The 56177-nt window shown below is 57.4% G+C and carries 52 protein-coding genes, 3 tRNA genes and 3 rRNA genes (1 of these 58 only partly in view); 28 read left to right on the top strand and 30 right to left on the bottom strand.

The window, feature by feature from the left end; genetic code table 11:
• The 10 genes from RQ593_RS06615 to RQ593_RS06570 all read right to left on the bottom strand — a co-directional run.
• Positions 1 to 372 (bottom strand): 16S ribosomal RNA (locus RQ593_RS06615); the annotation flags it as partial.
• Positions 373 to 1286: 914 nt separating this feature from the next.
• Entirely contained in the window at positions 1287 to 2642 is a 1356-nt protein-coding gene (dnaB, locus tag RQ593_RS06610) for a replicative DNA helicase (protein WP_294629724.1), read from the bottom strand.
• Positions 2643 to 2747: 105 nt separating this feature from the next.
• Positions 2748 to 3764, bottom strand: coding sequence for a glycosyltransferase (locus RQ593_RS06605; RefSeq protein WP_246828137.1), 1017 nt, complete (start codon positions 3762 to 3764; stop codon positions 2748 to 2750).
• Positions 3765 to 4088: 324 nt separating this feature from the next.
• On the bottom strand, positions 4089 to 4895 hold the full coding sequence (locus RQ593_RS06600; protein ID WP_049326735.1) for a class I SAM-dependent methyltransferase: 807 nt from the start codon (positions 4893 to 4895) through the stop codon (positions 4089 to 4091).
• 644 nt (positions 4896 to 5539) lie between these two features.
• Complete coding sequence (locus tag RQ593_RS06595) at positions 5540 to 5845, bottom strand: hypothetical protein (protein ID WP_044142258.1); 306 nt, start codon at positions 5843 to 5845, stop codon at positions 5540 to 5542.
• Between the two features lie 228 nt (positions 5846 to 6073).
• Positions 6074 to 6526, bottom strand: coding sequence for a 50S ribosomal protein L9 (rplI, locus tag RQ593_RS06590; protein WP_005504050.1), 453 nt, complete (start codon positions 6524 to 6526; stop codon positions 6074 to 6076).
• Positions 6527 to 6546: 20 nt separating this feature from the next.
• Positions 6547 to 6783 (bottom strand): 30S ribosomal protein S18, encoded by a 237-nt coding sequence (rpsR, locus tag RQ593_RS06585; RefSeq protein ID WP_004005948.1) that lies wholly within the window; start codon positions 6781 to 6783, stop codon positions 6547 to 6549.
• An 83-nt stretch (positions 6784 to 6866) separates the two neighbouring features.
• Entirely contained in the window at positions 6867 to 7499 is a 633-nt protein-coding gene (locus RQ593_RS06580; protein WP_005504055.1) for a single-stranded DNA-binding protein, read from the bottom strand.
• 94 nt (positions 7500 to 7593) lie between these two features.
• Entirely contained in the window at positions 7594 to 7899 is a 306-nt protein-coding gene (gene rpsF / locus RQ593_RS06575; RefSeq protein WP_070687853.1) for a 30S ribosomal protein S6, read from the bottom strand.
• Between the two features lie 191 nt (positions 7900 to 8090).
• Entirely contained in the window at positions 8091 to 9515 is a 1425-nt protein-coding gene (locus RQ593_RS06570; RefSeq protein ID WP_070687851.1) for a CCA tRNA nucleotidyltransferase, read from the bottom strand.
• Positions 9516 to 9641: 126 nt separating this feature from the next.
• Here RQ593_RS06570 and RQ593_RS06565 point away from each other — a divergent pair, with 126 nt between their 5' ends.
• The 5 genes from RQ593_RS06565 to trxA all read left to right on the top strand — a co-directional run bounded on the left by RQ593_RS06565 (position 9642) and on the right by trxA (position 14924).
• Positions 9642 to 10145, top strand: a complete 504-nt coding sequence (locus RQ593_RS06565; protein WP_005504058.1) for an NUDIX hydrolase — start codon at positions 9642 to 9644, stop codon at positions 10143 to 10145.
• Between the two features lie 66 nt (positions 10146 to 10211).
• Positions 10212 to 11876, top strand: coding sequence for a murein biosynthesis integral membrane protein MurJ (gene murJ / locus RQ593_RS06560; protein WP_311450136.1), 1665 nt, complete (start codon positions 10212 to 10214; stop codon positions 11874 to 11876).
• 197 nt (positions 11877 to 12073) lie between these two features.
• Positions 12074 to 13264, top strand: coding sequence for a serine/threonine protein kinase (locus RQ593_RS06555; RefSeq protein WP_297606259.1), 1191 nt, complete (start codon positions 12074 to 12076; stop codon positions 13262 to 13264).
• Between the two features lie 245 nt (positions 13265 to 13509).
• On the top strand, positions 13510 to 14544 hold the full coding sequence (gene trxB, locus RQ593_RS06550; RefSeq protein WP_049332218.1) for a thioredoxin-disulfide reductase: 1035 nt from the start codon (positions 13510 to 13512) through the stop codon (positions 14542 to 14544).
• A 53-nt stretch (positions 14545 to 14597) separates the two neighbouring features.
• Positions 14598 to 14924, top strand: coding sequence for a thioredoxin (trxA, locus tag RQ593_RS06545; RefSeq protein ID WP_070648664.1), 327 nt, complete (start codon positions 14598 to 14600; stop codon positions 14922 to 14924).
• A 124-nt stretch (positions 14925 to 15048) separates the two neighbouring features.
• Here trxA and RQ593_RS06540 read toward each other — a convergent pair whose 3' ends face one another.
• The 8 genes from RQ593_RS06540 to rpmH all read right to left on the bottom strand — a co-directional run bounded on the left by RQ593_RS06540 (position 15049) and on the right by rpmH (position 21355).
• Positions 15049 to 16347, bottom strand: coding sequence for a ParB/RepB/Spo0J family partition protein (locus RQ593_RS06540; protein ID WP_297606256.1), 1299 nt, complete (start codon positions 16345 to 16347; stop codon positions 15049 to 15051).
• A gap of 235 nt (positions 16348 to 16582) precedes the next feature.
• A complete protein-coding gene (locus tag RQ593_RS06535) occupies positions 16583 to 17425 on the bottom strand; it encodes a ParA family protein (protein ID WP_049354148.1) in 843 nt (280 codons plus the stop codon).
• 456 nt (positions 17426 to 17881) lie between these two features.
• The gene (gene rsmG, locus RQ593_RS06530) at positions 17882 to 18523 is read right to left on the bottom strand and encodes a 16S rRNA (guanine(527)-N(7))-methyltransferase RsmG (RefSeq protein ID WP_083321769.1); all 642 of its coding nucleotides are present in this window, start codon (positions 18521 to 18523) and stop codon (positions 17882 to 17884) included.
• A 1-nt stretch (position 18524) separates the two neighbouring features.
• Positions 18525 to 19091 carry a R3H domain-containing nucleic acid-binding protein gene (locus RQ593_RS06525; RefSeq protein ID WP_070832505.1) on the bottom strand — a complete coding sequence of 189 codons (567 nt, stop codon included), beginning with the start codon at positions 19089 to 19091 and terminating at the stop codon, positions 18525 to 18527.
• Positions 19092 to 19202: 111 nt separating this feature from the next.
• The gene (yidC, locus tag RQ593_RS06520; protein ID WP_297604684.1) at positions 19203 to 20192 is read right to left on the bottom strand and encodes a membrane protein insertase YidC; all 990 of its coding nucleotides are present in this window, start codon (positions 20190 to 20192) and stop codon (positions 19203 to 19205) included.
• 51 nt (positions 20193 to 20243) lie between these two features.
• On the bottom strand, positions 20244 to 20717 hold the full coding sequence (gene yidD / locus RQ593_RS06515; RefSeq protein ID WP_070832502.1) for a membrane protein insertion efficiency factor YidD: 474 nt from the start codon (positions 20715 to 20717) through the stop codon (positions 20244 to 20246).
• On the bottom strand, positions 20714 to 21091 hold the full coding sequence (gene rnpA / locus RQ593_RS06510) for a ribonuclease P protein component (protein WP_070832498.1): 378 nt from the start codon (positions 21089 to 21091) through the stop codon (positions 20714 to 20716). The genes yidD and rnpA overlap by 4 nt, the downstream gene beginning before the upstream one ends.
• A 126-nt stretch (positions 21092 to 21217) precedes the next feature.
• Positions 21218 to 21355, bottom strand: a complete 138-nt coding sequence (rpmH, locus tag RQ593_RS06505; RefSeq protein ID WP_049332235.1) for a 50S ribosomal protein L34 — start codon at positions 21353 to 21355, stop codon at positions 21218 to 21220.
• Between the two features lie 570 nt (positions 21356 to 21925).
• On the opposite strand from rpmH, the gene dnaA reads away from it, so the two are divergent.
• From dnaA to rrf (RQ593_RS06425), 16 genes are all read left to right on the top strand, one after another.
• Positions 21926 to 23623, top strand: a complete 1698-nt coding sequence (dnaA, locus tag RQ593_RS06500) for a chromosomal replication initiator protein DnaA (protein WP_311450135.1) — start codon at positions 21926 to 21928, stop codon at positions 23621 to 23623.
• Positions 23624 to 24410: 787 nt separating this feature from the next.
• Positions 24411 to 25535, top strand: coding sequence for a DNA polymerase III subunit beta (gene dnaN / locus RQ593_RS06495; protein WP_070832493.1), 1125 nt, complete (start codon positions 24411 to 24413; stop codon positions 25533 to 25535).
• A 114-nt stretch (positions 25536 to 25649) separates the two neighbouring features.
• Complete coding sequence (recF, locus tag RQ593_RS06490) at positions 25650 to 26879, top strand: DNA replication/repair protein RecF (protein ID WP_311450134.1); 1230 nt, start codon at positions 25650 to 25652, stop codon at positions 26877 to 26879.
• Positions 26880 to 26976: 97 nt separating this feature from the next.
• Positions 26977 to 27567 carry a DUF721 domain-containing protein gene (locus tag RQ593_RS06485; protein ID WP_397545898.1) on the top strand — a complete coding sequence of 197 codons (591 nt, stop codon included), beginning with the start codon at positions 26977 to 26979 and terminating at the stop codon, positions 27565 to 27567.
• Between the two features lie 443 nt (positions 27568 to 28010).
• Positions 28011 to 30041 carry a DNA topoisomerase (ATP-hydrolyzing) subunit B gene (gyrB, locus tag RQ593_RS06480; protein WP_049354140.1) on the top strand — a complete coding sequence of 677 codons (2031 nt, stop codon included), beginning with the start codon at positions 28011 to 28013 and terminating at the stop codon, positions 30039 to 30041.
• A 78-nt stretch (positions 30042 to 30119) separates the two neighbouring features.
• A complete protein-coding gene (gene gyrA, locus RQ593_RS06475) occupies positions 30120 to 32750 on the top strand; it encodes a DNA gyrase subunit A (protein WP_311450132.1) in 2631 nt (876 codons plus the stop codon).
• Complete coding sequence (locus RQ593_RS06470; protein WP_005508012.1) at positions 32750 to 33346, top strand: DUF3566 domain-containing protein; 597 nt, start codon at positions 32750 to 32752, stop codon at positions 33344 to 33346. The genes gyrA and RQ593_RS06470 overlap by 1 nt, the downstream gene beginning before the upstream one ends.
• A 184-nt stretch (positions 33347 to 33530) precedes the next feature.
• Positions 33531 to 33604: transfer RNA gene (locus RQ593_RS06465), tRNA-Ile, on the top strand.
• A 144-nt stretch (positions 33605 to 33748) separates the two neighbouring features.
• Positions 33749 to 33821 (top strand) — tRNA-Ala (locus tag RQ593_RS06460).
• Between the two features lie 3 nt (positions 33822 to 33824).
• Positions 33825 to 33941 (top strand): 5S ribosomal RNA (gene rrf, locus RQ593_RS06455).
• Positions 33942 to 34514: 573 nt separating this feature from the next.
• Positions 34515 to 35741 carry an inorganic phosphate transporter gene (locus RQ593_RS06450; RefSeq protein WP_070737433.1) on the top strand — a complete coding sequence of 409 codons (1227 nt, stop codon included), beginning with the start codon at positions 34515 to 34517 and terminating at the stop codon, positions 35739 to 35741.
• A 14-nt stretch (positions 35742 to 35755) separates the two neighbouring features.
• Positions 35756 to 36049, top strand: coding sequence for a hypothetical protein (locus RQ593_RS06445; protein WP_070737430.1), 294 nt, complete (start codon positions 35756 to 35758; stop codon positions 36047 to 36049).
• Positions 36050 to 36099: 50 nt separating this feature from the next.
• Complete coding sequence (locus RQ593_RS06440; RefSeq protein WP_070737427.1) at positions 36100 to 36552, top strand: DUF3349 domain-containing protein; 453 nt, start codon at positions 36100 to 36102, stop codon at positions 36550 to 36552.
• Between the two features lie 204 nt (positions 36553 to 36756).
• Entirely contained in the window at positions 36757 to 37950 is a 1194-nt protein-coding gene (locus RQ593_RS06435; RefSeq protein ID WP_296548243.1) for an acetamidase, read from the top strand.
• 90 nt (positions 37951 to 38040) lie between these two features.
• Positions 38041 to 38113: transfer RNA gene (locus RQ593_RS06430), tRNA-Ala, on the top strand.
• A 3-nt stretch (positions 38114 to 38116) separates the two neighbouring features.
• Positions 38117 to 38233: ribosomal RNA gene (gene rrf, locus RQ593_RS06425) — 5S ribosomal RNA — on the top strand.
• Positions 38234 to 38490: 257 nt separating this feature from the next.
• Here rrf (RQ593_RS06425) and RQ593_RS06420 read toward each other — a convergent pair.
• Entirely contained in the window at positions 38491 to 38826 is a 336-nt protein-coding gene (locus RQ593_RS06420; RefSeq protein WP_049345994.1) for a hypothetical protein, read from the bottom strand.
• A 173-nt stretch (positions 38827 to 38999) separates the two neighbouring features.
• Here RQ593_RS06420 and RQ593_RS06415 point away from each other — a divergent pair, with 173 nt between their 5' ends.
• From RQ593_RS06415 to RQ593_RS06405, 3 genes are all read left to right on the top strand, one after another.
• Positions 39000 to 39527, top strand: coding sequence for a peptidylprolyl isomerase (locus tag RQ593_RS06415; protein ID WP_049352247.1), 528 nt, complete (start codon positions 39000 to 39002; stop codon positions 39525 to 39527).
• Between the two features lie 172 nt (positions 39528 to 39699).
• Positions 39700 to 40524 carry a rhomboid family intramembrane serine protease gene (locus RQ593_RS06410; RefSeq protein ID WP_049338659.1) on the top strand — a complete coding sequence of 275 codons (825 nt, stop codon included), beginning with the start codon at positions 39700 to 39702 and terminating at the stop codon, positions 40522 to 40524.
• Between the two features lie 58 nt (positions 40525 to 40582).
• Entirely contained in the window at positions 40583 to 41404 is an 822-nt protein-coding gene (locus RQ593_RS06405; RefSeq protein WP_049326841.1) for a rhomboid family intramembrane serine protease, read from the top strand.
• 342 nt (positions 41405 to 41746) lie between these two features.
• Here the strand turns inward: RQ593_RS06405 and RQ593_RS06400 are convergent, their stop codons facing one another.
• From RQ593_RS06400 to RQ593_RS06380, 5 genes are all read right to left on the bottom strand, one after another.
• The gene (locus tag RQ593_RS06400) at positions 41747 to 42565 is read right to left on the bottom strand and encodes a shikimate 5-dehydrogenase (protein WP_049326840.1); all 819 of its coding nucleotides are present in this window, start codon (positions 42563 to 42565) and stop codon (positions 41747 to 41749) included.
• A gap of 1 nt (position 42566) precedes the next feature.
• Positions 42567 to 42887 carry a glutaredoxin domain-containing protein gene (locus RQ593_RS06395; protein WP_311450131.1) on the bottom strand — a complete coding sequence of 107 codons (321 nt, stop codon included), beginning with the start codon at positions 42885 to 42887 and terminating at the stop codon, positions 42567 to 42569.
• A 532-nt stretch (positions 42888 to 43419) separates the two neighbouring features.
• Complete coding sequence (locus tag RQ593_RS06390; protein ID WP_306524695.1) at positions 43420 to 43584, bottom strand: ribosome recycling factor; 165 nt, start codon at positions 43582 to 43584, stop codon at positions 43420 to 43422.
• 434 nt (positions 43585 to 44018) lie between these two features.
• Positions 44019 to 45416: a galactokinase family protein gene (locus RQ593_RS06385; RefSeq protein WP_296546710.1), complete on the bottom strand. Its 1398-nt coding sequence runs from the start codon at positions 45414 to 45416 to the stop codon at positions 44019 to 44021.
• Between the two features lie 274 nt (positions 45417 to 45690).
• Positions 45691 to 46293, bottom strand: coding sequence for a TetR/AcrR family transcriptional regulator (locus RQ593_RS06380; protein ID WP_012902649.1), 603 nt, complete (start codon positions 46291 to 46293; stop codon positions 45691 to 45693).
• Positions 46294 to 46585: 292 nt separating this feature from the next.
• Between RQ593_RS06380 and RQ593_RS06375 the strand changes: the two genes are divergently transcribed.
• The 4 genes from RQ593_RS06375 to RQ593_RS06360 all read left to right on the top strand — a co-directional run bounded on the left by RQ593_RS06375 (position 46586) and on the right by RQ593_RS06360 (position 50598).
• On the top strand, positions 46586 to 47536 hold the full coding sequence (locus tag RQ593_RS06375; RefSeq protein ID WP_311450130.1) for a biotin synthase: 951 nt from the start codon (positions 46586 to 46588) through the stop codon (positions 47534 to 47536).
• 249 nt (positions 47537 to 47785) lie between these two features.
• Positions 47786 to 49528 carry a sodium:proton antiporter gene (locus RQ593_RS06370; RefSeq protein ID WP_311450129.1) on the top strand — a complete coding sequence of 581 codons (1743 nt, stop codon included), beginning with the start codon at positions 47786 to 47788 and terminating at the stop codon, positions 49526 to 49528.
• Positions 49529 to 49726: 198 nt separating this feature from the next.
• Complete coding sequence (locus RQ593_RS06365; RefSeq protein WP_102033638.1) at positions 49727 to 50239, top strand: hypothetical protein; 513 nt, start codon at positions 49727 to 49729, stop codon at positions 50237 to 50239.
• An 11-nt stretch (positions 50240 to 50250) separates the two neighbouring features.
• On the top strand, positions 50251 to 50598 hold the full coding sequence (locus tag RQ593_RS06360) for a hypothetical protein (RefSeq protein ID WP_005507997.1): 348 nt from the start codon (positions 50251 to 50253) through the stop codon (positions 50596 to 50598).
• A gap of 77 nt (positions 50599 to 50675) precedes the next feature.
• Here RQ593_RS06360 and RQ593_RS06355 read toward each other — a convergent pair whose 3' ends face one another.
• The 6 genes from RQ593_RS06355 to RQ593_RS06330 all read right to left on the bottom strand — a co-directional run.
• Positions 50676 to 51170: a hypothetical protein gene (locus RQ593_RS06355; RefSeq protein WP_303958144.1), complete on the bottom strand. Its 495-nt coding sequence runs from the start codon at positions 51168 to 51170 to the stop codon at positions 50676 to 50678.
• Between the two features lie 156 nt (positions 51171 to 51326).
• Positions 51327 to 52100 carry an HAD family hydrolase gene (locus RQ593_RS06350; protein ID WP_311450128.1) on the bottom strand — a complete coding sequence of 258 codons (774 nt, stop codon included), beginning with the start codon at positions 52098 to 52100 and terminating at the stop codon, positions 51327 to 51329.
• A gap of 196 nt (positions 52101 to 52296) precedes the next feature.
• Positions 52297 to 53151, bottom strand: coding sequence for a PTS mannose transporter subunit IID (locus RQ593_RS06345; RefSeq protein ID WP_311450127.1), 855 nt, complete (start codon positions 53149 to 53151; stop codon positions 52297 to 52299).
• Between the two features lie 11 nt (positions 53152 to 53162).
• A complete protein-coding gene (locus RQ593_RS06340) occupies positions 53163 to 54032 on the bottom strand; it encodes a PTS mannose/fructose/sorbose transporter subunit IIC (RefSeq protein WP_311450126.1) in 870 nt (289 codons plus the stop codon).
• Entirely contained in the window at positions 54029 to 55009 is a 981-nt protein-coding gene (locus RQ593_RS06335; protein WP_049326832.1) for a mannose/fructose/sorbose PTS transporter subunit IIA, read from the bottom strand. The genes RQ593_RS06340 and RQ593_RS06335 overlap by 4 nt, the downstream gene beginning before the upstream one ends.
• A gap of 667 nt (positions 55010 to 55676) precedes the next feature.
• A protein-coding gene (locus RQ593_RS06330; RefSeq protein WP_311450125.1) for a PRD domain-containing protein crosses the window boundary here: on the bottom strand, positions 55677 to 56177 show its 3' portion. Its footprint extends 372 nt past the window's final position; only the last 501 of its 873 coding nucleotides appear in the window; its start codon lies beyond the right edge, outside the window — the gene reads right to left on this strand; the stop codon is at positions 55677 to 55679.

The raw sequence follows: 56177 nt of genomic DNA, 5'->3' as shown, positions 1-56177 counted from the left end.
TGCAATATTCCCCACTGCTGCCTCCCGTAGGAGTCTGGGCCGTGTCTCAGTCCCAGTGTGGCCGGTCACCCTCTCAGGCCGGCTACCCGTCGTCGCCTTGGTAAGCCATTACCTCACCAACAAGCTGATAGGCCGTGAGCCCATCTAAAACCACTACATAACGCTTTCCACCAACACCCCATGCGGAGATTGGTCGTATCCGGTATTAGACCCAGTTTCCCAGGCTTATCCCAGAGTTAAAGGTAGGTTACTCACGTATTACTCACCCGTTCGCCACTAATCCACCTAGCAAGCTAGGCTTCATCGTTCGACTTGCATGTGTTAAGCACGCCGCCAGCGTTCGTCCTGAGCCAGAATCAAACTCTCCGTTGAAAAAATAGAAAAGTTCGATAATCTGATCTCAAACAGCGAATCACACACGGGGGTGCGTGACTCAAGCTGACTTTTTTGAAACCATTCAATGATTATCAAATAAATAAATATTTGGTATTAGTTTCAGTTTCCATCACCATATTCGGTGATTTTATTGAACAAAGCACACTATTGAGTTCTCAAGCAACACACCGATTCAACACCTTGACCCCTTCAATCGAAGGATGTCTTACCGTTGAACGGTCATTCATGTTATTTCGTTGTGTTACCGCGTTCCCGCGGCAACTCAATCAACTATACCAGCGTTTCGTTTGCCATGCAAATCCGTTTTCCGTGATTCACACCACAATGTTTCTTTCCTAAACTCTTCCAACATCACCAACCGGCAACCCGAAATTCCTTCAAGCAAGAAACCAAAACACTATACAATTGAAAGTCATTCAACCGCCTCTGACTAGGAGAAACACCGAAGAAAACTCTTCGTTTTTTCCTCCTCGCCGCGGCGACTCATACAACTATACAGATGCCGAAATGGGTCTGCAACCCGAAATAGGGTGAAGTAGACCACAAGTACGACTCTGTAAGGGTCTCAAACACCCTCTCGGGCACCAAAAAGCCTAGTCAGGACGTTTTATGAGTGCCAGAAAATCTTTAAAAAACTTCCAAAAAACCTCATAAACACAGAAGAAACCACTCAAACCCTCGCAGAATGCCTTCCCTAGACCCCTCTGCAGCCCCTATTCCCATGCTCTGCGCTTGTCTCCTAGCCCTGCACGATTCCTCACCCTGCGCCTGGGTGCCCATACCTATAGATACGAAAAAGCCCCTCCCCTTCCATCCTGCAAAGAATAGAAGAAGAGGGGTACAGCTACAGAGTACTGAAGCGTAGTACTGAAACGCTTAGTGCTGAAGCTTTAGTACTGGGGAGGCGCCTCATTCGCCATATTGTTGAAGCGCGAGTACTTACCGCTAAACGCCAACGGGATAGTACGAGTCGGACCACCACGGTGCTTCGCAATAATCATGTCCGCCTCACCCACACGTTCACTATCCGGGTTATACATATCCTCACGATGCAGCAGAATCACCATATCCGCATCCTGCTCAATAGAACCCGACTCACGCAAATCCGAAACCATCGGACGCTTATCAGTACGCTGCTCCGAACCACGGTTCAACTGAGACAGCGCAATCACCGGAACATCCAGTTCCTTAGCCAACAGCTTCAGGCTACGAGAGAACTCCGACACCTCCTGCTGACGCGACTCAACCTTCTTGCCCGAGCTCATCAGCTGCAGGTAGTCCAGCACCACAAGCTTCAAATCATTACGCTGCTTGAGGCGGCGGCACTTCGCACGAATCTCCATCAGAGTCATATTCGGCGAATCATCAATAAAGAGAGGAGCAGAATCAATACGCCCCTGCAAAGTCGCCAAGTTCGTCCAGCCCTCAGTATCCAGGTCACCCTTCTTCAGACGACCCATCGAAATCTTGCCCTCCGCAGAGAGAACACGCATCGCCAACTCAGTACGACTCATCTCCAGCGAGAAAAACACAGTCGTCATCTGATGATGAATAGCCGCAGAACGAGCAATATCAAGAGCCAGAGTCGACTTACCCACACCCGGACGAGCCGCAATAACAATCATCTGGCCACCGTGCAGACCACCGGTCAGCTCATCAAACTCAATAAAGTCAGTCGGCACACCGTACACGCCATCGGGGCGGTTCGAGTTCGCATCAATCTCATTGATGGTCTCCTCCAACGCCTCAGAGAAAGACACGTAATCTTCCTTCGCGTTACCATCAGTCACCGCATAAATCTCAGCCTGCGCCTGATCCACCAAAGTATCGACCTCAGTCTCATTGGCGTAACCCAGCTGAGCAATCTTCGTACCCGCCTCAATCAGGCGGCGCATAATCGCGTGCTCCTTAACAATCTCAGCGTAATACTGAGCGTTAGCAGCAGTCGGAACCGACGCAATCAGCGTATGAATATAGGCCGCGCCGCCCACACGAGTTAGCTCGCCGCGCTTCTTCAGCTCATCAGCAACCGTAATCGCATCCGCAGGGCTACCGTGACCATAGAGAGAAAGAATCGCCTCATAAATCGTCTCGTGCGCCGGCTTATAGAAATCAGACGCACGCAGGCTCTCAACCACATCGGCAATAGCGTCCTTCGACAGCAGCATGCCACCAAGCACCGACTGCTCAGCCACATCATCATGAGGCATAGTGCGGGAACCATAATCAATGGCAGTTTCAGACATGCTTATCCTCGCGTTTCAATCCGATATCTACGACGTTCCAGAAACAATTTCTGCAGAACTCCTATGCTAGTTTCTCACGAAGGCACACGCGAAACACATACACGCCTAACGGGGAGCGCGCAGATAATCCTCAATCTTCTCAACGGCGAGCGCCGCGCCATCCATAGTACGCATTACCTCACCCAGCTGCCGCGCCCTAGCGCGCATGCCCTCATCGCTGAGCAGACGGTCCAGAATATCGCGCATATTGCCGCGGCGCACATCATTCTTCGTGAAACGCAGGGCGTTACCGTAGCGCACGCACTCCTCAATATTCCAGCTCTGCTCCGCCTGCATCGCAATACCGGCAAACGGCACACCCGCCAGGCACGCCGTCTGTACCGTCCCCTCACCGCCGTGGGTCATCGAGGCATCAATATGGTCGGCGAGCAGATGCGCCGGGACAGTCCCTGCGAAATGGATGTTGCTACCCAACAGATGGGTATCCGAGAGCTGCACCCCTCCGCCGACCAGCACATCCACCGGAGCGGCTGACAACTGCTGCAGCACCTGCACCAAAATATCTGCAGATCCAGATGAGCCCATTCCCACGTAAATCAGTGGCCGCTCCCTGTGCTCGCGAACAATCTGCGGCAGTTCACCGGGCGCACGGTAATAAATAGGACCCACACTAACATCGGGCTCTACCAAAGAATCCCCGCGCAGCTGCGTAAACAGAGAACAGATAAGATTCACGTCGGCACTGAGCATATCAACAGTACGGCGAGGAAGCATCAGCCCATGCTCACGTGCCACACGGGTGAAAGAAGCCGGCTTATACGAAAACACCCGAGCCACCGCACGCAACCACCCCGGTGCCGCAAGCTCGCCACCTACAGGTTTCTTCGAAAAATACGTCGACGAGTAAGCGTACGGGCGCGCATAGAAAATAGGGACACCCGCAATACGCGCAGACAGCAGCATCGTCAGGTTAGAACCAATCACCACAGCATCCGCGCTAAAGTCACGAATAGCCGCGAGCTCAGCGGTTACCCGCCGACGCACCATATCGGTCGTGAAAGGATGCCGCACTCCCCTGCCCTGATCCAGCGCCATAATCTGCTCCGCCTCAGCATCGCTCATGATTGGCTCGCGAAGATGCACAGGAAGCCCCGCATTTTCCAGCAGTCCCAAGTACTTAGGGGAATACACATGGAACAAGACCGTATGACCTCGCTCCCGAGCCACACGCGCTATCTCAATACAGCGCGTGGTTTCACCCATATTAAAGCTTTCGGGAGAGAAAAGAATACGGCTCATAACAAACTCCGGCAGGCGCACACGTGACTGAGCCGAATCTGCGACTCATAACCTCACCAGTGTAAAACGGAGCCCCAGTATTCCCTCGGATAGAGAGGAATACTGGGGCTCCGTTTCGCTGTATAAGCTTTGCGGTGTGATTCTGTCTTACTTCTTACGCAGAATCAGACCGATAGCGCCAATGTGGTCTGCGTGGCGGCGGAACACACCGCGCATACCCAACACACGCTCACGAATCTGCGGCTTACGCGCCAGGTTGAACGCAATCTTCGCAACGCCAGCGGGACCCTCATCAGCCAGCAGACGCTTCGGCTCCAACAGAGCCATATCGGTCTGGTACACATCCAGCACCTCAAAGCCAGCCTCTTCCGCCAGAGCAGTCCACTCGGCAACAGTCAGCGGGCGGGCATTCACACGGATAGTACGCGCCAAATCCTTCTGAATCTCTTCCTTCAGCTCAGGACGCAGATAATCGGGAACCAGCGACATCTCGTGAATAGCGTAGTAACCGCCCGGACGCAGCAGACGAGCCGCCTCACGCATAATCTCCAGCTTGTGCTTATCGGTCTGCATGGTCAGCATCGCCTCGCCCACCACGGCGTCATAGCTTTCCGAGGGCAGACCGGTCTCCTGAGCGCTAGCGTTCACCACACGGTAGTTCGGCTTAGTCGATGCGCCAATACGCTCGGTCACAATTTCAGCAGCCTTGGGATCAAGATCCACACCGGTGTAGCTCTTGGGGGAACGCTTCACAATCTCCAGGGCGGTAATACCCAGGCCCGGCGCAAACTCCACGACGTCAATGTCGCCACCCAGAGCACGAGCCAGCAGCCAGTTGGTGGTCTCGCGGCCGCCGGGGCGCAGAACCTTCTTGCCCAGCTGAGCCAGAAGCCAGTGACCAGCTGCCTTTTCGGCGGGGCGGTCGGTACCGGGAACGGAAGGGGTCTTAGACACGGAAGACAACTCCTCAATACTTGTATTTAATATGCAAAATTTATCTTTCCCAATTCTAGACCCGCCACCCCAAGAAAGGAAATGTGACGTTATATAGAAGTGTGGTTGCCCTTTGTTACAGCATGCCGCAACACCACTACAGCCACCCTTGCTGCACACCCTAGAGATTAAACAGAAACTGGAGCTGAACCTCTCGGTCCAACCCCAGTCTCATCACACACACATACATACGAAAATCAGAGCCACTTCCGCAAGGAAAGTCCAACTTTCTGATGGCCCTCTCGAACCATCTATATAAAGTATTACGCGTAAACCTTTATTCCCTGTAGGTTAAAGCTGTAAGAAAGCTGGGAATAGATTTTTCTTCAACATCGGGATGCAGCACCCCGGATTTCACGCGGAAACTACACGTCGCGTTAAAAGAAGAAAGGCAAGGCGCTTTTGCCTTGCCATCCTTCTTTCGCTAGCGGGCGACCCCGCTACACGAAACACACACATTCACATCGCAGTCCTCTCGAACCAACACTTATAGTAAACACCCCCAACCTTATGGGAGGATTGAATTTCGCTGGAAACAAGCTGGGAGAAAACCAACAGAACCCTGAGAGCTTTGATATTGTGCAGTTTGCGGACTCTAAACCGGGCTAATAAGCCGCCATATACAGACCCAGCAGCACCAACGGGTTAGCCACTACAGAAATAACCGCCAAGCAAATATTGGCCACGCGGTACTGACGGAACTTCACCAGACCCACCAGCGCGCACACCAGCGCAACACTGGATGCAAGGCCGCCAACTACCAGCAAAAGAAGCAGAAGAGCAGTAGCAACATTCGCGTCCGCAAATGGGATAACCGCTAGAGCGCACAGCAGCAAATTGACGCACTCCAACACCACACCTGTGGACAGAAGCTGAGCGCTAGAAGACAAACGTGAAAAAGATCGAGCCATGTCTACCAGTCTACGGGGTCAATTGGCGTACTTCGCAGTCGCACCCGCTCTAACCACCAATCCTTCTGTAGCACAACACATATTCTCAGCCTCCAAAAACAATGTTTCACGTGAAACATGTACAGGAGCGAATACAACAAACGGGGTGCCCCTCACGAAGAGGGACACCCCGTCCGACACTCAACGCCGCAGCATCAAAGCACCAGCGTCAAATATCTAAAAATCTACTTACGCAGCAGCAACGACGTCCAGGACAACGTTAGCAACAACGTCAGCGTGCAGGCGGACAGTCACCTTGTACTCACCGGTGCGCTTGATAGCGGAACCCAGGTGGATGGTGCGCTTGTCAACGGAGCCAATGCCAGCAGCCTCAATAGCCTCAGCAATAGCCTCAGCCTTGACGGTACCGAACAGGCGGCCGTCAGCGCCAGCCTTGTGTGCAACGACAACCGGCTTAGCAGCCAGGGACGCAGCAATTGCCTGAGCCTCTTCCAGAGAAGCCTTAGCACGAGCCGCACGAGCGGCGCGGATGGACTCAACCTGCTTCTCGCCACCCTGGGTCCAGGTCACGGCGAAGCCGCGGGGCAGCAGGTAGTTACGTGCGTAACCGTCCTTAACGGTGACAACATCGCCAGCTGCACCGAGGCCGGAAACTTCCTGAGTCAGAATGATCTTAGCCATGTTACTGTCTCTCCTTCTCTTTAGCGGCCAGCGCCGGAGTAGGGCAGCAGTGCAACTTCGCGGGCGTTCTTAATAGCCTGAGCGATCTTGCGCTGCTCCTGAACGGTCACGCCAGTCACGCGGCGAGCGCGGATCTTGCCGCGGTCGGAGATGAACTTGCGCAGAAGTGCGACGTCCTTGTAGTCGATAACGGTGACGTCAGCAGCCTTGAGGGGGTTCTGCTTGGGTTTGGGCTTACGGATTTCAGCCTTAGCCATCGTGGTGCTCCTTAGAGTTGGGAGCCCGCGGCGGATAACCGCGGGATGGATTGATAAATTACTATTCGGAAAACGAAACCGGCTTAGAACGGAGGTTCGTCGTCGGCGCCGCTACCCCAGTCATAGTTACCACCAGACTGAGAACTCCACGGATCAGCAGCAGGAGCTGCGGGGGCCGCCGGAGCAGCCGGAGCGGAGTAGCCAGACTGGCCAGAGTAACCATTACCCTGAGCAGCAGCAAAATTGTTCTGCTGAGGAGCGGAGAAACCGCCCTGAGCAGCAGCGTTGTACCCAGCGCCACCGCCAAAGCCACCCTGCGCACCGCCACCGAAGTTATTACCTCCGGCAGAACGCTGTGCGCGAGTCACCTGAGCAGTAGCAAAACGCAGAGTCGGGCCGATCTCCTCGACCTCAAGCTCAAACGAGGTACGACGCTCGCCTTCCTTGGTCTCGTACGAGCGAGACTTCAGACGGCCCTGCGCGATAACCTGAGTACCCTTCTTCAGGGTCTCTGCAACATTCTCAGCGTAACCACGCCACACCGACGCACGCAGGAACAGGGTCTCCCCATCCTCCCACTGGTTCGTCTGGCGGTTAAAAGTACGCGGAGTCGATGCGATCGTGAAATTAGCAACCGCCGCACCCGCAGGGGTGTAACGAAGCTCCGGATCGCCAGTCAGATTACCAATAACGGTAATAACGGTATCGCCTGCCATTTGATGCCTCCTCGATAAGAGTTACAAGTATGTTGAATCCAGTACAGCGCAACCCCCTGACATTTTTAGGGGGTCAGCCGACCGGAAAGACCAACTACTTGCTGGAGATCTTCTGATCCTCCGGGCGGATGATCTTGGTACGCATGACGGACTCGTTCAGGTTCAGAACACGATCGAGCTCAGCTGCGGTCTCGGGGGTAGAGGTGAAGTTCACCACTGCGTAGATACCCTCAGACTTCTTCTGGATCTCGTAAGCCAGGCGACGACGGCCCCAGATATCGACGTTGTCGATGGAACCACCCTCGTTGGTCACGATCTCGAGGAACTTGGACAGCGACGGCTCAACCGCACGGTCCTCAACCTCGGGGCTGAGGATAACCATCAGTTCATATGCACGCATGATTAAACCCCTCCTTTGGGCTAAACGGCTATGGGATTTCCATAGCAGGAGATTCATTGTGCTCTACACGTGAAGCACACCGGGTGGGGAACACGCATAGATTTCTTAACAATACACGAGAAAAAGCAGATAGAACAGTACCGCACCGCGTGAGCTCAACCATGCGATGCGGCACCGAAAAACCGCAGAAGCTACGCCTGGCGACGCTGCTCCCACCACTGCAAAAGACGAGCCTTCGCCTCCTCCTCAGGAAGCGAACCCTCATCCAGACGCAAATTCAACAAGAACTTATACGCCTCACCCACCACCGGGCCCGGCGCAATACCAAGAATCTGCATAATCTGACCGCCATCCAGATCCGGGCGGATCGCATCCAGCTCCTCCTGAGCAGCCAACTCAGCAATACGACGCTCCAAATCGTCATACGCCTCAGCCAGCGAGCGCGACAGACGACGATTACGAGTCGTCACATCAGAACGCGACACACGATGCAGACGCTCCAACTGATCCCCCGCATCACGCACATAACGGCGCACCGCAGAATCAGTCCAACCCGACTCACGGTAACCATAGAAACGCATGTGCAGCTCCACCAGACGAGCCACAGCCTTAATCGTGTCATTATCAAAACGCAGCGCACGCATACGCTTCTTCACCATCTTTGCGCCCACCACCTCATGGTGCAGGAACGAGACAGAGCCGTCCTTCTCAAACTTACGAGTCTTCGGCTTACCAATATCGTGCATCAACGCCGCAAAACGCAGAATAAAATCAGGAGCCGGGCACGGGCCATCCTCGCCCGTCTCCTTCTCCATCGCCTGCTCCATCACCTTCAACGAATGCGCATACACATCCTTATGGTGATGCGCCGGATCCATCTCCATACGCAACGCAGGAAGCTCCGGCAACACATAATCAGCCAGACCCGTATCCACCAGCAGGTTCAAACCCACCCGCGGATAATCCGCCTCAATCAGCTTCACCAGCTCATCACGCACACGCTCAGCCGAAATAATCTCAATACGGCCAGCCATCTCGCGCATCGCCTCGAAAACCTCCGGGGCAACCTCAAGATTAAAACGCGCAACAAAACGAGCCGCACGCATCATACGCAGCGGATCCTCAGAAAAAGACTCCTGCGGCGAGCGCGGAGTACGCAAAACACCCGCACGCAAATCCTCAACGCCACCAAACAAGTCAACAACCTCGCCGCTGGGCAAAGCCGCAGCCATCGCATTAATCGTGAAATCACGGCGCACCAAGTCGGCACTCAGGTCCGTACCGAACTCAACCGTCGGCTTACGCGAATCCGAAACATACACCTCAGCACGGTACGTGGTCACCTCATACACCACGCCATTCTTACGCGCACTAATCGTGCCGTACTCCTTGCCGATATCCCACGTATGCTCACCCCACCCACGCAGAATCTGCTCACTCTGCTCCGGAGTAGCATCCGTCGTCAAATCAAAATCAGTGAAATGGCCGCCATCATCCAGCAGATTGTCGCGGACAATACCGCCCACCAAGTACAGCTCAAAACCCGCCGCACGGTACAGTTCTCCCAGCTCGGCGGCATCCGGGTACTTCGACACAACATCAATAAACAGCGACATAATCCTTTAATCGTGCCAGAAAAACCACCCACGCGCCCACCCCACACCCACAACACCCCACCAAAGACAGCTATCTCACCCCAAACCGAGACACACAAACCCTCACATATCGGTTAAGGTAGAACCATGAGCATTCCCGTACCCCGCGCCCCCAAAACGCGCTTCACCGCGCCCGCGCGAGCGGTACCCGCCCCCGAAGAAGTCTCCGCAGGCGGGCTCATCATCGACTTTGACCGACCCGAACAGCTACCCGTAGCCATCATCGCCCGCATCAACCGCAACGGACAACGCGAATGGTGCCTACCCAAAGGCCACATCGAACACGGCGAAACCACCGTCGAAGCCGCACAACGCGAAATCAGCGAAGAAACCGGAATCACCGGCTACCCCGTAGCCTCCCTCGGCACCATCGCCTACTGGTTCACCTCCAACGGCACGCGCATCCACAAAACCGTGCACCACTACCTCTTCGCAGCAACCGGCGGCGAACTGAGCATCGACAACGACCCCGACCACGAAGCAATCGACGTCGCATGGGTCCCCCTCGAAGAGCTCCCCACCCGCCTCTCATTCGCCAACGAGCAACACATCGCCCGTAGCGCGCGCGAATACATCACCACCCAGCTCTAAACACCCGTTAAATAGAGCCCCAAAAACTAAAAGAAGCAATCACCCGCCGAAACAGGAGAGACATACGTGGCACGTAACGACGCCCGCTCAAGCGCAATCATGGCAGCAGGCACCCTCGTCTCGCGCATCCTCGGATTCGTCAAGACCATCCTGCTCACCGTAGCCATCGGCTCACTCTCAACCGTCGGCGACGTCTTCGAAACCGCCAACACCCTACCCAACCTCATCTACGTCCTCGTAGCAGGCGGCGTGTTCAACGCAGTCCTCGTACCGCAAATCATCAAGGCGGCCAAAGCACAAGACGGCGGCGCACGATACATCTCCAAACTCGTCACCCTCACCGTCACCGCAATCGGCCTCATCACCCTCATCACCGTCGCCTGCGCCTGGCCCATCATCAGCATCATGGGCTCAGGATGGAGCCCCGAACAACGGCAGCTCGGCTTCATCTTCGCCCTCTGGTGCCTACCCCAAATCTTCTTCTACGGCCTCTACACCGTCATCGGACAGGTCCTCAACGCCAAAGACGCATTCGGCGCCTACATGTGGTCGCCCGTACTCAACAACGTCATCACCATCCTGTCGCTATTCCTCTTCATCTTCCTCTTCGGCGCACAGACCCCCAACCCCCACCCCATCCACACCGTAGCAAGCTGGACCAACGCCCAGACCCTTGTACTGGCAGGCTCCTCCACCTTCGGCGTCATCATGCAGGCACTCGTCCTGTTCATCCCCCTGCGCAAGCTCGGCCTGCGCCTCAAGCCCGACTTCGCATGGCGCGGCATCGGCCTGCGTGCAGCCTCGAAGCTCGCCGCCTGGACCCTCGCCTCCGGCATCATCTCGAACCTCGCGTTCCTCTACATGACCAAGGTAGCCGCCGGCATCGTCGGCCAGCGCGAACACTACGCCGCCCTCGGCATCCAGATTCCGGGTCTGCAGGCACTCAACTACGCCTCCATGCTGTACATGCTCCCGCACGGCGTCATCGGCATCTCCATCGCCACCGTGCTCTTCAACCGCATGAGCGCCTCCGCCATCGCAGACGACAGCGACAGCGTCATCTACGCGCTCTCCCACGGCCTGCGCAACGCAGCCGTAGCCACCGTCTTCTGCATGGTCGGACTCATCGTGCTGGCCGGTCCCATCGCAGTGCTCTTCAGCGGCGGCGACCCCATCGCAGCAACCATCATCGCCAAGCTCATCGTCATCACCGCGCTCGGCACCCCAACCCTCACCATCAACTACCTCTACAGCCGCGTGCTCTACGCCCGCGAAGACGCACGCACCCCCTTCCGCATCCAGGTGTACTCCGCCATCATCATGGTCATCATGAGCTTCGCAGCATCCCTGCTCGACGCCCAGTACACCGTGTACATGCTCGCGTTCATCTACCCGGTGCACAACATCCTGATCCTGTTCATCAGCCACCACATGGTCCGCCGCCGCCTCGGCTACTACGGCCAGCGAGGCATCGTCAGCACCTACGCACGCACCACCCTCGCATCCCTCTTCGCCGGCGGCATCGCAGCCATTGCGCTCTGGCTGCTCGGCGGCTACCAGCTCGACGGATTCGCATGGGCATCCAAGATCACCGCCATCATCACCCTCGCCGTATGCGGCACCGTCATGGGCCTCGCATACCTCGCCGGCGTGCAGATCTTCCGCGTCAAGGAAGCCAACGCACTACTGGCACCCCTCACCTCCAAACTTGAGCGTTTTGCCCGCCGCTAAAGCAGCGCACAACGCACAAACCGGGTAGCTGCCGCCTGTGCCTTCTACACCCCACACCGGGGCCCACAGAAGGCGCAGGCAGCCGCCCGGACGCCACAAACTATCACTCAGCCCCAGCATCCTTCAATGCCGGGTAGAATCTAATAGTCAGGGCCCGCCACACGGCAGGCACTATGAAACCACCTCGGGAGAACACGTTGTCGCAACAGATTCCGGTCGGATCGGTCCTCGGAGGCCGCTACGAGATCACCGCACACATCATCATTACGGCAGAATCCGACATGGTGCTTGAAGGCACCGACCAGATTCTCAACCGTAAGGTCTCGGTCGTCGTCGCATCGCCCAACCGCAGCGCACTGCTGGAAGCAAACTCCCGCGCGCTCGCAACCAACGCACGCGGCAACATCCAGATCCTCGACCTGGGCATCACCCCCGAAGGTAGCCGCTACCTCGTCACCTCCCACACCCGCCCCGACACCCTGCTGGACACCCTGCTGGTCGAAAACCACGCACTCTCCAACGCAGAAGACGCACTGGGCACCGAAATCTTCGGCGACTCCGAAAGCGGCAGCTCCCCCAACACCTACGAGAAGGTCTCCTCCTCCACCGCCAACCAGGAGAGCATCACCGCCGCCAAGAACTGGAATGCATCCGACGGCGCAGCCGTCACCGCGTACTCCGAACCCACCAGCATCTACGAAGACGACGAGGACGAAGAGGACGGCAGCCGCGGCACCTGGGCCGTCGCACTGGCAGCCGTCCTGCTGCTCGTTATCGTCGCAGGCGGTATCCTCACCTCCCTAGGCGCTATCGGCTCCAACCAGGCAGCCGCACCGCACACCCCCAAGTCCTCTATCTCGGCATCCGAATCGGCTGCGGCAAGCGCCAGCGCATCGGCATCCCCGACCGCTAAGGCATCGAACGCACCGGCTAAGATTGCGTCCGTGGCTCGCTTCGCACCTTCGGACCCCACGTTCATGAACGACATGGACACCCTTATCCCCAACCTGACCGATGGTAACGCCAACACCGCATGGATCAGCTACGGCTTCGGCACCGCCAACTACGCCGGCACCATCAAGGAATTCGGCCTGGCACTGAAGCTGCAGACCCCCACCGTCGTCTCCAAGCTGACCATCCAGCAGACCACCGGCACCGGCGGTTCCTTCACCGTCTACACCAACAGCTCCGCATCGCTGAGCGGCGCAGTTGAGGTCGGCAAGGGCACCTTCGAAGGTAAGGACGCGGTCGTTACCCTGGACACCTCCAAGCAGAGCGCAGAAAAGGGCGCCTACGTGATTATCGTGGTCAACGAGCTGCCCCGCCTCTCCCTGCCCATTGGAAACTGGAGTTACGGTCTGCGCATCAACGAAATCAAGGTGGACTAATCAACCTATAACGTGACGCCAACAGGGCGCTCGCACCCCAAACACAAGGGCGGGGCTTCTGAACTCAACGGTTCGGAAGCCCCGCCCTTTTGATGTCCATTTATGACTCTTTATGGCAGGGCCGCTACTCAAAGATTCACAGTGCGCGGAGTATCTGGATAAGGGTCCCCAAAAAATGGAATAATCGAGAATAAAGCCCTGTTATAGGGGCAGAACGAAAGACCTACAACGGAAAGATATATCTGATGACTGAGAATCTGGGAGGCCTCTTCGGAGGCTCCGCCCTAGGCAATCTGAACCTCGCATCCGCACCCGCCACCAAAGCCGCACCGGCAGCCGAGGTTGAGGCCGACGCAACCGTCCACAACGTCATTATTGTGGGCTCCGGCCCCGCCGGCTACACCGCAGCAATCTATGCGGCACGCGCCGAGCTGAAGCCCGTCCTCTTCGCCAGCTCCCTGGCACCCGGCGGCTCCCTCATGAACACCACCGAGGTGGAGAACTTCCCCGGATTCATTCAGGGCATCCAGGGCCCCGAGCTGATGGAGAACATCGGTCAGCAGGCTGAGCGTTTCGGTGCAGACATCCGCTACCAGGACGTAGAAAAGGTCGAACTCACCGGCGACGTGAAGAAGGTCTACACCGCAGACGGCGCCGTTCACCTGGCGAAGACCGTCATCATGACCACCGGTTCTCAGGTCCGTAAGCTCAACATCGAGGGCGAAGACCGACTCTCCGGTTATGGCGTCTCCTGGTGCGCAACCTGCGATGGCTTCTTCTTCAAGGACAAGGAAATCGCAGTGGTCGGTGGCGGCGACTCCGCGCTGGAGGAGGCGCTGTTCCTGACGACCTTCGCATCCAAGGTGTACCTGGTGCACCGCCGCGACTCTTTCCGTGCTTCGGAAATCATGCAGACCCGCGTGTTCAACAACCCGAAGATTGAGGTTGTCTGGGACTCGGCTGTCACCGCCGTTCACGGCGAGAGCAACCTCGAGTCAATCACCCTGACCAACACCAAGGACGGTTCTGAGCGCCAGCTGGCTGTTCAGGGTCTGTTCATCGCTATTGGCTCCGATCCTCGCGTGGAACTGGTGCGCGATCAGCTGGAGATTACCGAGAACCACACCATCGCGGTTCAGGGTCGTTCCTCGAAGACTTCCGTTCCCGGCGTTTTCGCTGCAGGTGACGTGATTGACCCGACCTACCGCCAGGCAATTATTGCTGCAGGTTCCGGTGCTGTTGCCGCCCTGGACGCGCAGCACTACCTCGAAAACCTCTAAACTATTCGTATTACTCGCAGGGGAATCCGCCCCGTGCCAGAAAGGAGCACTCCGTGAGCAGTGCACAGCAGGCAACTGATGCCACTTTTGACGAACTGGTTCTGAAGAACGATAAGCCCGTTATCGTGGATTTCTGGGCTGAATGGTGCGGCCCCTGCCGCATGGTTGGCCCTGTAATTGACGAGATCGCCGGCGAGTACGCTGGTCGCGTCGACGTGGTCAAGGTGGATGTTGAGGCAAGTGGCGATACCGCCATGAAGTACGGCATTACCTCTATCCCCGCTATCTACCTTTTCAAGGGTGGCGAGGTCGTCAAGAAGACCGTAGGCGCCAAGACCAAGTCCGCTCTGCTGGCTGAGTTCTCCGAGCACCTGGGCTAATCTTTCGAGAAGTTAGAGAAAAACCCTCGGTGATGTTTCACGTGAAACATCACCGAGGGTTTTTTATATATACAACTGAATTCAGTTGCTAAATGTTGTTTTATATGAAAATTTAGCCCGGGTTCTAGCCGGAGAAATCAGAATCCAGAACGCGGATAATGCGATTCAGATCCTCAACATTAGCAAACTCGATGGTCATCTTACCCTTGCGAGCACCCAGCGAAATCTTCACCGAAGTATCGAGCTTATCCGCGAAAGCCTCCGCAATGTAGTCCAGGCGCTCACGGTGCTTCTGAGGCTGAGGAGCCTTACGCTCCCTCACCTCCGCGGCGCCGGATGCGTGGTTCACCAGCTCCTCGGTTGCACGAACCGACAGGCCCTCATTCACAATCTTCTGCGCGAGAGTCTCAATCTGCGCCTGATCGGTCAGAGCCAGCAGGGCACGCGCGTGACCGGCGGAGAGAATACCCGCCGCAACGCGACGCTGCACCAGAGCCGGTAGCTTCAGCAGACGAATCGTGTTTGAAATCTGGGGGCGAGAACGACCGATGCGCTTAGCCAACTGCTCCTGAGTAGTATCAAACTCCTCCATGAGCTGCTGGTATGCCGCCGCCTCTTCAATAGGGTTCAGCTGGCTGCGGTGCAGGTTCTCCAGCAGGGCATCACGGAGCAGGTCGCCGTCTTCAGTCTCACGAACAATCGCGGGGATAGTGGTCAGACCAGCCGCCTGGGTTGCACGCCAGCGGCGCTCACCCATAACCAGCTCATACTTTTCGGCACCGTTTTCACGCGAGGGACGCACAACGATCGGCTGCAGAACGCCAATCTCACGCACCGAGTGGATGAGCTCCTCCATGTCCTGCTCATCAAAATCGGTTCGGGGCTGCTTGCGGTTCGGGTGAATATCGCGAACATTCAGCTCGGCAAACTGGGCACCGGGAACCGGAACCAGACCGCTCTGTTCTTCGGAAGCAGACTGCGGGGTGGAGATATCTTCACCAAAGAAGAAGTCCACCGGGCGGCGAGTCAGGGTGGTGTTACGCAGAGCCGCCCCCATGTCCACGCGGGACTTCTTCTTCAATGTTTCACGTGAAACATCCTGCGAGGAGGCGGGGGTTTCTACCTTTTCCTCCGCTTTCTCGACAGGAGCCGGCTTCTCCTGAGCGGGCGCAGAGTCAGCAGGCTTAGCTTCTACAGCCTCGGTCTTAGTGCTCTTGCGGTGCTTCTCCGGCTTGGCCTCGTGAGCCATTTCGAAGAGACCGTCAGTCATCGGCTCTTCAATCGGAGCAGTTACCTTCTTGGGTGCAGTCTTTGCTGCAGCAGTATTTTCGGATGCCTTCGCCTCAGCATTACCAGAATTCTTCGTACTCTGAGGGATCAGCGCCCCCAGGCCACGACCCAAGCCGCGTCGCTTTTCAGCCATCGTTACTCCTTAGGACTCCCGGACGAGCCCGCTCATTTTTCTTCTTCATCTAGTGTAAACGAAATAAGCACCCGAAAGCAGGAGCGAAAACTGCACGGCGCATAATCCAAATTATTCCCAATAATTAATTCTCTAAGGCTGTTTACTCGTGTTTCGCCCAGAAAATACCGTACACAATGAGCCCTTTTGAATCATCAATAGACAATCCAAAAGGGCTCATTTCAAAAGATTTAGATTATGCGGATCGGCGCGAGAGCTCCTGTGCCGCCTCGCGGTAGGCGCGAGCGCCAGTCGACGAAGAATCGTAGGTGATGACGGTCTGCTGATAGCTGGGAGCTTCAGAGATACGAACCGAGCGAGGAATCTTGACCCCCAGAGTCTCCTCCGGGAAGTGCTCGCGCACCTCCTCTGCGACCTGGAATGCCAGGTTGGTACGAGCATCGTACATGGTCAGCAGGATTGTGCTGATGCGCAACTTGGAGTTCAGGTGCTTCTGAATCATCTGAATATTCTTCAGTAGCTGGCTCAGACCTTCCAGAGCGTAGTACTCGCACTGGATCGGAATCAGAATCTCTTCTGCCGCAACGAAGGCGTTGACGGTCAGCAGGCCGAGGCTCGGCGGGCAGTCGATGAAGACATAGTCCAGGCGTTCCATGCCCTGCTTCTCGCGCCACTCGGTGTAGTCCATCAGGGCATTCTTGAGGCGAGTCTCGCGTGCCACCAGGGAGACCAGTTCAATCTCCGCGCCCGCAAGGTCGATATTGGCGGGGGCGCAGAACAGACCGGGCATGTCGGGGCATTCCTGAACAATTTCAGAAAGCGGCTTATCCTCAATCAGAACGTTGTAGACACTGGGAACATCCACGCCGTGCTCAATGCCCAGTGCGGTCGAGGCGTTACCCTGCGGGTCGTTGTCGATTACCAGGACGTTCAGTCCAGCCTCCGCGAGCGCGGCTGCGAGGTTCACGGCGGTGCTGGTTTTACCCACGCCACCTTTCTGGTTCGACACGGTGAAGACACGCGTATGCACAGGCTTGGGGAGCAAATCTGCAGCAGATTTCTGAGCTTGAGGAGTCATCGGGTGCCTTCCATATTCCGGGTGGTGTGTCTACGGTGATGCTTCGTCTGATGCCTCGCGTGTGGCAATACTCTGCGGTATTTGTGCGCGAGGCGGGTCTACTCCCCTACTCCCCTGCCACTACTCATTCCCGACATGTTTCACGTGAAACATACTCCGCGAGGTGATGAAGTCTGCAATGTTTCACGTGAAACATTGGTGCTACCCGAATGGTTCTGAAGGGCTCAGTGCCCTACTGTACCATCAGGCTTTGATGTAGAAGAGTCTAAGGTTTCAATCCTTCCTTAAGGGTACCCGGCATCAGGTCAATACTCCACGCGAGAGGTCATTCTATGTACTCTGCGGATACACGCACTCACCATGCCCTGGCAAACCTGCGCACAAAAAATGGGCGATACCGCGTAAGCCAGCATATTCACTAGCTCATTGCGGTACCGCCCATTTGAGACGAAACCTTTAGAGGCGGACTCGAACCACCGTCGTCGGCTCTTCCAGCAGGTTGCCACCGGCGGTGAGAATCTCAGTCTCACGCGCACCGTAGCGGTTCAGCTTCTTCTTCGCCTTAGTAATCTCCTCAGCGGCGCTACGACCCTTCAGAGCCAGCAGCTCGCCGGTGCCGCGCAGAATCGGCAGGGTGATGTCCAGCAGGCCCACCAGGGCGGACACGGCACGCGCAGTCACCACATCAGCCTCAACAGTGCCCACAGCCTGCTCAGCACGCGAGCGCAGCACGGTCACGTTTTCCAGTCCCAGATCCTCGACAACCTCATTCAGCCAGATGACACGGCGTTCCAGAGGCTCAATCAGGGTCAGCTTCAGATCCGGACGAGCAATCGCCAGGCATAGGCCGGGCAGACCGGCACCAGAGCCAACATCAGCCACCGAAGCGTTCGGAGCAATGTACTCCTGCACCACGGCACAGTTCAGCACGTGGCGAGCCCACAGGCGCGGCACCTCACGCGGACCAATCAGACCGCGCTCAATACCGGTCGTCGCCAGGTGCTGCACGTAGCGCTCAGCCAGGGGCAGACGCTCACCAAACACAGCCTCCGCGGCGGCGCGCTCACTCTCATTGAGAGCAACCATCGAAGTTTCCATACTAGGCTCCTACCTCGGGAAGAGAAATCACCACGTGACGGCGAGGGCCCTCACCCTCAGACTCGCTGTACAGACCAGCAGCAGCGACCACATCGTGCACGACCTTACGCTCGTACGGGCTCAGCGGCTTCATGTGCTCATCACGACCGGTAGCGCGCACCTTCTCAATAGCGTCAGCAGCAATCTTCTCCAGCTGTTCACGACGCTCAGCACGGTAACCGGCAACATCCAGAATCAGGCGGGAACGGGTGCCGTTACCGGCCAGAACGGAGAGACGCACCAGCTCCTGCAGCGCCTCCAGAACCTCGCCGTGGCGGCCGACCAGGTGGCGCAGTTCCTCATTGTCATCATCGTCATTGAAGACCGAAAGGTAGATGCGATTATTGCGCACCTCAATATCAATATCGCCGTCCATATCGACAATATCGAGGAGCTCCTCGAGGTAATCAGCGGCGATATCGCCTTCCTCGTCGATGTCCTCAAATTCGTCTTCTTCGCCCTCAAGGGGCTCCTCTACCAGCTGCTCCTCAACGAGCTGCTCGTCCTCATATTCCATAGCTTCAGTCACGATAATCCTCAGGGTGTTCGGAGGGGTGTCCTAGGGGTAAAAAGTATCTCATACACGGCGCCGGGCCCGCGCCACACATGGCGAGAACCCGGCCCGAATCACGGAAGAAAACTACTTCTTTCCGTTCTGCTTATTGCGTTGCTGCTTCTGGCGCTTCTTGCTGACCGGCTGCTGACGCTGACCCGCAGCGGCACGCTCACGAGCCTCCTGCAGATCCTTCTCGTGCTGCTCACGGGTCTTACCAATCGGAGGCAGACCCTTCTCCGCACGGCGAGCGTTCAGCTCACGCTCCGCCTGAGAACCAGGGGTCGGGTTATTGCGGATAACCCACCACTGCTGACCCAGCGACCACAGGTTCGACACGGTCCAGTAGTACATAACACCCAGCGGGAAGTTAATACCGGAAACAGCGAAGATGATCGGGAAGATGTACATGATCATCTGCTGCTGACGGAACATCGGAGAGTTCAGAGCCGCCTCCGACATGTTCTTCACACTCAGCTGCTTCTGAATGTAGAACTGGGTCGCACTCATCAGAACAATCATGATGACCGCCTGAACAACGGTCGCGGTGGTGTCACCGGCACCCGGGTGCAGCATGGTCGCGAACAGCTGAGCACCGAAAATCTGCGAGTCATTGAACTGGTGCACCAGATCAGCCGGCAGCATGAGCACGCTCTCGTTACTCTGTGCCGCGGTGGGAACGCCCATCAGCACCTGGTACAGACCGAAGAAGATCGGCATCTGAGCCAGAATCGGCAGGCAGGAGGCGAAGGGGTTCGTACCGTGCTTACGGTACATTTCCATCTGCTCCTGAGCCATAGCCTGGCGGGAGAGCTGGTCCTTCTTGCCCTTGTACTTCTCCTGCAGCTTCGCCATATCGCCCTGCATCGCGGTCATACCGCGCATAGCCTTAATCTGCTTGACGAACAGCGGAATGGTCAGGGTACGCATCACCAGGGTCAGGAAGATAATGCACAGAACCCAGGTCATACCGGACGCCGGGTCCATACCCAGCGAGGTGAAAAGAGTGTGGAACAGCCACAGGACCACGGAGACGATCCATTTAAACGGCCAAAGAATCAAATCAAAAATATTCACGCGGGAATACTCCTTAAGGACTCGGCTAAGTCATTGTGTGGGAGGCGCCGCCTACTCGGGGCGGGCGTCACCACCGGTGTGAGGGGTGTAAAGATGGGGGTGGTTGAGCAGAATAATTTTCGGTTCTGCTCCGGGAGCGAAAGTACGCTTCCCCTCCGGGACTGGGTCGATACCTCCGGTCGCCCAGGGAACACACCGCAGAATACGGCGCACCGTCAGGGAAAGCCCACCCATCGCACCGTGGGTGGTCAGCGCCTCCAGCGCGTAGGCTGAGCAGGTCGGGTAGTAGCGGCACACGTCCCCGTAGAGGGGGGACACAACCTTGCGGTAGGCCTTCATGCACGCAATCAGCAGGTTCTGCGGTAGAACATAGAGTGCCTGCAGGAAAGTTTCTGGCCGGACGAATTCGTTAGGCGCTAGCGCCAGTAGCTCGTCGGGGCCCAGAGTCTCAGCCGAGGCGCTGTAGGTGCCGCTGTGATGCGCGTGGAAGCGTTCTTCACGGTGGGAACAGCGAGAGTGACTCACGATGTCCCCTCGTCGTTCGGGCGGTTCTGCGGGCGGTCGAGCTTAGCGAACGTGGTCTCGAGTGCCGATTCGTAGTCGCGGCGCAGCTGATCCCAGCTGGCTTCCGCGGAGGCGGGAAGCGCTCGCACCGCAATGGCGTACCCTTCCGGATGCGCGGCGCAGGTGAGCGCGGCAAGCTCACGCAACCGGCGCTTCACCAGATTGCGTGTGACTGCGTTGCCCACCGCCTTCGACACAATGAAACCTACCTGGGTTGTTTTTCCAGGATTTTTCGCCGTAGATACAACGATGTTCCGACGTCCTGTACGGATGCCGGAACGGAAGGCGTGGGAGAATTCTGCGCTGGTGCGCATACGGTGCCGTTGAGGCAGCACGTGTTCCCCTTTACGTAGTGTGGGAGATTCGGCTCGTGTACTGAGCTGACCTCCGCGTGTATTTCACGCTTAATGATAGTTCGCCCGCCGATGCGTGTGCATCGGCGGGCGAACTATATGCCGTGATTAGGCCGAGAGCTTTGCGCGGCCCTTACCGCGGCGGTTCGACAGAATCGCGCGGCCTGCACGGGTACGCATACGCAGACGGAAGCCGTGCTTCTTAGCGCGACGGCGGTTGTTCGGCTGGAAAGTACGCTTGCTCATACTTTGTCTCCTTGATTTTTGCGGTTCGTGCCCTCACGGGGTATCGGAACCGTACGCTTCTTGGTGCACGGAGGTACCGCGACTATTCGCAGTAGGCGGTGCACACACAACAGCACAACTTTAGAAGAGTGGAGGGCGTAAATCAAGTTCTTGGGGCGTTTTTCCGCGTGATTCCAGGCTCGTTTGCGCCGTGGAGGTGGTGATTGCGGTGCATTTATGGGCTGTGGAGAAGCCCCTGATACAGAGGCTACAAACCTGGGGATATTTACAGTGGCACGATATCCACCGCGGTGCACAACAGTCTCTTACCCCCGCCCACCGAAGAGTTATCCACAACCCAGTATTCCTGAGACGTTCCGCAGAATATCAAGGAAGAACCCTCGCTATGCACTTAAATCCACCGCTTATCCACTTCTGTAATTACAAGTTTTCCACCGTGTGGAAAACTCTTGTGGATAACTTTCTCCACCTGTGTATTAACCGGGTAGAATCTTAATGACCTCGCGGTGGTTTCCGGCATGATTTCTTTACTGCGCCACCGCTTCACATCGAGTGAAAGTAAAGAATTCCATGACCGATTCCCTTCAGGCGCGCTGGGCGCATCTGCTCTCCATTCTTGCCGCCGACCCGGCGGTGACGGCACGTCAGCGCGGTTTCGTGAATCTTGCGCAGCCTCAGGGACTGATGAGTTCTTCTCGCCTCATCATTGAGGTGCCGAATAAGCTCACTCGTGCGGTCTTTGAGGAGCAGATTAGTGCTTCGTTCCGTGCGGCTTTGCACGAGGCTTTTGGTCCGTCGACCACTGCGCTTTTTGATGTGAATGAGTCCATGGTTCCGGTTGAATCTGCACGTCAGGACGTTTTCCAGGGTGAACGTGAGGTACCTGTCGAGCACCAGCCCACCCCTTCGGTAGCGACGGCTTCTGCACATCCTGAGGCGCCCGCCGGTTCGCGCGCTTTTGAGTACTACACCGAGCCGCATCCGGGCCCTGACCACTACGAGGTGCCCGCCGATGAGCAGGTCACCCGCCCCTCCCTGCAGACTTTGGAGGCGGAACGTGCCGGATTCCCCTCCGCGCAGCAGCCGGCGGCTCCTGTTGCGGGTGTGCCGGCGCCTCGCGAGTACCCGGCACCCACTTTCGTTCCGGAGGCCCCGGCGGTACCGGAGGCCCAGCAGGTGCATCCGCATGAAGACCCGGAAAACGCACCGACCTGGGATAGCTCTGCCCGACTGAACCCGAACTACACCTTCGACACCTTCGTGATTGGTCAGTCCAACCGCTTTGCGCACGCGAGCGCTTTCGCGGTGGCGGAGCAGCCCGGCATCGTCTACAACCCGCTGTTCATCTACGGCGGTTCGGGTCTGGGTAAGACCCACCTGCTGCACGCGATCGGCCACTACACCAAGTATCTGTACCCGAATTTGCGGGTGCGCTACGTGAATTCTGAGGAGTTCACGAATGACTTCATTAACTCGATTCGTGACGATGAGGGTTCGTCGTTCAAGCAGATTTACCGCAATGTTGACGTTCTACTGATTGACGATATCCAGTTTTTGGCGGGTAAAGAGGCGACGATGGAGGAGTTCTTCCATACGTTTAACGCTCTGTACAACCACCAGAAGCAGATCGTGATTACCTCTGATTTGCCGCCGAAGCAGCTGACCGGTTTCGCTGAACGTATGCGTTCGCGTTTCGGTTCGGGCCTGAATGTGGATGTGCAGCCTCCGGAGCTGGAGACCCGTATCGCGATTCTGCGGAAGAAGGCTCAGAACGAGATTTTGCCGGTGCGCGATGACGTCATGGAATACATTGCTTCCCATGTCACGGCCAATATTCGCGAGTTGGAGGGTGCTCTGATTCGTGCGAGCGCTGCCGCCTCAATGAAGAAGCCGCCGGAGCCCATTACTCTGGCTGAGGCTGAGACCTATCTGAAGGATTTGCTCTCTGATACCGGTGGTGCGGAGATTACGTCGGCGCTGGTTTTGGCGACGGTGGCGAAGTATTTTGATGTGTCCATTGAGGATATGCAGTCGAAGTCTCGTACCCGTACGCTCACGAATGCGCGTCAGGTGGCGATGTATCTTCTGCGTGAGCTGACCGAGATGTCCCTGCCGCGTATTGGTAACGATTTGGGCGGCCGCGACCATACGACGGTGATGCACGCGGTGCGTAAGGTGAGCGCGCAGATGGCGGAGCGTCAGACGATTTTTAATCAGGTGACTGAGCTGACGAATTTGATCCGCCAGGAGCAGCGCGCCGCCGGCTAGAGCCTCTAGATTCCCCGCTTTACAGCAGATTTTGCGCCTTGACTAGGTGTTTTACTCGCTGTAAGGCGGGGTGTCTTGATGAATTCCGCCATTTTTAGTGGTTCGGAAAGCTGGATTTTCAGGGTGTGGATAAGCTGTGCTTTAACTCATGCGTTCGTGTGGACGTTAAGTGCATGAATATTCAAAAGGTGTGGAATCGAGGAAATGTATAAATATCCATACACAATGCATCCTCAGTGCAGGGTGGATTCTTCCACTTAATGTCCACAGGCTACTTCCGCGTCATTGTAGGCAAGCATGGGGTTTTCCACCGTTTCCACAAGCGTTAACAATACTACTGTACTTAAAGAAAAAATCCTCCCCATAACAAATAGTTCTGCTCGACCGGCCGGTCTGGTTCAGGTTTTTCTGTGCGCCCCTGCTGAAAATGCAGATTTTCGTGGATTTGAATTGTTGCAGCACGCTCTCTCTTAGGTTGGGTTTAGAAGAGAAACCAACACCGAACCATCACCTAATTCGAATCTGTTTTCGACTGGATTTGATCCACCTTCCGCCTCTCTTTGTAATTACAAAAATACAGCGACCTCACATGCCTCATCTCACCCGATTTTTCGCTGCGGGAACGACCCTCGAGTCTCTGTGTAATTACAAAATCCGGTAGGATGGATAGACGCGCGCGCGGAAGATTCACTGCGCACCAGAGCACGCGATATCTCCGGCTCTATCGCCCAAAGCTTTACGTGCGCCCACAACCTAACTCTCCAATTCCGTGAAAGGCGCCTTCTCGATGAAATTCACCGTTGAACGCGATGTCCTTGCCGAAGCAGTCGGCTGGACGGCACGCTCACTTCCGTTGCGTCCCACCTCCCCCGTACTCAACGGTCTGCTGATTACCGCCTCCGCAGGTGAGGTCAGCATCGCAAGCTTCGATCACGAGACCAGCGCCCGCCAGGTCATCGCAGCTGACGTTGAAGCAGAAGGCGTTTGCCTGGTTCCCGGCAAGATTCTGGCTGAAATTTGCCGCTCCCTGCCGAACGCACCTGTCGAGTTCACCGCAGATGAGTCCGTGATCCGTATTCACTGCCGTTCCGCTAACTTCCAGCTGGCTGGCATGCCTGTCGTGGACTACCCGGAGCTCCCCGAACTGCCCGAAATTTCCGGTACCGTGGACGGCGCCGAATTCGCTGAGGCCGTCAAGCAGGTTCAGATTGCGGTGTCCAAGGATGAGACTCTGCCTCTGCTGACCGGTATCCGCGTGGAAATCAACGGTGACACCATGACCCTGCTCGCCACCGACCGCTACCGCCTGGCTATGCGCGAAATCAAGTGGAACCCGGTCAACCCCGAGGTTCAGGCGGCTGTGCTGCTGAAGGCTAAGACCGTCTCTGAGGTGGGTAGCACCCTCTCCGGTTCCGGTGAGCTGTCTATTGCTCTGCCCGCTGCAGGTGAGCTGATTGGTTTCGCCGCTGGCACCCGTCGCACCACCAGCGTTCTGATGGACGGCGACTACCCCAACATTCGTGCACTGTTCCCCGAGCAGACCCCGATTCACGCGGTGGTTCGCACCTCCGACTTGGCTGAGGCAGCTCGTCGTATCTCCCTCGTGGCGGAGCGTAACACTCCCCTGCGTCTGAAGTTCACCCAGGGTTCGGTCGCTATTGATGCCGGCCGCGGTGACGAGGCTCAGGCTTCTGAGACCCTGCAAGCGCACCTGTCCGGTGAAGACATCACCGTTGCGTACAACCCCGCATACCTGTCGGATGGTTTGAAGGTGTTCGGTACCGAGTTCGTGCGTTTCTCCTTCACCGATGCGCCGAAGCCCGCCGTGATTTCCGGTCAGGACGAGCCGCTGGCTGAGGACGACCGTAACTACCGTTACCTGCTGATGCCGGTTCGCCTGCCCTCGAACTAGTAGCTAGCCGCCCCGCGCGCCTCCCAAGGTTCTGCCCAAGGAAGCCCGCGGGGCTGTGTTTTCTGCCCGCCCGCACCCATCCCCCAACCGAACCGCACGAAAGGAGCTGCACCGGTGTATATCGACCATATTTCGTTGTTGGATTACCGCACCTACGCTCTGCTGAGCTTGCCTCTTTCGGCGGGAGTCACGGTTTTTCTGGGCTCTAACGGTGTGGGTAAAACCAATATTGTTGAGGCGATTGACTATGCGGCGTCTCTGTCTTCGCACCGCGTGAGCCATGACGGGCCGCTGGTGCGGATGGGGGCTTCGCGCGCCTATATTCGCACCCGTACGGTGCGCGGTTCGCAGCAGACGGTGACGGAGTTTGAGATTGCTCCGGGGCAGAGTAACCGCGTGCGCATTAATCGTGCCGCGCCGGTGCGTGCCAAGGAGGCGCTGGGTATTGCCCGCACGGTGCTGTTCTCTCCGGAGGATTTGCAGCTGGTGAAGGGCGATCCGGCGGGTCGTCGCCGTTTTGTGGATGAGCTGGCGACCTCTTTGCGTCCGGTGGTTGCCGGCTACCGTAGCGAGTATGAGCGGATTTTGCGTCAGCGTAATTCGCTGCTGAAGTCCATGCAGCGTAAGGCGCGGGACGAGAACGCTTTGAGTACCCTGGCGGTTTGGGATGAGCAGCTATCGACCCTGGGTGCCCAGCTGCTTTCTGCGCGTTTTCGTCTGCTGCAGCGCTTTCTGCCGCAGCTTCGCCGCGCCTATGCGGGGTTGACGGACGGCTCAAAGGAAGTCGGTTTCAACTACGAGTCGACTGTTTTTTCGAGCATGGGCGAGCGCTCAATCGAGCACGCGGCACTGATGCGCATTGAGGACCTCAAGGAGGCTTTGATGCGTGGTTTTGCGGAGCGTCGGAGCGATGAGATTGAGCGCGGCGTGACTCTGGTGGGTCCGCATCGTGAGGATATTACTCTGCTGCTGGGCGGCATGCCGGTGAAGCATTTCGCGTCGCACGGCGAGAGCTGGTCTTTTGCTCTGGCGCTGAAGCTGGCGTCCTGGTTTGTGCATGTCGAGGATGATTCCTCGGCGGGTTCTTCGCCGATTCTGATTCTTGATGATGTGTTTGCGGAGCTGGATTCTGCGCGCCGCCACCGCCTGGGCGCGATGGTTGCTGATGCGGAGCAGGTGCTCATTACCTGCGCGGTGCTGAGTGATATTCCGGAGGAGCTGGGTGACTACCGCCTGGTGTCGGTGACGGCTGGTCATGCCGAGTATGTGCAGCCTGCCGTTGCTACTGTGGATAGCGAGGGGTCTACTGTGTCTGCGCTCGCGGAGGGTGACGGCGATGAGTAACCCTGCCCGCCCTCAAAACCATGTTTCACGTGAAACATACGACGAGTTTGCGGAACTGCAGTTTACAGAGCCTCAAAACCCGCGCGAGGTTGATAGCGTGGGCGAGTTCTATCGCGACGAGGTGGACGCCCCCTCCGCCCTACTGACCCGTATGCGCGTGGCGGCTCAGGAACGTGGCGAAGCGCCTCTCAACGCCTTCTCTGCGAATAAAATCATGCGCGATTTCGGTGCAGTCATGTCCGGCACCGCCTCGAAGAAGAAATCACGGCGAGCGCAGGGCTGGGACCCTCGCGTGATGGGTGGTTATAGTGGCCCCGGAGAGAGCTCTCGCGACCCTAAACCCCTCGGTGGCATCGTTAGTGCCCTGATTCGCTCTCGCGGCTGGAAAGAGCCCGTGGCGGTCTCTAGCGTGCTGGCGCGTTGGGCTGAGCTTGTGGGCCCCGAAATCGCCGCGCATACCCGCCCGATCAGCTTCGAAAACTCCATCGTTGAAGTCCAGTGCGACTCTACCGCCTGGACCACGCAGCTGCGTCTGATGCATGGGCACCTTATCGAACTTTTCCGCAGGGAACTGGGCGCGGGTGTCGTAGCTCAGGTCCGCGTGTTGGGCCCGAATAACGGTCGCTGGAGTCAGCGAGGCTATCGGCGCGCCACCGGCATGCGCGGTGTGCGCGATACCTACGGGTAGGCGCATCGCGTCGCTGCGTCGCATTGCCACGGCGGGAAACTGAGACATTGGGGGCGTTGTATGAAACGTGCCCCTTTTCTGCACCTCATGATTTTCTGCACGCTATGAAAGCTTTAGAATCGCCGGCAACCTCCACGAAGTGGTGAACCGTACCCCCTATCTCAAAAGGGGGTTGAAACACTCTAAACCGCCTTTGCGGGCTTTTGAGCGGGTGGTGGCGCCCAAAAAAGCTCAATATGTGACGTATGTAGATGGTTTTATGCTCTCTTGCTCGGTAAAATAAAAGAGACAATGCGTAAAGTGTGCCCACCTATGGGCATCACCGGCAACGCGGGTTGTGCAGGCGCCATCTGGTGCCCTTCGTGAGGCGTTCTAGGCTCCCCTCTGAGCTGCCCGCAGTTCTTCTTCGCCGGTTGCATCATCTACTCAAGGAGTTCTGCCTCGTGGCATCTGAACAGAATGCATCTGAACAGCCGCATGAATACGGTGCATCCGATATTACCGTGCTGGAAGGTCTGGAAGCGGTTCGTAAGCGCCCCGGCATGTACATTGGCTCGACCACTGAGCGCGGTCTGCACCACCTGGTCTACGAGGTTGTAGATAACTCGGTCGATGAGGCGCTCGCCGGCTACGCCTCCGAAATTGACGTGACCATTCAGGCTGACGGCTCCGTCCGCGTGAAGGACGACGGCCGCGGTATCCCCGTGGATGAGCACCCCACCGAGCACAAGTCCACCGTTGAGGTTGTCATGACCGTGCTGCACGCTGGCGGTAAGTTCGGCGGCGGCGGCTACTCGGTCTCCGGTGGTCTGCACGGCGTGGGTATCTCCGTGGTGAACGCGCTGTCTACCCGCGTGATTACCGAGGTGCACCGCCAGGGCTACGCATGGCATATTTCCTTCTCGAACGGTGGCGTGCCGGACGGCCCTCTGCGTCGCGGCGAGCCCTCCGATAAGACCGGCACGATTCAGACGTTCTACCCGGACCCGGAGATTTTTGAGACCGTCGAGTTCGACTTTGAGACTCTGCGCGCTCGCTTCCAGCAGATGGCGTTCCTGAACAAGGGCCTGACCATCACCCTGACCGATGAGCGCGAGAAGTTCACCGGTGACGAGGTTGCTGAAGAGGAGAAGGAAAACACCCTCAACCGCGTACGTGCGAACGCTGACGGCTACACAACCGTCACCTACCGTTACGACAACGGCCTGTTCGACTACGTACACTTCCTCAACGCTGGCGCGAAGACCATCGTGAACGAGGAGATCGTCTCCTTTGAGTCCGAAGACACCGACCGCAACATGAGCCTGGAAGTGGCGATGCAGTGGACCGGCGCGTACAAGGAGTCCGTCTACTCGTACGCGAACACGATTAACACCCACGAGGGTGGTACCCACGAAGAGGGTTTCCGCGCCGCTCTGACCTCTCTGGTGAACCGTTACGCGCGTGAGAACAAGCTGCTGCGCGATAAGGACGATAACCTCACCGGTGAAGACGTGCGTGAGGGCCTGACCGCGGTCATCTCGATTAAGATTTCTGAGCCGCAGTTCGAGGGCCAGACCAAGACCAAGCTGGGTAACTCGGAGGCAAAGTCCTTCACCCAGCGTGAGGTGAACGATCACCTCAGCGACTGGTTTGGTCGTAACCCCGCGGTGGCAAAGGACATTGTTCGCCGTGCAATCACTGCCGCTCAGGCGCGTATTGCAGCTCGTAAGGCTCGCGAGACCACCCGCCGCAAGGGCCTGCTGGAGACCAGCTCCATGCCCGGTAAGCTCAAGGACTGCTCCTCGAAGGACCCGTCGATCTCTGAGATTTACCTGGTGGAGGGTGACTCTGCGGGTGGTTCGGCAGTGCAGGGCCGTGACCCGAACACTCAGGCTATTCTGCCGCTGCGCGGTAAAATCCTGAACGTTGAGCGTGCTCGCCTAGACCGTGCCCTGTCCAATGCTGAAATTCAGGCAATGATTACCGCCTTCGGTACCGGCATCGGCGACGACTTCGATATTGAGAAGGCACGCTACCACAAGATTGTTCTGATGGCGGATGCGGACGTCGACGGCCAGCACATTACGACTCTGCTGCTGACCCTGCTCTTCCGCTTTATGCGTCCGCTGATTGAGGCTGGTTACGTGTACCTGGCTCAGCCGCCGCTGTACCGCATCAAGTGGTCGAACGCTCCGCACGATTACGTGTACTCGGATGCTGAGCGTGATGAGGCTCTGGCTCGTGGCGCGGCGAAGAACCTGCGCCTGCCCAAGGATAACGGCATTCAGCGTTACAAGGGTCTGGGCGAGATGGACTACACCGAGCTGTGGGATACCACCATGGACCCGGCACGCCGTACCCTGCTTCAGGTGAAGATGGAGGATGCGGCTGCTGCTGACCAGATCTTCTCTGTTCTGATGGGTGAGGACGTTGAGGCTCGTCGTGAGTTTATCCAGCAGAACGCAAAAGACATTCGATTCCTCGATATCTAGCCCGAAACGGCATATGCCTCATAGGCAATATGCAGACTGGGGCATATGTTGATCGAGATATAAAGTAATGAGAAAGTTATGAGCGAAGAACACCAGAATGAGACTACCAAAGCTGAGGTTGTCAGCAATGGTGGCGCGGAAAGCGTAGACCACCACGGTCACATTGAACAGGTGGACCTGCAGACTGAGATGCAGCGTTCCTACCTGGACTACGCAATGGCGGTTATTATTGGCCGCGCCCTGCCGGATGTGCGTGACGGCCTCAAGCCCGTGCACCGCCGCGTGATCTACGCGATGTACGACGGTGGCTACCGCCCGGATCGCGCCTTCAACAAGTGCGCCCGCGTGGTCGGCGACGTGATGGGTCAGTTCCACCCCCACGGTGATAGCGCTATCTACGACACTCTGGTGCGTCTGATTCAGAGCTGGATTATGCGTTACCCGCTGGCGCTGGGTCAGGGTAACTTCGGTTCTCCCGGTAACGACGGTGCCGCAGCACCTCGATACACCGAGACCAAGATGGCACCCATCGCCTTGGAGATGGTGCGCGACATCAACGAGGACACCGTTGATTTCCAGCCGAACTACGACGGCAAGTCCCTGGAGCCGACCGTTCTGCCCGCGCGCATCCCGAATCTGCTGGTTAACGGTTCTTCGGGTATTGCTGTGGGTATGGCGACCAATATTCCGCCGCACAACCTGCGTGAGGTTGCTGAGGGTGTGGAGTGGTTCCTGAAGAACCCGCACGCTACCAATGAGGAGCTGCTGAACGCTCTGATGGCTCGCATTACGGGCCCGGACTTCCCGACCGGTGCGCAGATTCTGGGCACCAAGGGCATCGAGGATGCGTACCGCACCGGCCGTGGTTCGATTACCATGCGTGCCGTGGTCAACGTCGAAGAAATCCACGGACGCACCTGCCTGGTCGTCACCGAGCTGCCCTACCAGGCAAACCCGGATAACCTGGCCATCAAGATTGCCGAGCTCATCAAGGACGGCAAGGTCACCGGTATCGCCGACCTGCGCGACGAGACTTCGGGTCGTACCGGTCAGCGCCTGGTGATTGTGCTCAAGCGTGATGCTTCCCCGAAGGTTGTGCTGAACAACCTGTACAAGCACACCCAGCTGCAGGAGAACTTCTCCGCGAACATGCTGGCCATCGTGGACGGCGTGCCCCGCACCCTGTCCCTGGACGCTTTCGTGCGTCACTGGGTGGATCACCAGATGGACGTTATTGTTCGTCGTACCCGTTACCGTCTGCGTCAGGCGGAGGAAGAGGCGCACATCCTGCGCGGCCTGCTGAAGGCTCTGGATGCTCTGGATGAGGTTATTGCCCTGATTCGCCGCTCCCCCACCGCTGATGAGGCGCGTAGCGGCCTGATGGAGTTCCTGCAGATTGATGAGGCTCAGGCTCAGGCAATTCTGAACATGCAGCTGCGTCGTCTTGCCGCTCTGGAGCGTCAGAAGATTCAGGATCGCCACGATGAGCTGATGCGCATGATTGCTGAGTACAACGCGATTATTGCTTCGGAGACTCGCCAGCGTGAGATTATCTCTGAGGAGCTGGGTGAGATTGTGAACCGCTACGGCGATGAGCGTCGCACCCAGATTATGTACGGCTACAACGGCGATATGTCGATGGAAGACCTCATCCCCGAGGAGGAGGTCGTGGTGACGATTACTCGCGGCGGCTACATTAAGCGCACCCGCAGTGATCAGTACCGTAGCCAGCACCGCGGCGGTAAGGGCATTAAGGGTGCCTCCCTGCGCGGTGATGATGTGGTGGAGCACTTCTTCGTGACCACTACGCACAGCTGGATTCTGTTCTTCACGAACCTGGGTCGCGTGTACCGCGCGAAGGGTTACGAGCTGCAGGAAGCCGGTCGTGACGCGAAGGGTCAGCATATTGCGAACCTGCTGGAGTTCCAGGGCGGTGAGCATATTGCTCAGGTTATGGAGCTGAAGAGCTACGACGATGCTGAGTACCTGGTGCTTGCTACTCGCGGCGGTATGGTGAAGAAGAGTCGCCTGAGCGATTACGATACGAACCGTACTGCCGGCCTGATTGCGATTAACCTGCGTGAGGGCGATGAGGTTGTTTCGGCGTTCACCGTTTCGGCGAAGGACGATATTCTGCTGGTGTCGCGTAACGGCATGTCGCTGCGCTTCCACGCTGATGATGCGTCGTTGCGCCCGATGGGTCGTTCGACTTCCGGTGTGACCGGTATGAAGTTCCGTGACGGCGATGAGCTGATTTCTGCGAATGTGGTTACTGAGGGCTCCTTCGTCTTCGTGGTCACTGAGGGTGGTTACGCGAAGCGTACGAGCGTGGATGAGTACCGCGTGCAGGGCCGTAACGGTTTCGGTATTAAGGTTGCTAAGCTAGTTGAGGATCGTGGCGCCCTGGTGGGTGGCCTCATTGTGGACGAAGAGGACGAGGTGCTGGTGGTTATGGCCAGCGGCAAGGTCGTTCGTTCGAACGTGAATGAGGTTCCTGCGAAGGGACGCGATACTATGGGTGTTATCTTTGCAAAGCCCGGTAAGGGCGATTCTATTATTGGTGTTGCACGCAACCAGGATCGTCAGCTGGATGATAGCGACGATGAAACCACTGAGAACACCGAGGCTTCGGAGTCTTCTGAGGCGCCCGGTTCGGACAACGAGGGTGAAGCGGCGGCTGCCGATCTCACCGCTACTGGAGGTAACTAATGAGCAGCACTCCCGCGAGCTCCTCTCCTGCGTCGGCACAGCGTTCGGCGTCGGCTGGTGCATCTAAGTCTTCGGGTGCGGCTAAGGCTGGCGCGCGTCGCCCGGCTCAGGCACGTTCGGGCCAGGCCCGTCCTGGCGGTACCGCTAAGCGTCCTGCCGGTAAGCGCCCTGTGAATGCTAAGCGTCCTACTGGTTCGCGCCGTCAGCTGGTGCGTCCGGCGCCGCGTTCGAAGATTCGTCGTGCGCGTCTGGTGGTTCAGAAGGTTGATACGTGGTCGGTGGCTAAGCTGATCTTCCTGCTGTCTATTGCCCTGGGTATTGTGACCGTCGTGGCGTCGGTGATTCTGTGGCTGTTCCTGCAGGCTTCTGGAGCGTTTACCGGTGTGAACCAGCTGATTAGCTCTCTGGGTACCGGTTCGACCACTGTGGATATTTCGCAGATGATTTCGCTGGGTCAGGTTGCTTTGGTGACTACTATTTTTGCTGTGGTCAACACTGTGGTCTTTACTCTGCTGGGTATGATTGGCGCGATTCTGTACAACCTGGCTGCGAAGCTGGTTGGTGGCGTGACCTTGACTCTGAGCGATGAGTCCTAGTTTGTAGCTTTTTGAGCTTGTGTGCGGGCGGTGCCCCTCTGGATGGAGGTGGTGCCGCCCGTTCTGTACGCCTGGGAACCCTCGGTATTAAAATGTGATGCAGAACATGCTTTTTCGATTTGGTGTTACCATCAAACACCTGTATAGTTATATCTCGTTCTACGGAAGAAATTCCGCAGAAGGAGGGCGTATAGCTCAGACGGTTAGAGCGCTTCGCTGATAACGAAGAGGTCCCAAGTTCGATTCTTGGTACGCCCACTCCACACTATGAAAGGCAATAATGAAGAAATTATTGATTCTTGCTGTTCTTTCGTGTGTCACTGTGATGGTTCTGAAAAAGTACCAGAGCAATGAAGTCGTAAAGGCTTGGAAAAATAACTAAACAGTGGTTTCCGCTGAGACGGGGGCGTGGCGCAATTGGTAGCGCATCTGCTTTGCAAGCAGAGGGTTAGGGGTTCGAGTCCCCTCGCCTCCACTTTCCGGTGATTATAGCAAGAGGGAAACGCCTGGTTCCATTCCGAACCCAGAAGCTAAGACTCTTCGCGCCGATGGTACTGCACTTTTGTGGGTGTGGGAGAGTAGGTCATTGCCGGTTTATTTTTGAGAAAGACCCCGTATCGAAAGATATGGGGTCTTTTGTTGTATCCGCTGATGTGATGCAGGGGAATCGGTGCGAATACCTCGCGACGCTGATGTGCTGCGTGCGCCGCGAGTATAGATTCAATCCTTCGTGATATTCGAATGCGCACGACTGAAGAAAACCCGCTGTTGCGGAGAATGCGCTCCGCAGAAAGCCCCACGCCGTAAAACCCACAGGGGCATCCTGCATGGGTAGTTTGGTGGCTCAAATGAGGTCTGAATAATAAAGGTGTGTCACAAAAAGAAAGCTGGGAGGTTCCTGAAAGTGAACACTTGGTGAACACACTTTAGCCTCTTGATGGATATAATCGCCCCTCTCCCCCGCACTCTCATATAAGCCACATAAACCAACTTAAGCATTCCGATAGGTGCACCCTTTTTGCCGCGGAATATCGGGATTATCGCCCCTAGAATATGGTCTCTGCGGCAAAACCCTCATGAAAACCCGCTCAATAGTGTGGGTTTATCTGTTATTTCGTGTTAATTCGGAATACTTTAGATTTCGCGAAAACCGACAGATAATTTTCTTGTGACTACAGAACTCATTATTCTCGTGATCGTGGTGCTGACCGCGCTCGCCTTCGACTTTACGAATGGCTTCCACGACACCGGTAACGCGATGGCAACCTCCATTGCGACCGGTGCGCTGAAGCCTAAGACCGCCGTGGCGTTGTCTGCATCCCTGAACCTCGTTGGCGCGTTCCTCTCTGTTGAGGTGGCGCGTTCGGTCGGTAGCGGCATCGTGAACCTGGACCGTATCGATGTAACAACGGACGGCCCGGCGCTGATGCTTATCGTCTTTACCGGTCTGGTGGGCGGCATTCTTTGGAACGTTTTGACCTGGCTTCTGGGTCTGCCCTCCTCCTCGTCGCACGCTCTGTTTGGTGGCCTGATTGGTTCGGCTATTGTCGCGATCGGCTTTGACGGCGTGCAGTGGATGGGCGTTCTGTCCAAGATTATTGTTCCCGCGGTCCTCTCCCCCGTTATTGCGGCTATTGTGGCGGCAACCGGCACCTGGCTGGTCTACCGTATTGCTGCTCCGGTGGCTGATGATCGTAAGCACGGCGGCTTCCGCAAGGGACAGGTTGCAACCGCGTCCCTGATGTCTCTGGCGCACGGTACCAACGACGCGCAGAAGACCATGGGCGTGATCTTCCTGGCTCTGGTTGCTTCGGGCACTCTGAGCAACGATGACGCAATCCCCTTCTGGGTGAAGGCTTCCTGTGCGCTCGCGATTGCTCTGGGTACTTACCTGGGCGGTTGGCGTATTATCCGTACCCTCGGTAAGGGCATCGTCGAGGTGGATACCCCGCAGGGTGTTGCTGCTGACGGCGCATCCGCTGCGATTATTCTGACCTCGTCCCACTTCGGTATGGCGCTGTCCACCACTCACGTGGCATCCGGTTCGATTCTGGGTAGTGGTCTGGGTCGTAAGGGTGCTGAGGTTCGCTGGTCTGTTGCTGGCCGCATGGTGGTTGCTTGGCTGATTACCCTGCCGGCTGCCGCTATTGTGGGTGCTCTGACCTGGCTGATTGGTCACGGCCTGAACGCTCTGACCGGCACTCAGTTTGTTGGCGAAATGACCGTGTTCGCTCTGCTGGTGATCTTCTGCTTCCTGATGTGGCGTCATTCCCAGAAGGACAACATTGACGCTTCGAACGTGACTGGCGACTGGGATGAAAAGGAAGGCGCTGCAGTCACCAGCGCTGACGCATCCGCAGATCAGATTCTTGCTACTGAGAAGGCAGGTTCGTAGCCGTGGAATATCTGATGGACATTGTGAACAAGGTTATTCCGGTGCTGATTGCCGGTTTGTTCTTCGGTGCGGGCCTTCCGGCGCTGTATGCGTTCGGTCTGCGTCTGCTGGCTGGTCGTACCGAGTACACTGCGGACGGCAAGCTCGTTGAAATTGAGCCTCCGGGAACGGTGGCGAAGATTGCCGCGTCCTGCATTTTTGCTATTATCGTAGCAATCGTAATCATCGGTATTCTCTGGGTCGCTAAGGACTTTATCGACCACACTTTCGGCTGGAATATCTTCGGCGTAACCGGTGGAGGCCACTAATCCCGTGAACACTAAATTGCATATGATGACTGCTTCGAAGGAGGGGCTCGATGCCTGATAAGAGCATAATCTCTCGAGTAATCGACTGGCTGAGCGTCGGGTATCCCAAGGATGTTCCGGTGCAGGACCGCGCGGCAGTGATGGCTATTTTGAAGATGCGTCTGACCGATGAGCAGCTGCAGGAAGTTGTTCGCCAGCTCATGCAGTCTCGTGCTGCTCGTGGCGAGGCATACGTGAGTGACCAGCGCATTAACGAGTACATTCGTCGAGTGGTGGATCATACCCCGACCCCGCAGGATATTGACCGCGTCGCTAAGATTCTTGGTGCGCACGGCTTCCTGATCGCGGAGAACCACGTGAACGAGGACGCCGAGCCTACGGCTGGTGGCACCGAGTACGTGACCTACGATGATCCGACGACCGGCGAGATTCGTATCGCCGAGTTGGCTGCTGAGTCGGCTAATATTCCGGCTCCGAACGCTACTGCTGCGCAGGACGACTAAATAGCCTGCGGTGAGAGTTGAGAACTCTCATGAAGCTTGTGACCTATGGGGTGGACTGAAGTCCACCCCATAGGTTTTCTTTATGCCCTTCGAATGCTGCGCCGCGGGTTGTCAGCTCACCCATAGGTGCGGGCGGTATCCTAGAGAGACTCACTCCCTCAAACTAATGGCGGGCTTTGTGCTCGCCCTAAAACTGGAGAATCTGTGTCTTCTTCACCTACTCCTGAACCCGAAAACTCTCACCTTACGTCCACTCAAGAACCCTCTCAGGGCGTTTCTGAGGCGGCACCCGTCGCCGCTGAGGAATCCTCCGCTAAGAGCTCTTCAACCCGTGTAGATGCCGCTAAAGAGGCTATTGCCGAGCAGGCGCGCCGCCTCGTGGTTCCTCGCCGTTCCCTGCTTCTGACCGGTGGCGTGATTGCTGCCGCCGGGGTGCTTGCCGCGATGCCGCAGATTGCCGCCACCGGTGTTCTGGGTGAGGACGCTGCGGTGGTGGTTTCAAACGAGAAGCTGTTGGCGCGCCGTGAGCGTCTGGTTCGCGAGAATATTGATACCCGCTACCTGAAGATTGAGTCGCTGGGGCGTATCTATGTGGGTCAGGGGCGTACTGAGCAGGATCTGCGTCTGGTGGGTTCTTTCTCCCTCACGGAGGCGGCGCAGGCTGATTTGGCGGCGGCTGCTACGGCGCTGACGAATCTGTCCGTTTACGGCTCTTTGCACCGGCTGAGTGTCACCTATGGCGGCGTGGACTCGGCGAATGACCCGCAGAACGTTGCTAACACCGCTACGGATGCGCCGGTGGGCCCGCTGCGCGTCAATGATTCGGCAACTCTGAAGGAAGAGCAGTGGCTGAAGGTGCTGACCGCTAACGCGGCGCTGGGTACTAATGCGAGCTACGCTCAGGTGAGTCTGCTGGCGGATGAGCTGCGCCTGAACGCCGTTGTGATTGATGAGAACTATGAGTCCCTGCTGAAGCGCTTCCGTGCGCTGGCTGAGCTGGATCTGAAGAACGAGCAGGTGCAGCAGATTCACCTGAATATTCAGTTGGCTCCGGATAAGGCGCTGACCCTGCCCTCGGGTGCGCAGTCGAAGATCTCGGTGAGCGTTGCGGAGTCTTCACGTGTGGCAACGGTGGCTGATGTGCTGTCGAAGGCCGCCACGAGAAAGGAACTAAATACCCTGGCGTCGTTCTCGCTGGTGTGGAACGCCCGTGAAAAGTACCCCTCGGCGAGCCAGTGGGACGCGTTCAAGCTGGGATTCAAGGCGCCGGAATCGAAGGAAGAGTCCGCGAAGGAGGCGCAACGCACCGCGGTTCGTAAGTATCTGCAGGAAGTGAGCGGTCCGCTGCAGGCTCTGACGAAGCGTGAGGCGACGGTGCCGGGTGAGGTTATTTCCTAACCCCTCAGTAATGTGATGGGTCTAACTAAAAAAATGCGCCTGAGGATTTGGTGAAGTCGTAAAAGGTGTTATAGACTAATAAAGTACCGCGGGGGCGTGGCGCAATTGGTAGCGCATCTGCTTTGCAAGCAGAGGGTTAGGGGTTCGAGTCCCCTCGCCTCCACTTTCCGGTGATTATAGCAAGAGGGAAACGCCTGGTTCCATTCCGAACCCAGAAGCTAAGACTCTTCGCGCCGATGGTACTGCACTTTTGTGGGTGTGGGAGAGTAGGTCATCGCCGGTTTATTTTTGAACCGAGAACCCCATGTCGAAAGACATGGGGTTCTTTGTGTATCCGGGAAATATCAAGGGGATACCCGGGGAAGGTTAGCGCTCTAGCTACAGCCACCTCCCCCCTCCAAAACCAAGAAAAACCCAAAACAATAGCCGCCCGCCAGAGCATTACACTCTAGCGGGCGGCTATCTCTCATAAAGCGCTCCCTCACGCCGCCAGCGGCGCCTCAGAAAGCCTTAGAGAAAAAGATACGGGGAACCCCACGCTTATGCGTTCTTCCAGGGATCCTCCACGGGACGAGCTGCGTTGTAAGCTGCTGCGCCTGCAACGCCCAGCGCAACCAGCAGACCCAGGAATGCCAGGCCCTTACGGGGGCGCTTGCCGCCGTTACGCTCGATACGAGCCAGTTCCTTCTCAGCGGCGCGAACGGTCTTCGCGGTAGCCTTACGAGCCTTCTTCAGGGCCTTCTTGTTGCCGGTCAGCTTCTCAGCGAACATCTCAGCGGTCTTGCCTTCCAGTGCGGACTCAACAGCAGCCAGGGAAGAGACAACAGCCTGAGCCTTAGCAGCCTTGCGTGCCTTGCGCTTCTTGCAGCAGAACATGGGGTGACCTCCATCGGTTGAAATGCGCCAGCGACTAGAAAACGCCGCCGCGCGCGTAGTGTTCACCTCTCAGGATATTCAATTCCCGCCCAAAAAGCCCGCTCGACGGTGCGCCCGGGGCGAAAAAACATGTTAGATGGCGAATGAGCGCCGCCCCGTGCCACAATAGAGCCATGACTAATGCAACTGCTAAGGCAACTATCCACACTAACTACGGTGACATCGTCGTCGAGCTCTTCGGCAACCACGCACCGCTGACTGTTGAGAACTTCATCGGCCTCGCTGACGGCTCCCGTCAGTGGAAGCACCCCCGCACCGGTGAAATCATGAACACCCCCCTGTACAAGGACGTCGTGTTCCACCGCATCATCAAGGACTTCATGATTCAGGGTGGCGACCCCCTGGGCATGGGCGTTGGTGGCCCCGGCTACCAGTTCAAGGACGAGATTCACCCCGAGCTCTCCTTCTCCAAGCCCTACCTGCTGGCAATGGCTAACGCAGGCCCCGGCACCAACGGTTCTCAGTTCTTCATCACCACCGTTGAGACCCCCTGGCTGAACGGCCGCCACACCATCTTCGGTGAGGTCACCGACGAGGCATCCAAGAAGGTTGTTGACGCTATTGAGAGCGTTGAGACCGGCTTCCAGGACCGCCCGGTCAAGGACGTTGTCATCTCCTCGATCGACATCGAAAAGCTCTAATAAACCCCATCGGAAGGCTCATACGAGCATTCTGCTGAAGGTGTTGAGAAAACACGTATAGTTCAGGGGCCCGCCAGGATTCTTCCGGTGGGTCCCTGCGCTTATATGCCCACGCGCGCCATCCCCCGCACACCACCTTCGGATAATCCTGTACACAACCCCTGGAGGTTCAGTGGAGAACTTTCCCAACTACGCAGGCTACGGGCAGACTCCCACCGTCTGCGTCAACCACCCCAACCGCGTTAGCTACGCCCAGTGCAAGCGCTGCAACCGCACCGTCTGCGGCGAATGCCAGGTAGCGCTGGATGTGGGCATGGTCTGCCCCGACTGCTACCGCGACCTCACGGGCGGCAGCTCGAAGGCGCAAGGTTCGAAAGCACAGGGCTCATTCCTGGCGCGCCACTGGCACATTACGTACACGCTCATTCTGATTAACGTCGCGATGTACGGTCTGCAGCAGATCATTCCCAATGAATGGGTGGTTAGGCATGGCAACATCTGGTGGCCCTACGTCCAGCATGGCGAGTACTACCGCATCATCAGCTACGGTTTTCTGCATATGCAGAACGACCCGATGCACCTGGTGTGGAACATGATTAACCTCTTCATCTACGGTGTGTCCCTCGAACGCATGATGGGGCGCTGGAAGTTCCTCCTCGTGTACCTGGGCTCTATCGTCTTCGGCGCCCTCGGCGTGTACGTGCTGGCGTCTGACACCAGCGTGGTGGGTGCCTCCGGTGGTCTATTCGGCCTCATGGGCTCTTTCTTGACCCTGCTAATCATCAGGAAGCAGAAGGACACCGCACGAGTGTTCGTCATGATTACTGCCCCGAACATCATCTATAGCATTCTGACCCCCTCGAATATCTCCCACGCATGCCATGCGGGTGGTTTTGTCGGTGGTGTGCTGTTGACACTGCTGTTTGTCCCGCTTGTGGATAAGCCCGAGCCTCCTCAACAGCAGAGCCCGCAGCAATGGCAAAACGGCAGGTACTAAGCCTGAAAATACGTGAAAAATCTTCGGAAAATCCGGCACGAAAATCTTTGGAGAGGCAGTGGAGAACTTTCCCAACTACATGAATTACGGGCAGAGCCCCACGGTCTGCGTCAACCACCCCGACCGCGTTAGCTACGCCCAGTGTGGGCGCTGCAACCGAACAGTCTGCGGCGAATGCCAGACGGCGCAGGGCGCGGGTGTAGTATGCCCCGACTGCTACCGTGACCTAAATGGATTCGCCTCGAGCCCGACGCGTTCCTTCATCGCCCGGCACTGGCATATTACGTACACGCTCATTCTGATTAACGTCGTGGTGTACGGTCTGCAACAGATCATTCCATTCCGTTGGGTGTACAACCTCGGCGCGATGTCGGGTCCCAGTGTTCACCGCGGTGAGTACTACCGCTTGATCACGCACGGTTTTTTGCACTCGCAGAATGACCCGATGCACCTGGTGTGGAACATGATTTACCTCTTCATCTTCGGTGTATCTCTCGAACGAATGATGGGGCGTTGGAAGTTCCTCTTCGTATATATGGCTGCTACCCTGGGCGCTGGCTTCAGCGTGTATATCTTCGACTACTACAGTCGCACCGTGGGTGCCTCAGGCGGTGTGTATGGCCTCTATGGTGCCTTCTTCGTGATTCTGCTTCTCAGGAGGCAAAAGGACACAGCACGCCTCTTTATGCTACTCATCGGCATTGATGTGGTGCAGAGCCTCTTCCACCCGCATATTTCCCTCGCGGGACACTTTGGCGGTCTTGTCAGTGGCGCGCTCGCGACCCTGCTGATTATTCCGTTCGTGAAGAAGCCCGAGTCATCTGAATCTTCGGAGCCGCCGCAGCAGAGCCCGCGACGGTGGTTCAAGGGTCGCTATTGAGCCTGAAACCCGCGGAAATCCGCCGCAGAAGAGGGTTATCCACAGAGGTTTTCCACACTGTGCATAACTACATTCGTGTAATTCCACGATTGTGAGTACATGTTAAAAACCTGTGGATACAGGCTAAAACAACCGAATTACATAGGGTGAATTACACGGGTGTAAGAGTTTTCCCCAGATTTCTCCACAGATGTGGAAAACCTTAAGTACCAGGATGTGTGTAATTACAAAAAATTTCGGCGCGAAGCGCCGGATAGAACAAAAAGTGCCCGGAAGGATAAACCTTCCGGGCACTTTTGCGTATCGAGCCCCTCACGGGGCGAAGAAGCAGCGGGCGCGAACCTAGTTCGCCTGAGCCTCCGCCTCCTCAACCTCCTCGGGAGTAAGCTCCACGCCGGTGTACAGGCGGAACTGCTCAGCAGCCTGCAGAGCAATCACCTCGCCACCGTGAATAACTTCCTTACCCGCCGCGCGAGCCGCACGAATCAGCGGAGTCTCAACGGGCATCGCCACCACGTCAAAGACCACCTGAGCCTCAGCAATAGCCTCTTCGGGGTAGGACAGCTCCTCGCTCTCCTCACCACCAGCCATACCAATCGGGGTCACGTTCACCAGAATCGGCGCTCGCAGGTTGCCCACCTCCGGCGCCCAGGCGTACTCGTAACGCTCAGCCAGCGCGCGACCGGTCTCCTCGTTACGGGCAATAATCATGCCCTGCGAGAAGCCCGCATCAAAGAACGCGCCAGCCACAGCCGCCGCCATGCCGCCCGAACCGCGCAGCAGGAACGGCAGAGACGGATCCACGTTATGCGAACGCAGCAGGGAAGCCACCGCAATCACATCCGTGTTGTACGCCTTCAAGAAGCCGTCAGTGTTCACAATCGTGTTCACCGCGCCAATAACCGCAGCCGAGTGGTCCATATCGTCCATCAGCGGGATAACAGCCTGCTTAAACGGCATAGACACCGAGCAGCCACGAATACCCAGAGCACGTACGCCGGCGATAGCACCCTCAATGTCGGTGGTGGTCATCGCCTTGTACAGGTAATCCAGACCGTGCTTCTCGTACAGGTAATTATGGAACTTAATACCGTGATTCGACGGGCGACCAGACAAGGAAATGCAGACCGTCGTATCGCGATTCAGCGCCGGGCGAGCCATCTTAAGCCTCGCCGCCAGCGTCGAGAGTGTTCTGGATCAGCTTCTTCACCTTGTTGCGGCTCACCAGGTCAGCGACCACAAAGTGGGTGTCGCCGGTGTCCACGGTGGGGACGGTCGCGTTGCCGTCGTTGAGGGACTTCACGTGCGCCTCAGCCTGCGGATCCTCCCAAATGTTCACCCAGGTAGCGTGGTCGCCCAGCTCGCCCAGCTTAGAATCCAGAGCCTCGCAGTAGGGGCAGCCGGGGCGCCAATAAATGACGACGCCGCCAGCCTTCATGACCTCGCGTGCCTTCTGCTGATCGGACTGCTGACGTTCAAACATAGTTCCTCCATAGACGGGGTGCTCCGCGGTCTTCAGGAGGCACTGAAACCTACCTGAGGGCGCAGCTCAATAAGTTGACATATCAAGCATAGCCTGAGGTTACAGGGGCAGGGGAGAGGTCCTCATAGGGCGAACGCCCGCGCCGCACTCCCACAGCCTGTGCAGCACTCCCGCAGAACCCTTCACCCTGCGCTCCAGAAGCCTTCATCCCGTGCATTAACGGCATACGCCCCACACCAAGGTTGCCGGACCAATGATGCGGGGCGTATACAGTTCGCGAGAAAGCGCGAGTACTTGTGCTGAGTAAGAGTAAAAGAAGAGTGAAAACAGGCTACCAGACGGTAACCGAAGCTGAGCAATATGCCGAGTGAGTCGGTGAATGAAAGAACCCAGGCGGGGCAGAACGCCCCATTATGCGAGAGAGGTGTTGAGTGAAAGCCGTTGAGTGAAAGCCTGTAATACAAACCCAGGGAAAGGCGCCCTACCCCACGAGGAGGCGAGGTAGGGCGCCAATCCAAAGCAGGCTGTCGCCTTACTTGCCGAACTTCTCGGTCAGCTTGGAGACGTTGTCGGTCACGACCTCTTCAACCTTGGCAACGTGCTCGTCGGTGACGATCTCCTTGCCAGCCTTCTCGTTGATGACTTCCTGAGCCTTGTCGAGGCCCTGCTCAACGGTACCCTTGATATCGAAGCCCACGGGGGCCTCCTTTCTGCGCTTTCGCGCTCTAAAGCCTCACTCTTGGTGAGGTACCTGCCCGGGGCGGGCAGAAAATTGGAGTGTGATGCTTTGGTGGACGAAACCTGCAAGCTGGGCTTGTATGTGACGGTCGAACCCAGTGTAGATGCTATCCATATGCCGGACTATAGGCATCAAAACTTTACAGCTCACGGATTGCGTCCGTCGATAAGTGTACATACCCGCGAGGGCAAGAAAAACCACCCTCAGAAAACGTGGCGCAACTTTTGACTAATGACCAAAAAATTATGGCTTATCAGTGCGTTATTACGGGGGATGAACGGAGGAAATTTGCAGAAACTCGCAGGAAACTTCCAGCTATGAATATTGTTCAAAACCCCAAAAAACGCCCGTATGACACCCCGCCGATTTATGACAGACCTCAGCACCCAACCCTACAACACCGGAATATCCGTAGGAGCAGCGCCCGCAGCCCAATCATGAGACGCCGCAAAACCAGCAACCATCGGCAAAAAACGAGGCGCCGCATAGCCGCGCACAGCATACGCAGTCGCCACCGCATCCGCGGCAGCCTCCAGCTGAGAGGTCGGAATCAGCGCCATCACCGCGCCACCAAAACCGCCACCCACGATACGGGCACCCAACGCGCCCCGATCCAGGCACACCTGCACCGCATCATCAATCTCAGGGCGAGAAACACGCAACTCATCACGCATCGACACAAACGACTCCGTGAAAATGCGGCCCGCCTCCTCAAATGCCGCAAAGCCCAGCTCATCAGCATGCTGCAACAGATAGCTCGCACGACCCACCAGAGTCATATCGTGGAACGCATGACGCACCCAACCACGCGGGAACGAACACGGGCGACCCGCATCCTCCAGCGCATCCAAGGCACGATTCACCGAAGAATCCACCAAATCAGCACGCCACGCCTTTGCCGCACGCGCATCCATACCCGCACACGACAAATCCTCCGGTAGGGCATCACGCAAAAAACGCAGACCCAAAGCATCAGCGCACGCCTCAGACGCCGCACGACGAGCCGCAAAACCGCCATCCGTCAGCTCATGCGGAGTGTTCGTATCAATCACCAAAAAACTCAGGCCATGCTGAGCAATATCCACCGCAACCGGCTCAATCGAAAAATCACGGAAATCAACCACCAGAGCCTGCTCCGGATACGAACGCAACGACGCCGTCTGATCCAGGCCACCCGTATGCGCGCCAGCCACCTTATTCTCAGCCGTAATACACACCTGAGCCAGACGCGCACGCAACGCATCACTATCAGCCGGGGTAGTATCCGCCTGCGGGCACTCCTCACGCACCGGACACGAGAGCTCCAACAATGCCAAGGCCGTCGAACACTCCAAAGCCGCCGAAGACGACAAACCGCCACCCACCGGAACACGAGAATTAATCAGCAGATCAGCACCAAACTCATCGGGCAGCATAATATCCCTGCCGCCCTCCTGGTTCATCGCCCACGCAACACCCGCCACATAAGTGAACCAGCCCTTCAAATGACCCGGTTGAATATCGCGAATCACAACCGTGCGCTCGTCCCCCGGCATCTGCAACGACGAAGCACGCAACACACCATCACGACGCAACGCACCCGCAATATACGTGCGATACGGCAACGGCATCGGCAGACACGAGCCACCCAAAAAATCAATGTACTCGCCCAAAAGATTCAGGCGCCCAGGCGCAGACCACACACCATCCGGCTCATAACCATACGCAGTAATAAACTCCTCACGCACACGCGCAATCTCCGCGCTATGGTCCGGAAGAGCCGCCCACTGGGCGGTAGCGGTCATCGACATGGAACACCTCTGATCTAGCCCCGAAAGGGGCACTAGGACGTAAACGACACCCTACTCGACAGATGCCCAACAGGCATCAGAGCAAGCAGGTGTCCTCTCTAGACTAAAGCAGAGCACCGGCGAACATCGACTCACCCGCCACACCGCGCCGGTATCAGAGCGCGGCAGGGGAGAACCACACTAAGCGCACGGGTCGAGGCGCATGCAAAAGCCCCGCACCCCCACAAAGGGGGCACGGGGCACCATACATAACTAATAAACCAAAAGAAGGTGATTACGCATCCTGCGTATAGGGCTCCTGCACCACCATCATTGAATCAATCGCAGAGAGCAGATCCTGACGGTAACGGTTAAACGCATTCTCAATCAGAGGAACATCGCCACTCGCCACAGCCTCCTGCGGAGAAATCAGCGGCAGAGTCTGATACTCCTCCACCAGGCTCAACGCAATATGGGTCAACAAACGAGCACGACGCAGCGCCTCCGCATGACCCAAACCAAGAGCCTGGAACTCATGAGCCATAGCCACCACAGGCTTTAACTCGCGCGGGTGCAGAGTCAAACTCAAACGCACCACCTCAGGGCACTCACGAATCGGGTACAGCAGGGAGAACAACGTATCGCCGCGGCGAATCATCGAAGCGCGAATAGCCTCCGGATTCGGCTCAGCCTCCTCAGACATCGACTTCGGGGCACGAGCCAGAATGTAATCCGCCAACAGAATCAGAAGCTGCTGCTTATTCTTCACGTGGTAGTACAGAGCGCCGGGAGCCACGTGAAGCTCCTGAGCGAGTCGGCGCATGGAAAGGTCCGCCAAACCGTAGGTCGCCAAGACCTCGTAGGCGGTATCTAGAATCTTTTCACGGGAAAGTACCACCCTTTCATTTTAGGGTGTTCAAATCTGTAACGTGAGCAAGATGCACCCCACGGCAAACAAAAACCCCACAAATACGCGGCACAAACCCAAAAACCAATGTTGATTCTCACTCACTCGGAGCGAACGTTTCGCGTTTCACGAGCACTTTTGTCACCGAAAACCCTCCAGTACACGCAGAAAAAGGCAGACGCCCACGCTCTCGGCATAAAATCACGTCTTAAACCGCCCAAAACCGCCAAGGCAGGTAAACCTCGCGGGCGCCCACCCCAAAATCAGGTGTTTAATATTCGGTATGAGCAATGCATTTTCTGAACTAATCGAACGCGCCACCGCAGGCGAAGGCCTCAACCGCGAAGAAATCCACACCCTCCTCGTGGACGGTGAAGGCCAGGACTTCGCCCTTATTGAGGCAGCCTCCGTCGTGCGCCGCAACGAATTCCGCAACATGATTGCAATCCACACCGAAGATGAAGCACTCGCCGACGCACTCGGCACCCGCTCCATCGCCGTAGATTCCTACGACGTGCTGGACATCTCCCGCGACATCGACTCCGAAGAGCTCGCGGCAACCATCGAACGTATTGCTGAATCCTCCGCCATCGGCGTGACCGTACTGCTGCCCGAAAATGCAGTACCCATGATGCTGATGCGCGTGCTGTCCATCCTGCGCCTGGCGGCACCTGCCAAGGTCATTCACCTGCCCGAAGGCTACGAGCAGTCCCTGCGCTCGCTGACCTCCCTCGCAATGCACGTGGTCAGCGCCATCACCATTACCGACGACATTGAGCAGTGGCCCATGGTCAACGAGGTGCTCAAGGCTCTGCGCCACGGCGGCATCGTCATTTCCGGTACCGCTGGACGTGACGCCCTCGCAGGCTACCTGCGCTACCTCTCCGACCTCGGCGTGGACCTCATGGGTCACCGCGACGCACGCGGCTCCGCCTGTGGCTCGGTTGACGGCGGCGGATGCGGTTGCGGTTCGGGTGGCTGCGGTAGCCACGAGGAGCCGGCACCTTCCGCTGGTGGTTGTGGCTGCGGCTCGGGCGGATGCGGTTCCTCCGCTGAAGCTCCCGCTGAGCCTCACGGTCACTCTCACGGCGGCGGTGGCTGCTGCGGTGGCCACGATAAGCCGAAGGAAGAACAGGGTGGTTGCTGCGGCGGTCACGACGAGCCCGAACCGGTCGTTGAGGAAGCTCCCGCCGGTGGTTGCGGCTGTGGTGCTGGCGGTTGCGGTTCCAAGTAACCTGCTAGGGGTTCTTGCCCCAAGCCATATATTCCAAATATAGAATTTTCCCCTGAATACCTTGCTGAATAGTAGGGTTATTCAGGGGAAAACTCTATATTCCACACAAAGCATTAGGCTCAGAGGTAAACAATGCCAGAATAAACGCCGCAGAACCCCCATATCCGAAAAACGGAATGAACCCCTCCGGTAGAGTAGAAAGACGTAGCCGACTAATCCTAGCCGCGCGAAAGGAACAACACCGGACCAATGCTTTACCTCTCCGTTATTGTCATCATCCTGCTCGCGACCGTATTCATGGTCAGCGTCGGTGATCGACTCAACCTGCCCTGGCCGGTCATGATGACCCTGCTCGGCGCTGCCGCGCTCTTCATCCCCAACCGACCGGACATCACCATCGACAGCGACATCATCCTGCCGATCTTCCTTCCGCCGCTACTGTGGGCCATCGGCGTTAAATTCTCCTGGGGCACCCTGCGCCGCCGCTGGAGATCCGTACTGCTCTACTCGGTCCTTCTCACCACCGTCTCTGCCCTGGCAATTGCCGGCGCAGCCATGTGGTGGGTCCCCGGCATGACCATCGCCGTCGCCCTTGCCGTCGGTGCCGCCGTCTCCCCGCCCGACCCCGTCGCCGTGGAAGCAGTCGCTGAGCCCGTCGGCATCCCCCGCCGCCTCATCGGCACCCTGCAGACCGAAGGTAGCTTCAACGACGCTATCGCAATCGTTCTCTTCCACGCCGCAATCCACTCCATGACCAGCGACCACCACATCGAGCCGCTCTCGGTCGCTAAAGACTTCGTGCTCGGCTCGATCCTCGCGGTCATTATTGGTTACATCTTCGGCTGGCTCGGCGGCTACGTTCGCCAGCGCGCCCACGACGTGGTCACCAGCAACGCCGTGACCCTCGTGATCCCCTTCGGCGCCTACCTCGCTGCTGAAAGCGTGCATGCCTCCGGCGTTATTGCCGTGGTCATCGGCGCTATCCAGTTCACCAGCACCAAATACATGGCGGCACTCGAAGCGGAAGAACGCCTCTCCTCCACCTCCTTCTGGCAGATTATTGAGCTGCTCATGACCGGTGTCGCCTTCGGCCTCATCGGCCTGCAGGCAAGTAGCATCATCGCCACCGCCGACCCCTCCCGTACCGCAGGCCTCTTTGTTGATGGTGCACTGGTCGCACTGGTCGCCATCCTGGTGCGCCTCATCTGGTTCACCATCGTCTGGCTGGCAGGACGCAAGAACCCCATCCACGAGGGTGCCCCCGAAAGCTTCGCCGAAGTTATCATCATGACCTGGTCCGGCATGCGAGGCCTCGTGACCCTGATTCTTGCCCTGTCCATCCCCGTGGTCAACGGCACCGAACAGGTCCGCCAGGACGCCATCGTCATGATGCTCTCCGTGCTCTTCTTCACCCTCGTGCTACCCGGCCTGACCCTGCCCATGCTCGTGAAGGTCCTTGGCGTGCGGGCTAACCATGAAGAAGAAACCGCCGTACCCGAACTGCTCAAGATCGCGCAGGTTGCAGCCCTCGAGGCGCTGCAGGCAGAAGCGAAGGCAACCACCGATCCTGAGACCTACGCCCGCGTGAAGGAAATGTGCTCCGCCATTACCCGCCGCGACGAAATCAGCGAGGCGCTGCCCGAAGAATACAAGCAGCACATGGAGAAGATTAAGGACAAGAGGAACGACTTCGTGCGCCTGCGCGATGCCGCCCTCGTCGCCGCGCAAAACGAGGTTATTTCTGCTCAGGACCGTTACGACTCCCACGACGTGACCCGCGTGGTGCGTAAGCTGGACATCCTGGCGCAGGCAGAAAGCATCCGCTCCTCCGGCATGTTCATTCTTCCCGCCATGACCGCCGGCGCGGTCGCCATGGAACGCTACAACCTCTGGAAGAAGCACCAGGGCACCCTGAGCACCCGCGCAATCCCCGTGGTGGAAAACGCGCCCGCCTCGCCTCTGGTCACCAACGAGGTAACCCCCACGTCCTAGCCGGTACCTGCACCGCGTGCATGAATGTTACGTTTCTGCCCCTGCCTACGCCACCGAGATAAGCCCGTTGGTCTTTAGCTCACAGGCGATAGACAAGGGCAGAAGCAGATTAAGCCTCAACTATCACCTAAAATGAGACAGGAAACGTAGTGACCGTACGTTAGCTCTCTCAAACTCACGAACACATTGAAAGTAGACATGGATTTCAAGACTCTCTCGCCTGCGTACCTGACCTCCCTCGGCGTGATTTTTTGCGGCGCGCTCTTGATCGGAACCTCCAACCCCTGGCTCCTGTGGCTCGGCTGGATCCTTCTGATTCTTGCGTTGGGTCTGAACGTCCTTGCCTTTGTGCTGTCCGTGGGTAAGGCGAAGGGCGACCCGACCCCCGCACTGGTTGCCAACCTGGACGGCATCGAGTCCTCCGTTGAGAACCGTATCCGCGAGCGCTCGGAGCACCGCCGTGAAGAGCGTGAAGCTGCTGAGCATGAGGTAGTCGAGCACGATGCTGCGGCGCAGGCTGACCAGGAAGTAGCTCCCGCTGAATCCGTTGAGACCGTTGAGGCGACCGAGCCCGCTGAAGCTGCAGAGGTCCGCGAGGAAGAGCCCACCGAATCTCAGCCGATTGTTGATCGTGCCCCCGGCCGTATGAGCGTTCTGCCCTCGCGTCCCCGTTCGGGTCGTGCCCCCAAGCCCCGCTCCAACGCACGCTAGGTAGGTCGGTAGTGAATACGAAGTTTTTGCTTTCCCCGGCGTACCTGGTTTCTGTTGCCCTGATGCTTTCCGGCGCGGTGCTTTCCGGTGGTCGGTTCATGCTGATCGGCTGGATTCTGTGCATTGTGGGTGTCTGCTTGAACGCCATGACCCTGGTGGTGCTGACGAATCGTGAGCAGCTGTACACCATGGAGGCGAAGGCTGCCCGAGGCACCCGCCGCGGCTTTGATGACCGCCCCGCTGTGGTGCAGCGATTGGACGAGGCCCCGGCTACTGACAGCGCAGACGAAGGATCTGCGGAGTCCGTCGAGGAAGCCGCAGAAGAGCCCGTTGAAGCACCCGCGCAGAAGACCAACTAGGCTTTATACCTTTAGACGCTAAAACCCCCTCAGAGAACATCTGAGGGGGTTTCTTGATGCCTGTGCACTCACGATGTTTAGCGCTGAGCACCCAGCTTCTGTGCCGCGAAATCCGCGTACTCCTGCACGTGCGCGCGGGCCTGCTTGGTCAGCGCCTTATTCTCCTCCAGGATGCGCGCCGACTGCACCGCCATCAGCTCCAGGTACTGGCGGTCGCGGGTTTTCTTCCAGGCGGTGCGTGCCGCCTCCAGCTCCGCAAAATCGTTGAGCGCCTGACGTTGCATCGTGTACCGCACCCACATGAGCACCAGAATCAGCACCAGCGGAATGAGGCACGCCCAGCTCTGCCACAGCCCGTACAGCGCCGCCGCAATGGCACCCAAAACAATCAGCACCGGAGAAATTGAGACGATGGGGGAGTCCGGGCGACTCTTCTGGTTCTTCACGAGCGATTCACGCGCCATAGCGCGGAAGGTGTCGGAGAAGCTGGAGGGGTCGTAAGACTGGTCAGGCTCGGGCTGCTGGCTCTTTGCGGACTGGGGTTTGGGAGACTTAGAGGAAGAGGGGCACATAGAAACCTCACGGGGCAATGACGGGTACGGGGAGTATTGGAAAGTGGGTGTTTCACGTGAAACGGGAGGTAAGCGGCGAGTATGCGCAAGCGGCTGGCAGGCGCTCTGCGCTCGCCGCGCCTGAACGCCGCCTCGGCAGCTTCTACAGGAAAACTTCTACAGGGAAGCCTCAATAAACTCGTACGCCTTATCCACACAATCGGTGGTGACGGCCTTAACCTCGTCGGGGGAGTAGCTGAAAGACGCCGAACGGTCAGCGTAGCGGTGCATGTCGATGTCGTTCCACGAGTCACCAATCGTGTGCACCTCATAGGAGGTGCCCGGATGCTCAGCCTGCAGGTACTCCACCAGGTGCTGCAGACCGCTACCCTTGGTGCAGGCGGGCGGCACAATGTCCAGGAAGTCCTGGTTCTTGTGGCAGTCCACCGAGTCACCAAAACGGTCCAGAATCCAGGTGTACGCCGCCTCGCGGACCTGTGCATCCGGAATCCACAGGGGCACACCCACGTACTCGTGATTCTGCAGGTCATCAGCCGGCAGGGGAGTGAACTCCGGCAGAATATTCGTCGAGGAACCCACCCGGTCGCAGAGGCTGTAATCGTTATCCAGAGTGGTGGCGAACAGAGCCACACCGTCCACGGTGCTGAAATGCTCGTAGCACGCCTGCACAACACTCACCGGAAGAGGCTGACGGTAAATCACCCTGTAATCCCAGTCGGTAATCACCGCACCCGTGTACAGCACGTGGTAATCAAAGCGGATGGTGGTCGGGTTCAACGCCAGCTGCGTGGCAAAAATGCTCTTGCCCGTACAAGACACCGCCAGGTTACCCTCCGCCTGCCAGCGGGCAATCGCCCGCTCATTGGCAGGCTCCACGGCGCGGTTAAACAGGATCGTGCCGTCCAAATCGAAAGCCATCAACTTGGTCATAAAAACTCCTTCACGGAAGGGCTGCATTGCCGCACACTGCGCTCCGCAACCCATGAAAATGCCCACGAAAAACGCCCATAAAAAACGGGGATGCCGCCGGTACTTCAAGTGTACCGACCGCACCCCCGCCACTTGAGATACAGCCCCTGAATCTCACGCCTTCACTAAAGGGTGAAAGGGCTCATCTCTCAGATTTTTAGAGAGCCAGGAAACCCAGGTACGAACCGAGGATACCCACGGCAAACAGAGCGAAAATCAACCAGATAGCGTTGACCTTCTTCTTCAGAAGCCACATGCACAGGAAGCACAGACCCAGCGACGCAAGACCCGGCAGCAGGTCGTTCAGCACCGACTGAACGGTCACATCCACCATCGCGCCAGCCTGGTTCTTGTAGCTGGTCAGCGGCAACGGAATGTTCACGCTCGTCCAGCGGTACACCAGCGCACCCATCACGAACAGACCCATCACGGACGCACCCTGAGTAATCTTCTGCAGGGTGTTACCGCCCGCCTCAGTCACAATCTGGGTACCCTTCTCGTAACCGTACTTGAAGCCGTACCAGCGGGTCGCCCAGCGAATCGCGGTCAGGCCGAAGAAGAACAGCAGCGGGCCCAGAATATTACCGGTCACCGCCAGGGATGCACCCAGAGCCGCCAGCACGATACGTGCGGTACCCCAGTAAATCGGGTCACCCACACCAGCCAGCGGGCCCATCAGACCCACCTTCACGTTGGTGATAGCGGCCTCGTCAATGTCCTTACCGGATGCCTTCTCACGCTCCATCGCAGCGGTCACACCCATAATCGAGGATGCAACCCATGGCTGGGTGTTGAAGAACTCCAGGTGGCGGGTCAGCGCCTCCGCCTGGTCTTCCTTCTTGGTGTAGAAGCGCTTAATAGCCGGAATCATGGAAACCGCGAAACCGATGGACTGCATACGCTCAAAGTTGAACGAACCAAGCAGGAAAGTGGAGCGGATGTAGGTTTCGACCTTATCGCGCTGGGTGAGCTCGGGAACTTCAACGAGCTCGACGTTCTTGTTCTCAGTCATGATGATGCTCCTTACTCGAGCTCGTTATCGAGGTCGTTTGCTGCGGCTGCCGGTGCTGCGGCGGGTGCCTCGCTCTTATGGAAGAGCGGGTTCAGCTGGGTGTACAGCAGACCCAGGCAGGCGCCCACAATACCGATAGCAACCAGGTTGAACTGTGCCGGGGTGGACAGTGCCACCAGAACATCCTCGGGCTTTCCGCCGGCAAGAGGCACAATCGACTGGGTTGCCGGGATAGCGGCAGCGGCAATGAAACCGAGGAAGAAGAAGGGCATGAGAGCCTTCGAACGCATCATGTTGATGACCATTGCGAAACCGACCACGGTAATCATGCCACCGGCAATACGCAGACCAATGGTCACCTGTTCCGGAATCATGCCCAGCAGGCGGGTCAGCTCTTCGGAGCTAATCAGAGCCACAATAGCGGTCGGGATAGCAACGCGCAGACCCTGCAGAGCCATACCGCTGAGGTGCATCAGTTCAATACCTCGGAAGTTCGCCGTCTTCGCGAAATTATCTGCCTGATGCTGGAAGAACACCGTAATAGTACGAACGAAAATGGTCAGAACCTGACCTGCTGCCGCCAGCGGCACAGCAATCGCAATACCGGTGGTGATGTCCTGGTGACCCTGAATCACAACAACAGCAGAGATGGTGGACGCCAGAGCCGAGTCGGGAGCCATTGCCGCACCGACGTTCATCCAGCCCAGTGCGATGAGCTCCAGTGCGCCACCGAGCATAATGCCGGTGGTCGGGTCACCCAGCGCGCAACCCATCAGGGTACAAGCAACCAGGGGGCGGTGGAACTGACGCTCGTCCACCACGGATGCGACGCCCGCAATGAACGCCACGAGAACAACGAGAATAAACGTCAGGGCGCTCATGCGTCCAGGCCTTTCTGCTTGAGGATTTTTTCCAAATCAACCGGGGAGTGGTTGGGCAGCTGCTGCACCGTCAGCTTCACACCGCGCTTAATGAGTTCGCGGTAGGCTTCCAGGTGCTCCTCGGAGGCGTACACTGCGTCCGAGAGTTGAACCATGCCGGTCTTGAAGGTGACGCCACCAACGTTCACTTCGTTGATCTTGACGCCTTCGTCGAGCAGCCGCACCACGTCAACGGGGGATTCTACGACGAACATGGTCTTCATGCCGGTGTACTTGGGGTTGTTGTACACGCGGCCAGCCTTAGCGATGTCCAGGACGTTGGTCTTCACACTGGTCGGCGCGACCTGCAACAGCAGGGACTTGCGCAGCTGATCGTGTGCCGCATTATCGGATGCCGCGATGAAGGTCTGCGGTGCGATATGCGGAACCCAGGTGCCTGCCACCTGACCGTGAATCAGGCGGGAGTCGATGCGGGTGAAGATAGCGTCCATGGTGCCGCCGGGAACCTGCTGAGCAGCCGGAACCTCGACCGCCTTGGTCTCTGCGGGCTTCGCCTCGGCGGGCTTGGCGGCTGCGGGCTGGTTCGCCTCCTGGAAGGAGCGAATACCCTTAGTGCCAGCCTTGTGCGCCTTAGCGACCAGGGACTTGAGGGTTGCGTTCTTACGGCCTGCGCCGGAGATGACCTCAATAAGCATCGGTACGTTGACACCGGAGACGACGTCGACGCCCTCGCGGGTGGCTGCGAACTGCGCACCGGCGTTGTAGGGGCTACCGCCGAAGAGGTCGACCAGCAGCAGGGTTTCCTCTGCTTCGGACGCCTCAACGATGCGGGTGTACTCTTCGACGAGATCTTCGGGGCCCTGACCCGGCAGGAACGTGACCGGGTGGACGTTTTCGAAGTTACCGAGGATCATGCCGGCGGTCTTCAGCAGAGCCGGAGCCGACTCGCCGTGTGCCGCCACAATGATAGTGACCATAGTGGTCCTCTCGTTTTCGTGACATGGTGTGTATAGGTCCCGTGAAGGGCCTCATAATTCTCAGATAGTAACACGTTGTTTTTGTGTTTTGTGGGTTTTTTCTGAGCATGCACACTTTAGGTTCTTGTGACATTTTTATCGGTGTTGGAATATGGGTTTTTGATGTCAAAACACGTATTTATTGCCAGGGTGTAAAAAATTTAAACAGAACACCGAAAAATGCTTGTCCATACGAAGGGGAAGACGTTATTCTCGCGAAAATTCGGGAATGTTGGCGTCTTGTAGGTGGGTGGACGAGGTGTTTGACGTGGAATATGTGGATCACAAGAGCGCGGGAAAAAGATTTACAAAGAAAATACCGAGCAAAAAATGGCTGCATGAGTCAAAAAGATGTGGGATTTATATAAAAACCAACATTTGTCTGTGGTCTGTCCACAGAATGGTATTTTCGGAATGCGCTGTTATAAAGCGTCATTTCAAAATTCAAATCGACGCGCTAACGCGCGAAAGAAAACCCGGGAAAACGGCATTTTAGTGACAGGTTGTATATATAAATAGCAGCTCACCTTTAACGGCCACGTTCCGCCCGGCGGCGCCTCCCTGCACTGAGACTTCGGGCATAGAAAAAGCGACCGGGGGTTCTCGGTCGCTTCCTACAGAGCATACGCTACGCGTTAATGCCCCACATATCCCGCGCCAGACGCGCAATATGAATCGTCAAATACGTCAGCTCATCACGAGTCAGGCTCTGCTTCAACTGCATCTGCAGCACCAACAAAACCTTCTGTGCACACGCGTAGGCGCGCGGCGCATCCGCACGAAGAGCCGCCAACAGGCTCGGCTGCGACACCTCATCCTCAGCATCCTCCGCCGACTCCGCGGAGGCGCGGCTCGCCCGCACAAACAGGTACCGCAGGTGCGTCACAAAACGCGCCGCGCTCATCGAATCCGGGTCAATCTTCCGCTCGTAACTCGCCTCGATGATTTCAAAAACCTGCGCGAAAACCTCAGTCATACGGAACGCCTGAGACATATCAGCCGTCGCAAATTGCGCGTTGACCAGGTGCAGCGCTAGGGGAATTGCCTCGTTCGGGTCCAGCTCAACATTTAGGCGCTCGCGAACCATTTCCAAAACCGTGCGGCCGTACTCCACCTCGCGCGGATAAAG

It is taken from the genome of uncultured Rothia sp. (genome assembly GCF_963507905.1).
Lineage (GTDB): Bacteria > Actinomycetota > Actinomycetes > Actinomycetales > Micrococcaceae > Rothia.
Note: the sequence above shows the minus strand (reverse complement) of the source record. Positions and strands in the feature narration are given on the sequence as shown.

Bases quoted from the DNA above. Each gene is read 5' to 3' on its own strand.
- dnaB (WP_294629724.1), bottom strand. From the start codon at position 2,642: ATGTCTGAAACTGCCATTGATTATGGTTCCCGCACTATGCCTCATGAT.
- RQ593_RS06605 (WP_246828137.1), bottom strand. From the start codon at position 3,764: ATGAGCGATGCTGAGGCGGAGCAGATTATGGCGCTGGATCAGGGCAGG.
- RQ593_RS06595 (WP_044142258.1), bottom strand. From the start codon at position 5,845: ATGGCTCGATCTTTTTCACGTTTGTCTTCTAGCGCTCAGCTTCTGTCC.
- rplI (WP_005504050.1), bottom strand. From the start codon at position 6,526: ATGGCTAAGATCATTCTGACTCAGGAAGTTTCCGGCCTCGGTGCAGCT.
- rpsR (WP_004005948.1), bottom strand. From the start codon at position 6,783: ATGGCTAAGGCTGAAATCCGTAAGCCCAAACCCAAGCAGAACCCCCTC.
- RQ593_RS06580 (WP_005504055.1), bottom strand. From the start codon at position 7,499: ATGGCAGGCGATACCGTTATTACCGTTATTGGTAATCTGACTGGCGAT.
- rpsF (WP_070687853.1), bottom strand. From the start codon at position 7,899: ATGCGTGCATATGAACTGATGGTTATCCTCAGCCCCGAGGTTGAGGAC.
- RQ593_RS06570 (WP_070687851.1), bottom strand. From the start codon at position 9,515: ATGTCGCTGTTTATTGATGTTGTGTCGAAGTACCCGGATGCCGCCGAG.
- RQ593_RS06565 (WP_005504058.1), top strand. From the start codon at position 9,642: ATGAGCATTCCCGTACCCCGCGCCCCCAAAACGCGCTTCACCGCGCCC.
- trxB (WP_049332218.1), top strand. From the start codon at position 13,510: ATGACTGAGAATCTGGGAGGCCTCTTCGGAGGCTCCGCCCTAGGCAAT.
- RQ593_RS06540 (WP_297606256.1), bottom strand. From the start codon at position 16,347: ATGGCTGAAAAGCGACGCGGCTTGGGTCGTGGCCTGGGGGCGCTGATC.
- RQ593_RS06535 (WP_049354148.1), bottom strand. From the start codon at position 17,425: ATGACTCCTCAAGCTCAGAAATCTGCTGCAGATTTGCTCCCCAAGCCT.
- rsmG (WP_083321769.1), bottom strand. From the start codon at position 18,523: ATGGAAACTTCGATGGTTGCTCTCAATGAGAGTGAGCGCGCCGCCGCG.
- rpmH (WP_049332235.1), bottom strand. From the start codon at position 21,355: ATGAGCAAGCGTACTTTCCAGCCGAACAACCGCCGTCGCGCTAAGAAG.
- dnaA (WP_311450135.1), top strand. From the start codon at position 21,926: ATGACCGATTCCCTTCAGGCGCGCTGGGCGCATCTGCTCTCCATTCTT.
- dnaN (WP_070832493.1), top strand. From the start codon at position 24,411: ATGAAATTCACCGTTGAACGCGATGTCCTTGCCGAAGCAGTCGGCTGG.
- gyrA (WP_311450132.1), top strand. From the start codon at position 30,120: ATGAGCGAAGAACACCAGAATGAGACTACCAAAGCTGAGGTTGTCAGC.
- RQ593_RS06470 (WP_005508012.1), top strand. From the start codon at position 32,750: ATGAGCAGCACTCCCGCGAGCTCCTCTCCTGCGTCGGCACAGCGTTCG.
- RQ593_RS06445 (WP_070737430.1), top strand. From the start codon at position 35,756: ATGGACATTGTGAACAAGGTTATTCCGGTGCTGATTGCCGGTTTGTTC.
- RQ593_RS06440 (WP_070737427.1), top strand. From the start codon at position 36,100: ATGCCTGATAAGAGCATAATCTCTCGAGTAATCGACTGGCTGAGCGTC.
- RQ593_RS06420 (WP_049345994.1), bottom strand. From the start codon at position 38,826: ATGTTCTGCTGCAAGAAGCGCAAGGCACGCAAGGCTGCTAAGGCTCAG.
- RQ593_RS06415 (WP_049352247.1), top strand. From the start codon at position 39,000: ATGACTAATGCAACTGCTAAGGCAACTATCCACACTAACTACGGTGAC.
- RQ593_RS06400 (WP_049326840.1), bottom strand. From the start codon at position 42,565: ATGGCTCGCCCGGCGCTGAATCGCGATACGACGGTCTGCATTTCCTTG.
- RQ593_RS06395 (WP_311450131.1), bottom strand. From the start codon at position 42,887: ATGTTTGAACGTCAGCAGTCCGATCAGCAGAAGGCACGCGAGGTCATG.
- RQ593_RS06385 (WP_296546710.1), bottom strand. From the start codon at position 45,416: ATGTCGATGACCGCTACCGCCCAGTGGGCGGCTCTTCCGGACCATAGC.
- RQ593_RS06375 (WP_311450130.1), top strand. From the start codon at position 46,586: ATGAGCAATGCATTTTCTGAACTAATCGAACGCGCCACCGCAGGCGAA.
- RQ593_RS06370 (WP_311450129.1), top strand. From the start codon at position 47,786: ATGCTTTACCTCTCCGTTATTGTCATCATCCTGCTCGCGACCGTATTC.
- RQ593_RS06365 (WP_102033638.1), top strand. From the start codon at position 49,727: ATGGATTTCAAGACTCTCTCGCCTGCGTACCTGACCTCCCTCGGCGTG.
- RQ593_RS06355 (WP_303958144.1), bottom strand. From the start codon at position 51,170: ATGTGCCCCTCTTCCTCTAAGTCTCCCAAACCCCAGTCCGCAAAGAGC.
- RQ593_RS06350 (WP_311450128.1), bottom strand. From the start codon at position 52,100: ATGACCAAGTTGATGGCTTTCGATTTGGACGGCACGATCCTGTTTAAC.
- RQ593_RS06345 (WP_311450127.1), bottom strand. From the start codon at position 53,151: ATGACTGAGAACAAGAACGTCGAGCTCGTTGAAGTTCCCGAGCTCACC.
- RQ593_RS06340 (WP_311450126.1), bottom strand. From the start codon at position 54,032: ATGAGCGCCCTGACGTTTATTCTCGTTGTTCTCGTGGCGTTCATTGCG.
- RQ593_RS06335 (WP_049326832.1), bottom strand. From the start codon at position 55,009: ATGGTCACTATCATTGTGGCGGCACACGGCGAGTCGGCTCCGGCTCTG.